Source organism: Brevibacillus migulae (genome assembly GCF_004521915.1).
Classification (GTDB): domain Bacteria; phylum Bacillota; class Bacilli; order Brevibacillales; family Brevibacillaceae; genus Brevibacillus_F; species Brevibacillus_F migulae.
In genome coordinates, this window is record NZ_SDKD01000001.1 from 286,991 (window position 1) to 343,244 (window position 56,254).

Annotated in this window: 59 protein-coding genes and 1 pseudogene (2 of these 60 cut by a window edge); 42 read left to right on the plus strand and 18 right to left on the minus strand. The window is 51.0% G+C overall.

Annotated elements, in window-relative coordinates; genetic code table 11:
* Nucleotides 1-869: the final stretch of a putative bifunctional diguanylate cyclase/phosphodiesterase gene (locus tag EIZ37_RS01345; protein WP_167568590.1), read on the plus strand. It extends 1,963 nt beyond the left edge of the window; only the last 869 of its 2,832 coding nucleotides appear in the window; the start codon falls outside the window, past its left edge; the stop codon is at nt 867-869.
* Nucleotides 870-872: 3 nt separating this feature from the next.
* Nucleotides 873-2,231: an ABC transporter substrate-binding protein gene (locus EIZ37_RS01350; RefSeq protein WP_134682747.1), complete on the plus strand. Its 1,359-nt coding sequence runs from the start codon at nt 873-875 to the stop codon at nt 2,229-2,231.
* A 66-nt stretch (nt 2,232-2,297) separates the two neighbouring features.
* Here EIZ37_RS01350 and EIZ37_RS01355 read toward each other — a convergent pair whose 3' ends face one another.
* Both EIZ37_RS01355 and EIZ37_RS01360 read right to left on the minus strand, forming a co-directional pair.
* The gene (locus tag EIZ37_RS01355) at nt 2,298-2,864 is read right to left on the minus strand and encodes a GNAT family N-acetyltransferase (protein WP_134682748.1); all 567 of its coding nucleotides are present in this window, start codon (nt 2,862-2,864) and stop codon (nt 2,298-2,300) included.
* A gap of 189 nt (nt 2,865-3,053) precedes the next feature.
* A complete protein-coding gene (locus tag EIZ37_RS01360; RefSeq protein ID WP_134682749.1) occupies nt 3,054-3,812 on the minus strand; it encodes an IclR family transcriptional regulator in 759 nt (252 codons plus the stop codon).
* A gap of 191 nt (nt 3,813-4,003) precedes the next feature.
* On the opposite strand from EIZ37_RS01360, the gene EIZ37_RS01365 reads away from it, so the two are divergent.
* From EIZ37_RS01365 to EIZ37_RS01385, 5 genes are read left to right on the plus strand one after another with little or no spacing between them, the layout of a single operon-like run.
* Nucleotides 4,004-5,131: an ABC transporter substrate-binding protein gene (locus EIZ37_RS01365; RefSeq protein WP_134682750.1), complete on the plus strand. Its 1,128-nt coding sequence runs from the start codon at nt 4,004-4,006 to the stop codon at nt 5,129-5,131.
* An 8-nt stretch (nt 5,132-5,139) separates the two neighbouring features.
* A complete protein-coding gene (locus EIZ37_RS01370) occupies nt 5,140-6,240 on the plus strand; it encodes an ABC transporter ATP-binding protein (protein ID WP_134682751.1) in 1,101 nt (366 codons plus the stop codon).
* Nucleotides 6,237-7,079 carry an ABC transporter permease gene (locus tag EIZ37_RS01375; RefSeq protein ID WP_134682752.1) on the plus strand — a complete coding sequence of 281 codons (843 nt, stop codon included), beginning with the start codon at nt 6,237-6,239 and terminating at the stop codon, nt 7,077-7,079. The genes EIZ37_RS01370 and EIZ37_RS01375 overlap by 4 nt, the downstream gene beginning before the upstream one ends.
* Complete coding sequence (locus EIZ37_RS01380) at nt 7,076-7,876, plus strand: ABC transporter permease (protein ID WP_134682753.1); 801 nt, start codon at nt 7,076-7,078, stop codon at nt 7,874-7,876. Before EIZ37_RS01375 ends, EIZ37_RS01380 begins: the two co-directional genes overlap by 4 nt.
* 24 nt (nt 7,877-7,900) lie before the next feature.
* Nucleotides 7,901-9,034 (plus strand): M20 family metallopeptidase, encoded by a 1,134-nt coding sequence (locus tag EIZ37_RS01385; RefSeq protein ID WP_407921106.1) that lies wholly within the window; start codon nt 7,901-7,903, stop codon nt 9,032-9,034.
* A 76-nt stretch (nt 9,035-9,110) separates the two neighbouring features.
* Here EIZ37_RS01385 and EIZ37_RS01390 read toward each other — a convergent pair whose 3' ends face one another.
* Nucleotides 9,111-11,252, minus strand: a complete 2,142-nt coding sequence (locus EIZ37_RS01390) for a GAF domain-containing sensor histidine kinase (RefSeq protein ID WP_134682755.1) — start codon at nt 11,250-11,252, stop codon at nt 9,111-9,113.
* Between the two features lie 220 nt (nt 11,253-11,472).
* On the opposite strand from EIZ37_RS01390, the gene EIZ37_RS01395 reads away from it, so the two are divergent.
* A complete protein-coding gene (locus EIZ37_RS01395) occupies nt 11,473-12,030 on the plus strand; it encodes a flavodoxin family protein (protein ID WP_134682756.1) in 558 nt (185 codons plus the stop codon).
* A 268-nt stretch (nt 12,031-12,298) separates the two neighbouring features.
* Here the strand turns inward: EIZ37_RS01395 and EIZ37_RS26675 are convergent, their stop codons facing one another.
* From EIZ37_RS26675 to EIZ37_RS01415, 4 genes are all read right to left on the minus strand, one after another.
* Nucleotides 12,299-12,385, minus strand: a complete 87-nt coding sequence (locus tag EIZ37_RS26675; RefSeq protein WP_134682890.1) for a YjcZ family sporulation protein — start codon at nt 12,383-12,385, stop codon at nt 12,299-12,301.
* Between the two features lie 244 nt (nt 12,386-12,629).
* A complete protein-coding gene (locus EIZ37_RS01405; protein WP_134682757.1) occupies nt 12,630-12,995 on the minus strand; it encodes a group I truncated hemoglobin in 366 nt (121 codons plus the stop codon).
* A 48-nt stretch (nt 12,996-13,043) separates the two neighbouring features.
* Nucleotides 13,044-13,277, minus strand: coding sequence for a hypothetical protein (locus tag EIZ37_RS01410; protein ID WP_235827854.1), 234 nt, complete (start codon nt 13,275-13,277; stop codon nt 13,044-13,046).
* A 49-nt stretch (nt 13,278-13,326) separates the two neighbouring features.
* The gene (locus EIZ37_RS01415) at nt 13,327-13,560 is read right to left on the minus strand and encodes a hypothetical protein (RefSeq protein WP_134682758.1); all 234 of its coding nucleotides are present in this window, start codon (nt 13,558-13,560) and stop codon (nt 13,327-13,329) included.
* A gap of 188 nt (nt 13,561-13,748) precedes the next feature.
* On the opposite strand from EIZ37_RS01415, the gene EIZ37_RS01420 reads away from it, so the two are divergent.
* The 11 genes from EIZ37_RS01420 (at nt 13,749) to EIZ37_RS01465 (ending at nt 23,367) form a co-directional block, all read left to right on the plus strand.
* Complete coding sequence (locus EIZ37_RS01420) at nt 13,749-14,474, plus strand: Crp/Fnr family transcriptional regulator (RefSeq protein WP_167568592.1); 726 nt, start codon at nt 13,749-13,751, stop codon at nt 14,472-14,474.
* A gap of 100 nt (nt 14,475-14,574) precedes the next feature.
* Nucleotides 14,575-15,105, plus strand: a complete 531-nt coding sequence (gene hpf, locus EIZ37_RS01425; RefSeq protein WP_134682760.1) for a ribosome hibernation-promoting factor, HPF/YfiA family — start codon at nt 14,575-14,577, stop codon at nt 15,103-15,105.
* 400 nt (nt 15,106-15,505) lie between these two features.
* A complete protein-coding gene (locus EIZ37_RS01430) occupies nt 15,506-16,819 on the plus strand; it encodes a NarK family nitrate/nitrite MFS transporter (RefSeq protein WP_134682892.1) in 1,314 nt (437 codons plus the stop codon).
* A 191-nt stretch (nt 16,820-17,010) separates the two neighbouring features.
* Entirely contained in the window at nt 17,011-17,988 is a 978-nt protein-coding gene (locus EIZ37_RS01435; protein WP_134682761.1) for a helix-turn-helix transcriptional regulator, read from the plus strand.
* Nucleotides 17,989-18,041: 53 nt separating this feature from the next.
* Nucleotides 18,042-18,434: a VOC family protein gene (locus EIZ37_RS01440; protein ID WP_235827855.1), complete on the plus strand. Its 393-nt coding sequence runs from the start codon at nt 18,042-18,044 to the stop codon at nt 18,432-18,434.
* 19 nt (nt 18,435-18,453) lie between these two features.
* Complete coding sequence (locus EIZ37_RS01445; RefSeq protein WP_134682763.1) at nt 18,454-19,035, plus strand: type 1 glutamine amidotransferase family protein; 582 nt, start codon at nt 18,454-18,456, stop codon at nt 19,033-19,035.
* A 25-nt stretch (nt 19,036-19,060) separates the two neighbouring features.
* Nucleotides 19,061-19,567, plus strand: coding sequence for a DinB family protein (locus EIZ37_RS01450; protein ID WP_235827856.1), 507 nt, complete (start codon nt 19,061-19,063; stop codon nt 19,565-19,567).
* Nucleotides 19,568-19,679: 112 nt separating this feature from the next.
* Entirely contained in the window at nt 19,680-20,081 is a 402-nt protein-coding gene (locus EIZ37_RS01455; protein ID WP_167568594.1) for a MerR family transcriptional regulator, read from the plus strand.
* A gap of 19 nt (nt 20,082-20,100) precedes the next feature.
* Nucleotides 20,101-21,063: an aldo/keto reductase gene (locus EIZ37_RS01460; RefSeq protein WP_134682765.1), complete on the plus strand. Its 963-nt coding sequence runs from the start codon at nt 20,101-20,103 to the stop codon at nt 21,061-21,063.
* Between the two features lie 413 nt (nt 21,064-21,476).
* Nucleotides 21,477-21,653, plus strand: coding sequence for a hypothetical protein (locus EIZ37_RS25825; RefSeq protein WP_167568596.1), 177 nt, complete (start codon nt 21,477-21,479; stop codon nt 21,651-21,653).
* 94 nt (nt 21,654-21,747) lie between these two features.
* Nucleotides 21,748-23,367 carry a peptide ABC transporter substrate-binding protein gene (locus EIZ37_RS01465; protein WP_134682894.1) on the plus strand — a complete coding sequence of 540 codons (1,620 nt, stop codon included), beginning with the start codon at nt 21,748-21,750 and terminating at the stop codon, nt 23,365-23,367.
* A gap of 146 nt (nt 23,368-23,513) precedes the next feature.
* Here the strand turns inward: EIZ37_RS01465 and EIZ37_RS01470 are convergent, their stop codons facing one another.
* Nucleotides 23,514-24,218, minus strand: a complete 705-nt coding sequence (locus EIZ37_RS01470; RefSeq protein ID WP_235827857.1) for a Crp/Fnr family transcriptional regulator — start codon at nt 24,216-24,218, stop codon at nt 23,514-23,516.
* A gap of 207 nt (nt 24,219-24,425) precedes the next feature.
* Between EIZ37_RS01470 and EIZ37_RS01475 the strand changes: the two genes are divergently transcribed.
* The 12 genes from EIZ37_RS01475 to EIZ37_RS01525 all read left to right on the plus strand — a co-directional run bounded on the left by EIZ37_RS01475 (nt 24,426) and on the right by EIZ37_RS01525 (nt 34,209).
* Nucleotides 24,426-25,466 (plus strand): hypothetical protein, encoded by a 1,041-nt coding sequence (locus EIZ37_RS01475; protein WP_134682767.1) that lies wholly within the window; start codon nt 24,426-24,428, stop codon nt 25,464-25,466.
* Nucleotides 25,453-27,627 (plus strand): molybdopterin oxidoreductase family protein, encoded by a 2,175-nt coding sequence (locus tag EIZ37_RS01480; RefSeq protein ID WP_134682768.1) that lies wholly within the window; start codon nt 25,453-25,455, stop codon nt 27,625-27,627. The genes EIZ37_RS01475 and EIZ37_RS01480 overlap by 14 nt, the downstream gene beginning before the upstream one ends.
* On the plus strand, nt 27,620-28,189 hold the full coding sequence (locus tag EIZ37_RS01485) for a 4Fe-4S dicluster domain-containing protein (protein WP_134682769.1): 570 nt from the start codon (nt 27,620-27,622) through the stop codon (nt 28,187-28,189). The genes EIZ37_RS01480 and EIZ37_RS01485 overlap by 8 nt, the downstream gene beginning before the upstream one ends.
* Nucleotides 28,190-28,240: 51 nt before the next feature.
* On the plus strand, nt 28,241-28,765 hold the full coding sequence (locus EIZ37_RS01490; RefSeq protein WP_134682770.1) for a Rieske (2Fe-2S) protein: 525 nt from the start codon (nt 28,241-28,243) through the stop codon (nt 28,763-28,765).
* Nucleotides 28,755-28,946, plus strand: a complete 192-nt coding sequence (locus EIZ37_RS01495) for a hypothetical protein (RefSeq protein WP_134682771.1) — start codon at nt 28,755-28,757, stop codon at nt 28,944-28,946. The genes EIZ37_RS01490 and EIZ37_RS01495 overlap by 11 nt, the downstream gene beginning before the upstream one ends.
* Nucleotides 28,947-28,989: 43 nt before the next feature.
* Complete coding sequence (locus EIZ37_RS25830) at nt 28,990-29,304, plus strand: hypothetical protein (protein WP_167568598.1); 315 nt, start codon at nt 28,990-28,992, stop codon at nt 29,302-29,304.
* A gap of 38 nt (nt 29,305-29,342) precedes the next feature.
* Nucleotides 29,343-29,999: a molybdenum cofactor guanylyltransferase gene (gene mobA / locus EIZ37_RS01500; RefSeq protein ID WP_167568600.1), complete on the plus strand. Its 657-nt coding sequence runs from the start codon at nt 29,343-29,345 to the stop codon at nt 29,997-29,999.
* Nucleotides 29,968-31,212 carry a molybdopterin molybdotransferase MoeA gene (locus tag EIZ37_RS01505; RefSeq protein WP_134682773.1) on the plus strand — a complete coding sequence of 415 codons (1,245 nt, stop codon included), beginning with the start codon at nt 29,968-29,970 and terminating at the stop codon, nt 31,210-31,212. The genes mobA and EIZ37_RS01505 overlap by 32 nt, the downstream gene beginning before the upstream one ends.
* 14 nt (nt 31,213-31,226) lie before the next feature.
* On the plus strand, nt 31,227-31,739 hold the full coding sequence (gene mobB, locus EIZ37_RS01510; RefSeq protein ID WP_235827858.1) for a molybdopterin-guanine dinucleotide biosynthesis protein B: 513 nt from the start codon (nt 31,227-31,229) through the stop codon (nt 31,737-31,739).
* A gap of 147 nt (nt 31,740-31,886) precedes the next feature.
* Nucleotides 31,887-32,996 (plus strand): peptidylprolyl isomerase, encoded by a 1,110-nt coding sequence (locus EIZ37_RS01515; RefSeq protein ID WP_134682774.1) that lies wholly within the window; start codon nt 31,887-31,889, stop codon nt 32,994-32,996.
* Between the two features lie 171 nt (nt 32,997-33,167).
* A complete protein-coding gene (locus EIZ37_RS01520) occupies nt 33,168-33,593 on the plus strand; it encodes a hypothetical protein (protein ID WP_134682775.1) in 426 nt (141 codons plus the stop codon).
* 127 nt (nt 33,594-33,720) lie between these two features.
* A complete protein-coding gene (locus EIZ37_RS01525; RefSeq protein WP_134682776.1) occupies nt 33,721-34,209 on the plus strand; it encodes a hypothetical protein in 489 nt (162 codons plus the stop codon).
* Nucleotides 34,210-34,413: 204 nt separating this feature from the next.
* Here EIZ37_RS01525 and EIZ37_RS01530 read toward each other — a convergent pair whose 3' ends face one another.
* The 3 genes from EIZ37_RS01530 to EIZ37_RS01540 all read right to left on the minus strand — a co-directional run bounded on the left by EIZ37_RS01530 (nt 34,414) and on the right by EIZ37_RS01540 (nt 38,492).
* A complete protein-coding gene (locus tag EIZ37_RS01530) occupies nt 34,414-35,271 on the minus strand; it encodes an MBL fold metallo-hydrolase (protein ID WP_134682896.1) in 858 nt (285 codons plus the stop codon).
* A gap of 110 nt (nt 35,272-35,381) precedes the next feature.
* Nucleotides 35,382-36,809 (minus strand): aspartate ammonia-lyase, encoded by a 1,428-nt coding sequence (gene aspA, locus EIZ37_RS01535; RefSeq protein WP_134682777.1) that lies wholly within the window; start codon nt 36,807-36,809, stop codon nt 35,382-35,384.
* Between the two features lie 516 nt (nt 36,810-37,325).
* Nucleotides 37,326-38,492, minus strand: a complete 1,167-nt coding sequence (locus EIZ37_RS01540; protein WP_134682778.1) for a radical SAM/SPASM domain-containing protein — start codon at nt 38,490-38,492, stop codon at nt 37,326-37,328.
* 153 nt (nt 38,493-38,645) lie between these two features.
* On the opposite strand from EIZ37_RS01540, the pseudogene EIZ37_RS26295 reads away from it, so the two are divergent.
* The 3 genes and pseudogenes from EIZ37_RS26295 to EIZ37_RS01550 form a co-directional block, all read left to right on the plus strand.
* Nucleotides 38,646-39,131 (plus strand): annotated as a pseudogene (locus EIZ37_RS26295) (hemerythrin domain-containing protein); the annotation flags it as partial.
* A gap of 36 nt (nt 39,132-39,167) precedes the next feature.
* The gene (locus EIZ37_RS01545; RefSeq protein WP_235827868.1) at nt 39,168-40,265 is read left to right on the plus strand and encodes a TIGR04053 family radical SAM/SPASM domain-containing protein; all 1,098 of its coding nucleotides are present in this window, start codon (nt 39,168-39,170) and stop codon (nt 40,263-40,265) included.
* A complete protein-coding gene (locus EIZ37_RS01550; protein WP_134682780.1) occupies nt 40,250-41,002 on the plus strand; it encodes a YwiC-like family protein in 753 nt (250 codons plus the stop codon). Before EIZ37_RS01545 ends, EIZ37_RS01550 begins: the two co-directional genes overlap by 16 nt.
* A 3-nt stretch (nt 41,003-41,005) precedes the next feature.
* On the opposite strand, the gene EIZ37_RS01555 is transcribed toward EIZ37_RS01550, so the two are convergent.
* From EIZ37_RS01555 to EIZ37_RS01570, 4 genes are read right to left on the minus strand one after another with little or no spacing between them, the layout of a single operon-like run.
* A complete protein-coding gene (locus tag EIZ37_RS01555) occupies nt 41,006-42,205 on the minus strand; it encodes a Ger(x)C family spore germination protein (protein ID WP_134682781.1) in 1,200 nt (399 codons plus the stop codon).
* Nucleotides 42,202-43,785, minus strand: a complete 1,584-nt coding sequence (locus tag EIZ37_RS01560; protein WP_134682782.1) for a spore germination protein — start codon at nt 43,783-43,785, stop codon at nt 42,202-42,204. Before EIZ37_RS01560 ends, EIZ37_RS01555 begins: the two co-directional genes overlap by 4 nt.
* Complete coding sequence (locus EIZ37_RS01565; protein ID WP_134682783.1) at nt 43,769-44,899, minus strand: GerAB/ArcD/ProY family transporter; 1,131 nt, start codon at nt 44,897-44,899, stop codon at nt 43,769-43,771. Before EIZ37_RS01565 ends, EIZ37_RS01560 begins: the two co-directional genes overlap by 17 nt.
* A gap of 16 nt (nt 44,900-44,915) precedes the next feature.
* Nucleotides 44,916-45,152 (minus strand): hypothetical protein, encoded by a 237-nt coding sequence (locus tag EIZ37_RS01570; protein ID WP_134682784.1) that lies wholly within the window; start codon nt 45,150-45,152, stop codon nt 44,916-44,918.
* A 196-nt stretch (nt 45,153-45,348) separates the two neighbouring features.
* On the opposite strand from EIZ37_RS01570, the gene hemQ reads away from it, so the two are divergent.
* Nucleotides 45,349-46,101 (plus strand): hydrogen peroxide-dependent heme synthase, encoded by a 753-nt coding sequence (gene hemQ / locus EIZ37_RS01575; RefSeq protein WP_134682785.1) that lies wholly within the window; start codon nt 45,349-45,351, stop codon nt 46,099-46,101.
* A 145-nt stretch (nt 46,102-46,246) separates the two neighbouring features.
* Nucleotides 46,247-47,113, plus strand: coding sequence for a YitT family protein (locus EIZ37_RS01580; RefSeq protein WP_134682786.1), 867 nt, complete (start codon nt 46,247-46,249; stop codon nt 47,111-47,113).
* 713 nt (nt 47,114-47,826) lie between these two features.
* Here the strand turns inward: EIZ37_RS01580 and EIZ37_RS01585 are convergent.
* Both EIZ37_RS01585 and EIZ37_RS01590 read right to left on the minus strand, forming a co-directional pair.
* Nucleotides 47,827-48,255 carry a universal stress protein gene (locus EIZ37_RS01585; protein ID WP_134682787.1) on the minus strand — a complete coding sequence of 143 codons (429 nt, stop codon included), beginning with the start codon at nt 48,253-48,255 and terminating at the stop codon, nt 47,827-47,829.
* A gap of 34 nt (nt 48,256-48,289) precedes the next feature.
* Nucleotides 48,290-48,817, minus strand: a complete 528-nt coding sequence (locus tag EIZ37_RS01590) for a DoxX family membrane protein (RefSeq protein ID WP_134682788.1) — start codon at nt 48,815-48,817, stop codon at nt 48,290-48,292.
* Nucleotides 48,818-48,998: 181 nt separating this feature from the next.
* Here EIZ37_RS01590 and EIZ37_RS01595 point away from each other — a divergent pair, with 181 nt between their 5' ends.
* From EIZ37_RS01595 to EIZ37_RS01605, 3 genes are all read left to right on the plus strand, one after another.
* Entirely contained in the window at nt 48,999-49,973 is a 975-nt protein-coding gene (locus tag EIZ37_RS01595; RefSeq protein ID WP_134682789.1) for an aromatic acid exporter family protein, read from the plus strand.
* Nucleotides 49,974-50,188: 215 nt separating this feature from the next.
* The gene (locus tag EIZ37_RS01600; RefSeq protein WP_134682790.1) at nt 50,189-50,764 is read left to right on the plus strand and encodes a sigma-70 family RNA polymerase sigma factor; all 576 of its coding nucleotides are present in this window, start codon (nt 50,189-50,191) and stop codon (nt 50,762-50,764) included.
* Nucleotides 50,754-51,695 carry a DUF3600 domain-containing protein gene (locus tag EIZ37_RS01605; RefSeq protein ID WP_134682791.1) on the plus strand — a complete coding sequence of 314 codons (942 nt, stop codon included), beginning with the start codon at nt 50,754-50,756 and terminating at the stop codon, nt 51,693-51,695. The genes EIZ37_RS01600 and EIZ37_RS01605 overlap by 11 nt, the downstream gene beginning before the upstream one ends.
* Nucleotides 51,696-51,744: 49 nt before the next feature.
* Here the strand turns inward: EIZ37_RS01605 and EIZ37_RS01610 are convergent, their stop codons facing one another.
* Nucleotides 51,745-53,454 (minus strand): phospho-sugar mutase, encoded by a 1,710-nt coding sequence (locus tag EIZ37_RS01610; protein ID WP_134682792.1) that lies wholly within the window; start codon nt 53,452-53,454, stop codon nt 51,745-51,747.
* A 138-nt stretch (nt 53,455-53,592) separates the two neighbouring features.
* Here EIZ37_RS01610 and galT point away from each other — a divergent pair, with 138 nt between their 5' ends.
* The 3 genes in view from galT to galE are tightly spaced (at most 14 nt apart) and all read left to right on the plus strand, a layout consistent with a single transcriptional unit that may run on beyond the window.
* Nucleotides 53,593-54,570, plus strand: a complete 978-nt coding sequence (gene galT / locus EIZ37_RS01615) for a galactose-1-phosphate uridylyltransferase (protein ID WP_134682793.1) — start codon at nt 53,593-53,595, stop codon at nt 54,568-54,570.
* 14 nt (nt 54,571-54,584) lie between these two features.
* Complete coding sequence (locus tag EIZ37_RS01620; protein WP_134682794.1) at nt 54,585-55,760, plus strand: galactokinase; 1,176 nt, start codon at nt 54,585-54,587, stop codon at nt 55,758-55,760.
* Nucleotides 55,745-56,254, plus strand: partial view of a UDP-glucose 4-epimerase GalE gene (galE, locus tag EIZ37_RS01625; protein ID WP_134682795.1) — the 5' portion only. The gene runs 495 nt beyond the window's last position; only the first 510 of its 1,005 coding nucleotides appear in the window; it begins with the start codon at nt 55,745-55,747; its stop codon lies beyond the right edge, outside the window. The genes EIZ37_RS01620 and galE overlap by 16 nt, the downstream gene beginning before the upstream one ends.

Sequence of the window (56,254 nt, forward strand, 5' to 3'; positions counted from 1 at the left end):
AAGCGGATATGGCCATGTATGCAGCCAAAAGCATGGGAGGTGCCGTATACCGCTTCTATTCGGAAGGGCCTGCAGAGCATGCCGCGGAGAGCATGATGCTGGAGACATATATGCGCAAAGCCTTGGAGCGGGAGGAATTCCTGCTGTATTATCAGCCGATCGTGGACCAAGACGGGTGTATGAAGGCCATGGAAGCGCTGATTCGCTGGAAGCACCCGGAAAAAGGCTTCATCACCCCGGATAAATTTATTCCATTGGCCGAAAAAACAGGGTTCGTCCTGCCGTTGGGCGAGTGGATTCTGCGTACGGCCTGCCTGCAACATAAAAAATGGCAGGACGAAGGGCATCCTCCAATGCCCGTATCCGTGAACATTTCCATGCGCCAGTTTTATGACAGCAATTTTTTGGAAATGGTGAGACGCATCCTGAAGGAAACCGGATTGGACCCATCGTGGCTGGTCATGGAGATTACCGAAGGCTTTACAGCCAATGACCCCGATCAGGCGTTAGCGATCGTCGCTGCATTGAATGCCATGGGGATCAAGCTGTCGATTGATGACTTTGGTACCGGATACTCTTCACTGAATCGTTTGAAGAAGCTGCCGATCCATTCCTTGAAAATTGACCGGAGCTTTGTCAGTGAAGTCGACAAGGATCACAGCAATGCGTCCATTGTGCAGGCGATCATCCATATGGCACACGCACTGGAATTACTCACGGTGGCCGAAGGAATCGAAACCCAGGAGGAACTGCAGTTTTTGCGAGCGTTGAATTGCGACAGGATGCAAGGATATCTTTTCAGCAAGCCCATCAGTGCGGAGGAAATGACGGAGTTCCTCGCTAGGACACGGGAAGACAGGAGGGGGTAGGGAATGAAAAAATTATACGGCGTCTGTTCCCTGCTTGTCTCTTGCATGATCATGATCACGGGATGTACGGGTATGCAGTCGGCATCTCCACCCGCTGGCTCCGAGCATGCGGTGGAAAGTGACCTGCCGCCGCTTCCTCCCCAAACGAACGAAAAAATCAAACTCCGTCTATGGGTTTCCGAAGAAGGCTGGGACGAACATATCGAAGCTTATGAGCGGCTGCATCCGCAGATTGAGATTGTCTTAACCCGCAATCGTACCGAAGAACATAAAGAGAAAATGCTGGATGCGTTGGCCAATCGGCGTGCCCCGGATCTAATGGTGATCAGCAAAGACGACCTGGGGGAATTTACCGCCATCTCTGGACTTGCGGATTTGCGGCAATCCCCTTTTCAGGCTGAGACCTACATGAAGGATGTCCCTCCGGCCTTGTGGCAAACGACCCAAAGCTTTGACAAACAGCGGATGTTTGCCTTTCCTTTGGCAACTTCACCGCTTGTGACCTATTACCGCGCAGACATTTTGGCGCAATTTGGCTTTCCGACAGAGCCAGAGGAATTGGCCCGTTATATGGAAATCACGGACAATTGGCTGAAAATGGCCAAGACGCTGGCTGAGCATGGGTACTATATCAACGATCGGCCAGACACCCCTTTCTTTCTGTATCAATCCACAACGGGCGTGTTTGATGACCAGCTGCGTTTTACAGGTGGCGGCCATTTTTTCTCGGCGTATTATCTGTCCAGGAAATTGAAGCAAGGTGGCCTTGACCCGAAATTACACGAACAAGTGGAAGAAGAGCCGCCGGAAGAGTATCTGCTCCGCTCTGGATCAATGGCGATGATCTATCGCGGCGCGAACGAATATGAAAGGATTCGCAACATGACCCCCAAGACAGCAGGGAAATGGAGAGTCACAAGACTGCCCTTTGATCTGAACGGATGGGCGGGATCTTCTTCCATTTCCGTTAGTCAGTATTCCTCCTACAAGGTGTATGCTTGGGATTTTATCCAGTTCATGATGAAACGGCAATTGGCTCCAGGACAAGTGCCCGCCTATCTTCCTGTGCGGAAAGAGGTAGAATTGGCGGGCAGCAGCAATCTCTTTTTCGGGGGGCAGCAAGTAGAGACGCTTTTTGTTCGTTTGGCCAACCAAATGAAGGAGTTTGCGCTGACACCTTTAGATACAAAGGTACAGAAAAGCTTGAATGACGGAATCAAGCACATGATGATGAAAAATGCGGATGCGGCTACAGCCATTACGGATATCATCTCGCAAATAAGAAGAGAAACGGAGTATGACCGCCAAATTTTATTGGATGAACGGAGACTGCTTGAGGGTTCAAAGCCAACAATGCGCTAAAAGGGGAAGGGTGGCCGGCATGTGAGCATGCATGGGCCACCCTTTCCGTGTTGGGGCTGGGGAGTTTTACCTATTTTTCGCTGGTGATGGGCTCATCGTCCACTCATTGCGCAGCAAGGAATATAGGTGCAAATCGACCAGTACTCCTTTTAATTTTTCATATTGTCGCAATAAGCCTTCTTCTACAAACCCCAGCTTTTGCAAGACTTTTATCGAGTTGGTGTTTTCCGGCTCTACTTTTGCTTCGATTCGATTGAGGCCGAGCTCTTGGAAACCAAAGGCAAGCAATGAGTGCAGTGCCTCCGTGACATATCCGTTGCCCCAGTAGGAATAACCCAGCTCATATCCGATTTCCGCTCTTTCATTCTCAAAATCAAGGTAGTTGAAGCCGCAAGAACCGATGATGGTATTCGTTGGCTTCAATTGAATGCTGAAGCGGCAGGCTTTTTCTTCCTGTGCCAGTTCCTGAAGCAGCGCGATCATTTCTTCAGCCTGCTTCACATCTGTAAATGCGGTAATGTTCATGTGCCTGGTAACTTTGGCATCAGACCAGATTGCGTATAAGTCCTGTGCATCATCCAGCTGCAGAGGGCTTAATTGCAATCGATCGGTAGTGAGTGGTTTGATTTGCATAAACGTACTCCTCGTTTTTAATCTGAAAGTAATGTACGGTTACCTGGGCATCATTCAGTCCTTTCAACAATGAGGTGGAAATCATATCCATTATAGGTGGATTCATGCGCTTCGCCAAGCCTCAACAGAAAAAAGCAAGGCACCGATTTTTTCGGTGCCTTTTTTGCCTTATCTTGTGCAAACCAAAGATCACGCACGATAGCCTAGCTGCGCTGACATCGTTTGCGTCGTCGCCAGCAGCTGCTCAAGAACGGCAGACTGCTGTGGGGCGATACGGTCGGTCGGTCCGATGACGCTAACCGCAGCAGTGACCTCACCGCTGGCATCGAAAACCGGGGCGGCAAAGCCGGTAACTCCCAGGTTGCGGCGATTCGAACTGATTTCGTAGCCCTGTCTGCGAATCTCCAGCAGGTTCTGTTTGATTTCTTCGATCGAAGTGAATGACTGCGAAGTATAGGAAATCAGCTCTGCATCTTGTAAGATCTGGTCCTGATATTCCTGGGACTGGTAGGCGAGCAGAACACGCGAGCCACTGGTCGAGTATGGCGGAAAGCGACGATAGATTTCCACATTGAAGCGGATGGGATGAATCGAGTCCACCTTGGATACGTACAGCGCATCGGTCTTGTCCAGTACACAGAGCACGGCCAGCTCATTGGTTGATTTCGCGAGCTGAGATAAAAAGGGCTGCGAGAAATCAACGATGTCGTGGTTCGAAATCACTTTGCTGCCCAGCTCGAGCAGGGTAAACCCTAGCGTGTATTGCTTTGTTTTTGGATTTTGCCGGATGAATCCTTCTGCTTCAAGCGTGGAAAGGATTTTATGGACCGCTCCCTTGGACAATGAGAGCTTTTTGCTCAGCTCGGTTACTCCCATTTCCTTGGGAGAATCGAGAAATAGTTTGAGAAGCGTACAGCTGTTGCGAACGGAAGAGAGGAAGTGATCCATTCTTTTGATACTCCTTCATATGAAAAAATAAGTCACGAACACTTCTAACAGTCTATCATACAACCCGAAAATTCGTAATCGGGCTTGTATTGAATGTTCAGTATCTTTATGCTATTGTAACATTATCGTTCTCGTATAGCAAATCATGTTCTCTATACGTGAACAATACAGACGATTAGGGGGATAAAAACGTGAACAAAAAAGTACTTTCCGTCTTATCGATTTTGACGCTGACAGGCTCCCTGTTGGCCGGCTGTGGCTCTTCCGCACCTCAGCAGCAGTCATCCAGCCCTGCGCCATCTGGCAATACGTCAGCTGCACCGGCAGCGCAGCAGCCTCAGTTGGAAGATTCGCTTGTCATCGCTGGCAACGGCGCTACTGTCGAGAAGCTGATGAAAGATGAGATTTTCAAAAAATTTAATGAGAAATATCCTAATGTCAAATTGACCTATGTATCGGGCGTATCCACGGAGATTGTAGCGAAGGTCAAAGCGCAAAAAGGCTCCCCGCAAATTGATATGACCGTCATCGAGGGAGGCGAGCAGGAAAAAGGCCGCGTAGAAGGCTTGTGGGAAATGCTGTCCGAAGATGACATTCCAAATATGAAAAATGTGCCGAAAGACCTCGAAGTGCGTGATTTCAGCGGTGTAACCGTCAACTTCACACCGATGGGGATCTCCTATAACAGCGAAATCGTGAAAGAGAAGAACTTGCCTGTCCCTACGTCCTGGAATGATCTGGCGAAACCAGAGGTAAAAGGCCACATCACCATGACCGATATCGCGAGCAACTTCGGACGCTCGACAACCATCATGCTGGCGTATGCCAACGGCGGTTCGGAGCAAAACATGGAGCCTGGATTCGAGAAATTGAAAACGATTGCAGGCTATATGCCAACCTTTGCCAAGAGTGCCGCACAGCTTCAGCAAAATCTGCAAAACAAGACTGCAGCCTATACCACCTGGACCATGGCCCGCAGCTTGACGCAAAAGGAAGCAGGACTGCCTTTGGAGTTCGTATTCCCAGCTGAGGGTGGCAACGTTGTACCGAACATCGCCACCATCGTGAAAAATGCCAAACATCCGCAAGCCGCAAAAGCATTCATTGATTTCCTATTGAGTGACGAAGTGCAGACGATGTATGCCAGCAAGCTGTATTACAATCCGGCTACTGCTGTGAAGCTGCCGGATGATGTTGCGAAAAAGCTTGAATTCGACCGCAGCAAAGTCGTAATTTTCGATTTGGAAGCCGTTGGTACGCAAACCCCAGCTTGGCTGGATCGCTTTAACAAGGAAATTGCTCCACACGTAGGAAAGTAGGTGCCACATTGGAAAAGATGATCGACGTTGAACTGCGGAACATCCAGAAGAAATTCCAAAACAACATCGTGGTTCATGACTTCAGCCTGCAGATCGAGAAAGGGGAGTTTATCTCCTTTCTTGGTCCTTCGGGATGCGGAAAGACGACCACGCTGAATATGATCGCAGGCTTTCTCGAACCGGATGAAGGCGATCTGCTGATCAAAGGAAAACGGATGAACGGGGTCCCTCCATACAAGAGGGAGCTGGGGATGGTGTTCCAGACCTATTCGCTGTTTCCCCATATGACAGTAGCGGAAAATATCGCCTACGGCCTAAAGCTGCGGAAGCAAAGCAAGGCAGAAATGCAGGAACGTGTGCAGCGTGTGCTCGACCTGGTGAAGCTGCCGAATGTCGCTGACCGTTATCCCAAGCAGTTATCCGGCGGGCAGCGCCAACGGATTGCAATCGCTCGTGCTTTGGTTATCGAGCCATCCCTGCTGCTGTTGGACGAGCCGCTCAGCAATCTGGACGCCAAGCTGCGTGAAGAACTGCGGGATGAACTGAAGCGTCTTCATCAGGAAATCGGGGTCACGACGATCTTTGTCACGCATGATCAGGAAGAGGCCCTGTCCTTGTCCGACCGGATTGTCGTGCTGAACCACGGCAGCGTGGAACAGATTGGCACACCGACTGAGATTTATCACAATCCGGCTTCGGAATTCGTGCATACGTTTATCGGCAAAACCAACCGGCTGCATGGCGTTGTCACCAAAGTGGAAGGCAATCGGATGAAGGTGCAGACAGACAAGGGTTTTGTGGTAAGCGCCCTCCAACCGGCAAAAGCGGTGCAAGAAGGGCAGCGTGTCACTGTCTTTATCCGTCCGGAAAAAATCGTTCTTTCCGCAGAGACAGCGCCAGCAGGTGTCAATCAGGCGAACGGGCAGCTTATGATGACATCGTTCTTGGGGGCGTTTACAGAATGTCAGGTGCAAGCGGGCGGTGAAATCCTGGACGTGAAGGTGCAGATGTTGGAAAAGCTCGCTGGCGTTACACCAGGCAGCTCCGTCCTGTGCCAGTGGCATGAAGAGGATGTGCTTGTCATGCCGGCAGAAGGGGATCGTCTATGAACAAAAGACTCCCCGTCCTGCTGCTAACAGCGCCCAGCATGATCATTCTGCTCGGTGTCTTTCTGCTTCCGATGCTGCTGATGTTTCTCTTAAGCTTTGAAAACGCGCAAGAGTCTTTTTCATTCGAAAACTATCTGCTGTTTGTGCAGGATCCGTTTTACGTTGAGATTTTATGGCGGACGATTCGAGTCAGTCTGTGGACGGTGCTGACCACGCTGGTGCTGGCTTTTCCGGTGGCGATGTACATGGCTCAAGCTACGGGAAAAATGCGGGGAATCATCACGATGCTCATCCTGGCTCCGCACTTGATCTCGGTCGTGATTCGCAACTTTGGCTGGGTGGTCGTGCTGGGCGAGGGCGGTTGGATCAATCAAATGCTGCTCTCGCTTGGCATTATCGATGAACCGCTGCGGCTGCTGTACAACGAACTGGGAGTCGTGATCGGTCTGACAGACTCTTTTATCGCCTATATGGTGCTCGCGATCGCGACCAGCTTGTACGCGATCGACCCCTCCTTGTCCAAGGCGGCCTCAATATTGGGGGCATCGCGGGTGCGGACGTTCTTCACCGTCACTCTGCCGCTGTGTGTGCCCGGTATTTTTGCTGGGGTCACACTGGTTTTTTCGCTGTCGATGAGCGCATTTGTCACACCGGCACTCATGGGGGGAACCTCTGTGAAGGTGCTCCCGGTGATCGCCTATGAACAAATCATGTCGACACTGAACTGGCCGTTAGGTGCGGCACTGGCCTTTCTGCTGCTTGGCAGTACGATCTTGCTTGTTTCCGCGTTTACGAAAATCGTGGAGACGAAGCGGTATAAAGAGGTGTTTGCATCATGAAAAAGATCAACATCCTCGCCGTGATTACGTGGATCGTACTGATTCTGGTCAATCTTCCGTTTCTGGTGATCATTCCAAGCTCCTTTACTGCAGCAGGCTTTCTGTCTTTTCCGCCGGAAGGGTTTTCCTGGCAATGGTACACCATGATTCTGGAGCGGCCTGAGTTTATCGATTCCTTGATCTTTAGTCTGGAGCTTGCCGCCGTGACGGCTGTGCTGGCTACGATTCTAGGGACGCTGGCAGCCATGGCGCTGCACCGTTACAAGTTTCGCGGAAGCGGGATCATCAACAGCCTGCTGCTGTCGCCGCTGACGGTGCCGTCCCTGATCATCGGGATCTCTGCATTGCTCTTTTTTACGAAGATCGGGATTGCCGGCACCTTCACGGGGCTGCTCTTGGCCCATGCGCTGATCTCGATCCCGTACGTGGTGCGATTGGTGCTGACAGGCTTGAGCACGTTTGACTACACCTTGGAAAAAGCGGGGTTTATGCTCGGGGCCAATCCGCTGCGCGTATTCTGGGATATCACACTGCCGCTGCTGCGCCCTGCAATCGTCTCGGGCATGATTTTTTCGTTCCTGACATCGTTTGACAATGTGACGGTTTCCTTGTTCTTAGTCGCTCCGGATACAACGACACTGCCTTTGGCGATCTTCAGCTACATGCAGGAAACATTGGATCCATTGGTGGCTTCCATCTCAACGGTAGTGATCCTCCTGAGTCTGGTCTTTATCATTCTGCTGGAAAAAGTATACGGACTCGAGCGACTGTTCGGCCTGAACTCGCAATCACATTAATGGAGATGACGCACCAACATGGCAATGGATATCCAAATCGAAGAAGAACAGATCAAGCATTTGCTGCAGCTGCTTGAGCAATGCGTCAATATGGACTCTCCATCAAAAGACAAACAGCTGGGTGACCGCATGGCCGATTGGTTTGCCAAACAGTTTGCCGCGCTCACAGGCGGGACCGTGGAGCGAATCCCCAATGCCACCTATGGGGATCAGCTCCGCTGCGTAATCGGAACGGGACCCAGACGAATCCTGATCCTCGGTCATTATGATACGGTCTGGAAGGAGGGGGAGGCGAGTAAGCGTCCCTTCTCCATGAAAGATGGCAGGGCATACGGACCCGGTGTCTATGATATGAAGGCAGGTGTCCTGCAGGCAATCTTCGCTCTCCGACTGTTGAAGGAAAAGGGGAGATTGCCGGCTGACAAGCAAATCGTGCTGCTGCTGAATTCGGATGAAGAGATCGGCAGTCCGACATCGCGGGCGGTGATCGAGCGGGAAGCGGAGCGAGCGGAAGCGGCCTTTGTGCTGGAGCCGCCGACGGAACCGACAGGAGCGCTCAAGACCTGGCGAAAAGGCAGCGCCCATTTCATTCTGGTCGTCGAAGGGATTTCCGCACATGCCGGAGTGGATCCGCAAAAGGGGGTATCCGCGATCGAGGAGCTCTCGCGGCAGATCCAATACTTGCACGCACTGACGGATTTTGAAAAGGGGACAACAGTGAATGTCGGTGTGATCAAAGGCGGGATCGGGGCCAATGTGATCGCGGATCATGCGGAAGCGGAGGTCGATGTGCGGATCATGACACTCCAAGAAGCCCAGCGCATCGAAGCGTTGATTCGCGGGCTGAAGCCGACGTTGCCAGGCACGAAGCTGACCGTCACCGGCGGCATTCGCAGACCGCCGATGCAGCGAACCGAGGCGACAGGCAAGCTGTTTGCTTTGGCCCAGCGCATCGCATGGGAAGAGCTCGGAATGGATCTGAGGGAATCCGGTACAGGCGGTGTTAGTGACGGGAATTTCGCGGCTGCCCGCGGCGTCCCTACACTCGATGGTCTCGGCGCCCAAGGAGCTTTTGCTCATTCACCGCAAGAGAACATAGAGCTGTCCAGTATCCCTAGCCGCATTTCGTTATTGGCTAGATTGCTGGAAGAATGTTAAGAAAGGCTTCAAAAGAGAGGGTCAACCAGTTTTTTTACTGGCTGACCCTTTTCATTTTGATGAGCGTATTTGCCTATTAAAACGGCAGCTCAGCAATCACCCGCGTCCCGGATGGCTGTAGATGATCTATGGTACAAGTCCCGCCCAATTCTGCTGCCCTCTCGCGAATAGAAAACAATCCGATCGTTTCCTTTGGGGAGTGCTTTGACTGGGCGCCAGACCCGTTATCGGTTACGGTGATTAATAACCGTTGAGTGGAAGAGATCTCCAGCCGCACGACGCAATGCAGCGCCGGAGCATGATGTACAACACTAGACAAGGCTTCCGTGACGATCCGGAAAGCTGCAACCTCTACAGCGGCTGGAAGGGGAGGAAGCTGCTGTGGTGTGACCAAATTGATCTTCGGCGTATGGGAACTTTCACGGTTATCAAACCGATTAGGAGTATTGCACAGCTCATGGATGCGTTCCTGGATGGCTCCGATTAACCCCAGCTCGTCGAGGGATGGGGGGCGTAAATCATGAACGAGCGTACGAATCTCGTCTACCATGGCACGGATCATGCTGCGAAAATCACTCAAGATTTCTACAGCAGTGTCTGGCGCTTCTCTCAAATACGATTCGGCCAGATCCACGCTTTTGGCAATATCAGCCAATCTCGGCGTAAGCTCATTATGGAGATTACGCCGTATTTCCCTTCGTTCCTCTTCACGTGCGTGAATCATTTTCTCACGCGAGTTTTGCAAATCCTCCGTCAGCAATCGGAGGCCTAGGGTCATGTTGACATTCTGGACAATGGGGCCAGCTTGTTGGAGCAGCACCGAGAGGAGTTTACCATCTTCTTTCGTAAATTGTTCTCCGCTTGAACGCGGAGATGCATAGATCGTGCCCACCGCATTGCCGCGATGAATGATCGGAAAGGACATCACATCGTCTGTTGGTTCACCTGCTGATGAGGCCAGCGTGTCCTGACCGTTTACATCGATTTCGATGGCGGTAAAGGGCAGTCGAAGAGCATCCTTGATTGTGTATACAACGACATCCAACATGGCTCTTGGCTCAATGGGCTTTACCAGTTGATCCCCCAGATCCGCCAGAACAGCGTAAGGATCGTCATGCCTTCCTTTCATCAGCCGATTGACCACTCGCTGCAAACGCTCTTTCATCGGAGAAAAGAGTACGGCGATGAGACCGGTCACGATCAAAGAGATGAAAATGTTGTCCTGTGTTTGGAACAAGCGGCTGAGATACTGAACAGATAAGGTATAAATTGCAATGATGCAAACAGAGAGGACAGTATAGACGATGGTTCGTTTGACGATCGGATCGATTTGCCATAATCGGTGGCGGAGGATGGCAAACGATAAGGTCAACGGGATGATTGACATAATCGAATAAAGAAGCACATTTAAAATTGCATACCATAACGGTCGCCATGCAAAAGCCGGATCAAAGAGGACACTCAATCCCGTCCAACAGAAAATGACAATGGCAACGCCATAAACTACCCATTTGGTCTGTTGGCGCTGTTCCGGGGTGGACATTTTTCGGTAGCGGGATATCTGCGTATAAGTGAGCAGAGACAAAGCGATTAGCAGAACAACTTCCTTGATGGATACCACCCATACATTTCCATTTATTTCCGCAGGGAGCAGGTTGCTGATGACAAATAATGAACAGGTTAGAAAAGTGATCTTCGTGATCCACCCCCGTTCAAAGGAGCCGTATGGGAATAAGAAAAAAAACAAGAAAAAGGTAGTCCAGCCAAGGGCTGATACGAGTTGATTGATTAGGTTCAACATCGGATGTCCAATCGATGCCACCCAGGTCAGCATCGGAAAGACAGTTCCAAACGAGATCAGCATGAGTGCCGCCAAGAGGCCAAGTGGTTCACGACGGCATTTGAAGAGAAGGATGGTAGCCGCCAGATAATAGATTGCGACGAGTGTGCAGTCGATTGCGACGAAAAGAAGAGCATAGCTTTCAGGGGTCAAACCATCCGCTGCCAATTGATTCACGGTAGTAGGCGGATAGTAAGGAGAGCAAGCCTTACCGATGCAGTTTTGCAATAATGAATCATAATAGCTTGGTATGCGTTGGAAAAAGAAAAACGCGATGAGCACGCATAGTGTGATGACGACGATCTGATAAGACAGCATATGACGGGTGATCGAACCCGATAAAGAAGGAGGGGCATCTCCAATTTCCGGTATTGCCATGGTATTCGTCCTTTCAAGTTGGTGGAGAGCGATACTTTCAATTACCAAAATATTATATCAATAGAATGCGATCACTTGAATATGGACCTGCACAAACATGTAGAATGCTGAATTCGAATTTTCCTATGGTTCCCATCGATATCATCCGCTTTTTCGAAAGAAGGCGCTGCTCTATAATGATGTTCATATTGCTGCAAGTAAGAATAAGGAGCGGGTAAAGATGTCGATAGCGGTCATTTACGGAGGAACCCGGCCAAATGGGAATACCGAGTATCTTGCCGAGCGTGCGGTAAAGGGGCTGGAAGCGGAGCGTATTATTTTGAAGGATTACACGATTCGTCCTATAGAGGACCTTCGGCACAGTGAACAGGGGTTTCAGCCGGTCGATGATGATTACGAAGCGGTCATTGACCGTATGTTGGCGCATGACACCATCATTTTTGCTACTCCGATTTATTGGTACGGCATGTCGGGACTGATGAAAAACTTTATCGATCGCTGGTCGCAGACATTGCGTGATGAAAAACGGCCGCACTTCCGAGAAAAGATGGCCGCCAAAACCGCCTATGTGATTGCAGTAGGAGGGGATGATGACTCGCACCTGAAAGGCCTGCCTCTGATTCAACAGTTTCAGCATATTTTCGGTTTCTTTGGGACGCGATATGACGGATATATTTTAGGGAAAGGGAACCGGCCTGGGGATGTCAGGAAGGATCAGCGAGCATTGTTGTTGGCGGAGCAGCTGCGGGAGAAATTGAGTCTCGCTGGCGAAAAGTAAAAAGGAACAAGCTGACAGTCCTTTATCGGGATGTCAGCTTGTTTTTTGCGTTAAAATTCATGTGAATGAAGTGATTTGTCTTATATCAAAGCTCCAGGGTCAACAGTAAAGGTAGATGGTTGCTGGGGAATGAGAGAATCGAAATAAAAACGCCAAAACCTACTGGGGTGAAGCGAAGTGAGGTAGGTTTTGGCTAGCGGTGCTCATGTGGATATTGTATTCTTATTCATTCATTCATTCATTCATCGTACAAGTTCAACCTTCATCGTTAACAATCAGATTCCCCAACAATAACCAACAAAATGAACAGGACCAGGATTAAAACAAAATCATCACAGTTTTTGAAAAGACCCATTGCGTTTCAGCCCCTTGTAATAATTTCGGTAGGTACATTACACACTATGAGAAGCCTATAAGATGCTCTTTAGGTAAGAGACTAATTCTTAAAAATAAAGGCAAATACACAATATTGCCCGTAATATTCGCTTCGGTTTTTTTTATTGGCAAGCCTTGAGGAATACCGCCCACCGCCCGAAACGCAAAAAAGCTGTCTTGGAATCAGCTTCATGACCCCTAGACAGCTTTTTATTGTGCCCGATTTACTTGTACAAAATATCATCTTTCAATGTCGCGACTTTGGCTAATGCTGCGTTTATATCCTCTTGTCCGATATTATGACGGCGAAGCGCTTCGGTCAGATGATCGACAATCGCTTGGAAATGATTTTCCTGCAGATTCATTCCGGTATGTACTTTCGCCATAGAACCGCCTGTATATTGATTGGGACCACCCAGAGCGAAGCTGATAAATTTTGTCTGATGCTTGCGCTGCTTTTCCATATCGGTGTTTTCAAAGAAATGATTCACGGTCGGATCAGCCAGGATGAGATCGTAAAAAGTATCGACGACTTTGCTGATCGCCTCCTCGCCACCCAATTTTTCGTAAAGAGATGTTTGCGTAGGCATGGTAAAACTTCCTTTCCCCATTCGTAGTTGTCGGTGTCAAAAAACGACTCATTGCATGCGTTTGATTTCATCCAGCAGCTGCTGTGTCCGCTTGGCATTCCCTTCCGCAAAATTTTGCAGACGGACTTTCAAGTCTTCATTGTCGTGGATTCGATCGGCTGTAATCAGATAGGTGCGCATCAACTCATTTTCCATGCTCAGCGATGCTTTCAAGGTTTCGAGCAAGACAGTCGGTTCGATGGTTCGCTGTGGATCAGCCTGATGATCGACTTGGTGGCTCACGATGCTCCCTCCCTCTCAATAGTAGGAGTGTGCCACGGCTAGAAGGCCATTATGCAAAACGTGGATCGTCTGCTTGCATTTCCATGCTGCGGAACTTGATGATTTCAATCGCGAGCTGGTGAATCGCTTTTTGCGGGTCTGATATGTCAATGGCGATCTCCTTTTTACATTCGCATTTCAAGCTGTACAGAGTCGCATTGACAACCGTTTCATGTATGGTTAACCCTTTATAAAAGGGGTATTCGCATTGGAAAAACAGATCTTTCACTTCAGAAAGGGTCATGTCAATTCCACTCCATCAGAAAGAATAATCAAATGATATCAAGTTCGAAGAGGATTTTCTGTGATCAAAATCACACTTTTTATAGCCGCCAACTCAACCTGAATAGTGACCAACCTCACAACGGCAGGGTAAGGTCATCAGATAGACTGGGTTTATCGCTTGAAAGCGCAGAAAAGAGGGGAGAAACAATGGGCGCGATCAAACAGCAGAGCTATCAACCGCCGGGAAAACCGAACAGCGGAATCTTTACTCCGGAGCAGCTGCACTTGTTGGAAAGCAAGATGACCTTCCGGAAAATGACGAAGGGTACTTTTCTGTTTCGCGAGGGGGATCGGGCAGATTATCTGTACTTTATCGAGACAGGCAAGGTGAAAGTCATGAAGCCGATTGAAGACGGATGTCTGGTGGTCCTGCATTTGCTGGAAAGCGGAGATCTGTACGGCGAATTGAATGAGTGGGGGAGAGTCAGTCACGGCTTTGCGGCAGAGGTCACGCATGACGGGATGGTGGGCATGATCCGGCAGAAGGATTTGTTTGCCTTGCTGCAGGAGCATCATGAACTGGCTGTTCGTTTTGTGAATTGGGCGGGACTCATCAACCGGATTACCCAATTCAAGCTGCGCGATCTGTTCCTTTATGGAAAGCTGGGGGCGCTGTGCTCCGTGTTAATCCGACTGTCACGGACGGTAGGCCAACCAGCTGGTGATGGCGTACGGATCGCCCGCAAATACACCAATACCGATCTCGCGCAGTTGATCGGTTCAACACGGGAAGGTGTCAATCGCATGCTGGGCAAGCTGAAACGGTCGAAAGTGGTCACGATCGAGCAAGGCTATATCACCATCCGGGATATCGAATTTTTAAAGGAAATTTGCCAATGCCGGAATTGTCCCAATGAAGTGTGCCGCTTATAGCGTGCGGGTGTGATTTTCGTCACCTCGCAGCATCCCGCTCCGTCCCATAATGAAGACAGGGAGCATGAGCGGCTCCCAGTAGAGGAAAGGGGTTTTTCGCATGAGATGCAGCATTCATGGAGACCACATCACCATTACGCCTGCGTTAAAAGAGTACGTTGAAAACAAGGTAGGGCGTCTTGAAAAATTTGATCTGCTGACAGATGCGGACGATTGTCGGGTGACGCTGCGTGTAACGAAGAAAAAACATACGGTGGAAGTGACCATCCCGGCAGGAAACACCATGTTTCGGGCGGAGGAATCCTCGGAAGACATGTATGCTTCTGTAGATCTGGTCACCGATAAATTAAACCGCATGATTCGCAAATATAAAGATCGTATGGAAAGCCAGAATCGAAAAGCCGCGGCCCAGCCTCTGCCCACGGCTCCTGTGCACGAAGAGGAGGATGCAGACCAACTCGTGCGGATCAAGAAGTTTGAGTATAAGCCCATGGACGTGGAAGAAGCGATCATGCAGATGGATTTGATCGGTCATACCTTTTTCATCTTTACCAATGCCGAAAATGGCCAAGTAAACGTGGTATACAAGCGGAATGATGGGGGCTACGGACTGATTGAGCAAGGGGTTTGATAAAGCTCGAACCGGCCCGGGAACGTTTGAGCTTCATCGTGACAAAAGCGGAGGAGGAGTCCTTCGCTTTTTCTATTGCGAAAAAACAAAGTGGATTGGATCCAGATCAATCATTCCTTGAAAAAACGGACGAAAACGTGCTGGTCTTGTGAGAATAATCACAACCAGGGGCATTGCCGGCAGGTAAGATAAAGTCATGAAACACCACTTCAAAGCGAGAGCACGGACTTTATCACAATCATACAGGACGATAACGGGTCGGGTGGGGTTTCGCACAAGGGGAGCATACCCCGATAAGAGGTGCACAAATAGTTTTAGTTATGTGATTTTATTCACAAAATGAGCGGTTCAAGAAACGCTCGATGGCGTACAAAAGCACGTAGAAAGGTTGGGGAACATGATGGCAAGAATTACGAAATGGGAACCGGAAAATGAACAGTTCTGGAAGAAAGAAGGCAAACGCCACGCTACGCGAAACTTATGGATTTCTGTCCCATCGCTCATGCTGGCGTTTATCGTCTGGCAGATCTGGTCGGTTGTAGCGGTAAGATTGAATGATATCGGATTTTCGTTTACAGAGGAGCAGTTGTTCACCTTGGCAGCGGTTCCGGGGTTGGTAGGGGCTACACTTCGTTTCATTTACACTTTCGCCGTAGGCAAGTTCGGAGGGAGAAACTGGACCGTGATCTCGACGGCGGTACTGGCGGTTCCTGCGCTCGGGATCGGGTTTGCCGTGCAGGATCCAACCACCCCGTATTCCGTGATGTTGCTTCTGGCAGCGCTCTGCGGTCTCGGCGGAGGGAACTTCTCCTCGTCTCTGGCGAACATCAGCTTCTTTTATCCGAAAAAGGAAAAAGGAACGGCGCTCGGCATTAACGGCGGTCTCGGAAACATGGGTGTGTCGGTGGTCCAATTCGTCACTCCGCTGATTATTACCACAGGTACCTTTGCCTTCATCGGCGGCGACGGGCTGATGCTGAAAAACGGTCAGGAGCTTTGGCTGCAAAACGCCGCTTTCATCTGGGTCATTCCCGTACTGGTCATGACGGTCATCGCCTACTTCGGCATGGATAATCTGCCTGGCACCAAGCAATCGGTCGCAGAGCAATTTGTGATTGTGAAACGGAAGCACACCTGGATTATGACTTGGCTGTATGTCGCCACTTTCGGTTCTTTCATCGGGTACTCGGCAGCATTCCCGCTGTTGCTCAAGTCGCAATTCCCTGAATATGTATCGTTGGCCTTCCTCGGTGCTTTTGTGGCAGCGGCAGCCCGTCCGGCAGGCGGGTGGATCTCCGATAAATTCGGCGGGGCCCGTGTAACAAGCGTTGTACTATTCATCATGGGGCTGGGCGCTTTCTCCGTCATCTATTTCATCAATCAGCATGATTTTGCCGGATTCCTGACCGCTTTCCTGGTACTGTTTTTGGCAGCAGGGATAGGCTCAGGCTCGACCTTCCAGATGATCCCTTACATTTTCCCGCCAAAAGAAGCGGCGCCAGTACTCGGCTTCACAGCTGCCTTCGCAGCATATGGCTCCTTCTTCATCCCGAAACTGTTTGGCTGGTCGGTGAAAGCGACAGGAACTCCTGTCACAGCGCTTTACTTCTTTATCGCCTTCTACTTCGTTTCGATCCTGCTGAACTGGTACTACTACCAAAGCAGAAAAGCGGAGCATACAAGCTTTGTCATGGCAAAGGAAACCAATGCCTAATCACAACGGGAAGCGGAATGGGACCTCAGTCCATTCCGCTTTTTCTCATTCTTTGTACACGGAAGCTTCATGCTATCCCCCTTCTTATAATCTTGGAGCGTTTGGTCTTCAAAAAAATGGAAAGCCATGTATAATGGACGATATACCTTTTTCAAGCAGAACCAAAGGGGTTTTAGAGGGGAAAGATAGGCATGTCCAAAGCCGACAATATGCTGTCGATTTTATGGCTGTTAAAAACGAAGAAAAAGATAACCGCCAAGCAGCTGGCGGAAACTTTAGAGATCAACATTCGCACGGTCTATCGATACATCGACGCACTCTGCGCCAGCGGGGTTCCGATCATCTCGGATGCTGGACACAATGGCGGCTACAGCCTGCTTCATGAATTTACAGAAGCGCCGTTATTTTTTGACATGGAGGAGCAAAAGGCTCTTACCCATGCCGCGAAGTTTGCCAAAGAGGCGGGATATCCGCACGGGGAGGCATTGGATCGGGCTATAGCCAAACTCCGCAAGTATACCAGCCAAGAGCAGCAAAACATGATAAACCGCCATATCGTAGGCTTTGATGTCATTCATCCGCCAACCGACACCGCCTTGGAACAGAAGCTGCAAGAGCTGGAAATGGCGGTAGGGAACGAACGGACGCTCACGATGGCGTACCACAAAGGAATGGCTACCGCTCCACAGACCCGACAGATCGATCCATATGGGCTGGTCTACTGGAAAAACAATTGGTATCTCGTCGCTTACTGCCATCTACGCGGGGAGATTCGCAGCTTTCGGGCGGATCGAATTCGCACGTTATCCGCGACAGACGGAACGTTCACAAGGCCTGAAGGATTTTCGGCCCGACACTTTTTTCTGAGCAGATTGCTGCCCGATCTGGACAACAGGGAGCAGCTGATTCCGGTTACGATTCATGCGAAGGAAGCAGCGCTGAATGATCTATGTGACCATTGGCTATTTGGTCACGGATTGATAGAGCGCAGCGAACAGCGGGCGCAATTTTTACTGCAAAAAGAATCCGTCCTTTACTACGTGCCATACATTCTCGTTGGTTATGGAAAATCCATTAAAAAAGTAGAACCGCAAATGCTGAAGGAAAAAATGGTCGAGCTTACCGCTGAGCTGTACGCCTATTATTCTGCTGAAACCGAACTTCACTGACCGTAGTTGTCAGTGAAGTTCATCTATGATCAAGATAAATCATTCGAGGAGGGATGTTCTTGAAGCTGTATGGCATCCGCTTGCTGGTCTCGGATTTTAAGCAAAGTGTCGCGTTTTATCGGGATATCCTCGAAATTCCACTAGAATGGTATGTGGAGGAGGCAGAGTATGCCAATTTCAATACGGGGGAGGCAAAAATCGAGATCATGACACGAAAAACGATGGCGGATGCGCTTGGCGAAGCCTATGAGCGAGCCACAGCGAAAATCCCGACAAGCGTCGTGCTCGATTTTGGCGCGGAGGACATCGATGCGAGATACGAATATTTGCGGCAAAAAGGGGTCTCATTCCTGAAGGAGCCGCATAATCGCGAGGATTGGGGCGCACGCGTCGCCCACCTGCGCGATCCCGATGGCAACACCATCGAGCTTTATCAATTGCTTTGACATGAGGGAGGAAATAAGAATGAAGGAAGTATTGATCTTTGTAACGGATGGATTTGCCGATTGGGAAGCCAGCTATGTGAGCGCAGAGCTGAACAAGCCAGAGAGCGGTTATCAGGTGAAGACGATTGCGATTGATGCTGGGCCCAAGAAATCGATGGGTGGCTTGACCGTATTGCCCGATTATGTGCTCGAGGGGTATGCGGTCCATGACCAGCTTGCCATGCTGATCCTCCCGGGTGGAACGGGATGGGGGGAAGAAAAAAATCAGCAGGCCAAAAAGTTGGTTGCGCAATGTGTGGCTCACAGCGTGCCGGTGGCAGCGATTTGCGATGCGACCACGTTTTTGGGGAGACATGGGTTTCTCGATGATCAGCCTCATACCGGAAACTCGTTGCCGTATTTGCAAGCAAATGCCCCCGAATATCAGGGACAATCCCATTATATCGAGGCGCAATCGGTATCGGAGGGCAATCTGATCACCGCGAATGGAAGCGCGGCGGTCGAGTTTGGCAAACAGATCCTCGAGCGATTGCAGGTGCTGAAACAAGATGAGCTGGAACAATGGTTTGCCATTTTCAAGCATGGGTACGTCCAGGCTTGAACCGATAAAGGGGGAATCGACTGTCATGCACAAAGCGATCAAGCTTTATGATTTTCACACATGGGCCAATCAGAAATTCTTTCAACACTTGAAGGAGCTGCCTGAATCAGTCATCCACGGAGAGGTAAAAAGCGTGTTTTCCTCGCTGCATGAAGGATTGGTCCACATTCTCATGATCGATCAGGTATGGTTGTACGCCATACAAGGCAAAAGCTTTGAAGAGATTCGTACGGCATCCGGCCAGCTGGCGGGTGAAGCAAAAGGAAAAGGGCTGGATGAATTGGAACGGCTCTATCATTCGGTGAAAGAGAAGTACCTAGCCTATTTCGATCAGCAAGCCGATCTGGATGCGCATACTTCAGTGAGCCACCCGGTTTATGGAACTCTGCAGGCAAGCTACGCGGATCTTATCCAGCATGTCGTCAATCATGGTACATACCATCGCGGCAATCTGACTGCGATGCTGCGGCAAATGGGACATACAGGCGTCCCCACCGATTATATCTTCTACCTGTATGAGTCCAGCAGGTAAGGAAATTCCGAAACGCTTATCGTTGGAGATAGGCGTTTTTTCTTTCGACAAGGTTATTGACTTTGAGTGCACTCGAAATCGTATACTTTCCACATCGAGGAGGTGGAAGCTGATGGAAAATGCATTAACCATCCAACAGGTAGCGGAGCGCACCGGATTGACTGTCCATACGCTGCGCTACTACGAACGGGTTGGACTGATGGATCATGTAGCCAGAGCGTCCAATGGACACCGGCGTTACACGGAAAATGATCTGGATTGGATCAGTTTTCTCCAGTGCTTGCGGGCAACCAATATGCCGATCGCGGAGATGAAGCAATTCTTCAATTTGGCGCAATTGGGAAAAACCAATTACACAGAACGGAGGCAGCTGCTCGAGCTTCATGCAAAACGAATGCGTGATCAGTTGGAGCAAATCCAGAAGACGATGGCGTATCTCGACAAGAAAGTGGCTTACTACCGGAAAAAGGAAAGTGAGCTGCTGCAGCAAACCGGAGAACTTCGTACGCAATAGAAAAGGGAGGGAACGGGTGATGAAATCGGTGAATTTGGGCAATTCCGGGATGGAAGTAAGTGCCATGAGTCTGGGATGCATGTATTTCGGAACCAAATTGAACGAGGGCGATTCCTTTGCGCTGTTAGATCACTATTACGAAGCCGGGGGACGCTTTTTGGATACGGCAAACAATTATGCGATTTGGGCGGAAGGAGGCCGGGGAGGCGAAAGCGAAGCCGCTGTCGGACAATGGCTGAAGGAGCGGGGGAATCGACATGAAATGGTGATCGCCACCAAGGTGGGAGCGATGCCGACGATTCCGGGAACTGGCCTCGAGCACGTGGAAGGCCTGTCTGCCAAAGCGATTGAAAAGGCGGTCGATGAAAGCCTGATACGTTTGGGTACCGACTATATCGATCTGTATTATGCGCATATTGATGACCGACAGACACGGCTGGAAGAGACACTGGAAGCATTTGATCGTCTGGTCCGAGCGGGCAAGGTCAGACAGATCGGGTGCAGCAACATGATGACGTGGCGGATCGAGCAAGCGAAACATATCAGCCACTCCAATGGCTGGGCAGCGTATTGCTGCGTGCAGCAGCGCTACTCGTACCTGCGTCCGAAGGCAGGAGCTGATTTCGGTTTGCAGGTAGTGGCGGGCCAGGAATTGTTGGATTATTGCAAAACAAATGAGGATATGACACTAGTCGCGTACTCACCGCTTTTGCATGGGGCGTACACAGACAATCTCGCAAAATATCCGGTGAAATATGTGACGCTGGACAATGATGCGCGTTATGCGACTTTGGAAAAAGTGGCGCAGGAAAAAGGCGCAACCAAAAATCAAGTCGTACTGGCATGGATGCTGCAGAGCACTCCCCGTGTCATTCCGGTCATCGGAGTAAGTACGCTGGAGCAGCTGCAAGAGAATTTGGGAGCTTTCCATGTGGAGCTGAGTGCAGCAGAAATGAAAGAATTAAATGAAGCGATGGCATGATGTTGATGCTGTTTCACGTTCAGAGAGCACCCTAGAGCAAGGGTGCTTTATTCTGTTTGAATTTACGCAACAGCCACGTGAGGAAGGGAAGAGAGGGACGGGCGGAGTTTTTGCCACGCCTACCAAGGTGGAGCTTCCAAAAACGGTACACGCTTGTCGCGCAACCTCGCCAGTTGAATACGCTTCTTTGAAACTTTTGCGCGACGTACCGTTTTTGGAAGCGGAACCGGACAGTCATCCTCCCTCGCAGGTGTGGCAAGTACGGAGCCACGCCCTCTCTTCCCTTCCCCCACCACTATGTTGGCACGACCCGTGTATCTTTGGCGAAGGAAAAGAACGAGGAAAAGAAAGGATTCATTGTATGTAAATGGAATTCATAAAATTAGCAATATTTCCAAAAGGGGAGGCAGTCGATGGACAATCAATCTTTAGAACCGATTATGAACGAATTGGCATGCATCAGAAGCGAGGTCAAAGCTTTCAAGCTGGAAGCGCGGGCCGAACTTGCGCTGATCAAGCAAGAATTGAAGGAGCTGAAAAACTACCTGCAGCAGTCGGCGGAAATGCGGAACGCTGCAGACAGAGACTGATTCCATTTAGACTGAGAGGTTATGGGGGAGGCGTCGTACATTGAAAAAGAAGAAACGGATATTTTCTTTCAGCCTGGCCTGCTTGGCTGCATTTATGCTTACTGCTTGTAATCAGCCATCTTCGGGAAACGGGACCGCTCCGGCTGAGCAGAATAACGCTGCCAGTGCACCGGCACAGGCGCGGGAAGCAGGCAAAGAGCAGAAGCTGCACCTCAATACATTCACGGAACCAAGCTCGCTCCATCCCGGTCTGGCAACCGATATCTGGTCTTCGAATGTACTCATGCAAACATTCGAGGGTTTAACCCGCATCAATCAAAACGGGGAACCAGAGGAAGCCATGGCGAAAGAAATCAAGGTATCGGAGGATTTGTTAACCTATACGTTTATCCTCCAAGATAATGCAAAATGGTCCAACGGCGATCCGGTAACCGCTCATGATTTTGAATATGCGTGGAAATGGGTGCTGACTCCAGCCAACGCATCGGAATATGCGTATCAGCTGTTTTACATCAAGAATGCGGAAAAAGCCTACAAGGGGGAAGGCCCGGTCGACGCTGTTGGCGTAAAAGCGCTGGACGATCGGACGCTTGAAGTGAAGCTGGAAAACCCTACTCCGTTCTTTCGGGAACTGACAGCCTTCACCACTTATTTCCCGATCAACAGCAAGATCGCCAAGGACAATCCCAAATGGGCGGAAAATGCGGGAGATTTGTATACGTCCAACGGTCCCTTCAAGATGGTGGCATGGGAGCATAAAAACAAAATCATGCTGGAGAAAAACGAGCATTATTGGGACGCACAGCATGTGAAGCTGGAATCGATCGAGATGCTCATGATCAATGAAGCCAATACGGAGCTGAGTCTGTTTGAAAGCGGGGAGCTGGATTGGGCAGGCGCTCCGGCAGGAAATATTCCATTGGATGCAATGGCCACGCTGAAAGAGAAAGGCGCATTGGAAATCGTGCCAAAAGCGGGGACGTATTGGTATGAATTTAACACCGCGCAAAAACCATTCTCCAACGCGAAAATTCGCAAAGCCTTTGCCTATGCGATCAACCGGCAGGAACTGGTGGATAACGTCACGCAGGGCGGAGAAATCCCCGCGATGGCGGTCGTACCCACATCCATGTTTCCGGAAAATGAGAAAGGCTTTTTCAAAGATCATGATGTCGAGACCGCCAAGAAGCTTCTCGCCGAAGGGCTGAAAGAGGAAGGGTATGCGGATGTCAAAGCATTGCCGCCTATCACGCTCTCTTACAACACCGATGAGGCCCAGGCCCAAATCGCCCAAGCCGTACAGGATATGTGGCGAAAAAATCTGGGGGTAGAGGTGAAGCTGGAAAACCAGGAGTGGACGGTCTATTACGACAACATCAAAAAGGGCAACTATCAGGTGGCGCGGATGGGCTGGACGGGAGATTTTAACGATCCGATCAACTTTCTGGAGATTTTCCGCGACAAAGGCGGCAACAACCATACAGGCTGGAGCGACCCGCGCTTCACGGACCTTTTGGCAAAGTCGTCAAGGGAAGGGGATGCCAAAAAACGCAAGGCCATCCTGCGTGAGGCTGAACAGGTTCTGATGGAAGGCATGCCGGTGATCCCCTTTTACTTCAAAACGACCGTGTATGCGAAGAATCCTTCCTTGAAAGAGGTAGTAATTTCGGGGCTCGGCAATGCCCAGTACAAATGGGCTTATTTTGGTCGATAAGAATTTAGTAAATTCTCCGATATAAGAGCAACTAAGCTCCGCAAAAGACTTGGCGTAGCCAAGTTTTTTCTAAAAATATTTTCCGCACTAAAATGAAAACCGTGAACGCATGCAAATCAATTGCTTGCTTCACGGTTTCTTTGTGATTACATCTGACAGATTTCTGGCGGGCAATCGTCGCAGAAGATCGCTTCCTTCAGGTAATCCAGGTCTTTGATCAACAGATGGCCTTGCGGTAACAGTTCAATCACGTCCAATTTCTTCAGATCAGAAAGCATGCGATTCACGCTTTCGCGGGTGAGGCCAATGAATTGGGCCAGATCACGGTTGGTCAGGGATAAGTTGATATAAATGCCGTCATCACGCTTTTCTCCGTATGTGTTGCACATACGGATCAGCGTGGAGTAAAGCGCACCGATTTTTCCGTTCAGCAGCAGATCGCGGAACTTGGATTGCATGCGGCGGTTCATGACCCCCATCCAGCGCAAAAATTCTACGCAGTATTCCCCATTGCCCATGAGCAGCTTTTCCAGCGCACTGCGCGGAATCGCACTGACTTCACCGGGCTCCAGCATCGTTGCCGTATTCGTATACGGGACGTTTGGTTCAAACAAACCTGCCAAACCTACCAGCTCACCTTGGCCAAATACCTGGAGCGTCAACTCTTTCCCATCCACGGTTGTTTTGGTTACCTTTACCTGTCCCTTGTCGAGTAAATACAAATAATCGGCTTGATCTCCATCTATATAGAGGACAGAACCTACTGCCACTTTTTTCTTCGTTCCAAGTTGTTCCAGCTGAGTCAGAAACTCAGGAGATACCTGTTCAATAAAAGATAAATGTTTGATCAATCGCTGCACCTCCCGCTCGCGTTGACTGTCGGTTCTCAAATTTCTCCTTATTATAGCATGACATTGCTGGGAAAAATCGTGACATCTTTTGGACGATGAAGGGTTTCTTTCTTTTGTCATGTGAGAAATATCACAAAGCCAGGTCGGAGGAATTGGTAGAATGACATCATCAATAAGCGCGCTATGTAATCGAGGAGGTTACCTGAGATGGAACATGCATTTGCTTCCAAATTCGCACGACGGGCTTTTACGATCGTATTGGTGTTATTTATCGCTTCCTTTTTAGGATCCCGTTTCTTCACGCATATCGACTTGGCCTTGTACGGCTATATGGTCGGCTCCATTGTGTTTGTGGGTGGATTTTTGTACCGTTTCATCGCGTGGGCCGATCGCCCGCCAACCAACATCATTTTGAAAAAAGGCTTGAAGCTGCTCTTCCGCAAAAGCACACCGAAAACATCTGCGGAGCATCTGGTGACATATCGCTTTATTTGGAATCGCGGCTGGTACCGCTGGACACAGCACATATTGCTCGGGTGGGGCTGTATCCTCTCCGCATTCGTAACCTTTCCGCTTGTCTTCGGCTGGATGTATTTCACGATGGGCGACAACGGCATATACACAGTCGTATTCATGGGGATTGATCTCATGACGATTCGGGCGGATGGCTTTCTCGCGTATCTGTTTTTCAATGCGTTGAACATCACGGCGTTCATGGTCATCGCGGGTGTGTGCATGGCGCTCTATCGCCGGATGAAAGATTTTCAGGCGCTTGCGGAGCAGACCTTCCTTTACGACCTTATGCCGCTATACCTGTTATTGTTCATCAGCATCACCGGTTTGATGCTGACGGCAAGCAACATCTTCCTGCATGGCTTCGGTCACCCGGTTATCAGCGTCGTCCATCAGTTCTCGGTCATCGTCACCCTGCTGTATCTGCCATTTGGAAAGCTGGCACACATCCCATTTCGTCCAATGAGCGTATTTGCCCGCAACTATCGCGAGCATTATGCGGAGCGGGAAATGAAGAAATGCAAAGTCTGCGGCACAGGTTTTGTCTCGGCTGAGCAGTCGCACGACGTCATCGATGTCCTGCAAACCAATGAGATCCGTTTCAAAATGGAGGAAGGCTTCCACCTGGCCGAGCTATGTCTGCCATGCCGCCGCAAATATCGGATCTTCCGGTTTACAGGCAAACCGACACATCTAAGTCCAGCAAAGGAGGCAAACCAACATGCCAACGGATAAATTTTTCAAGCAAATCGCCAATAAAGTGCACCCAGGTGAAAAACTGGTCAGCACCCATTGTTCCTATTGCGGGATGCAGTGCGGGATGAACCTTCGTGTCGATACGCATTCCAACACCATTATCGGGGTGGAGCCGCGCTACGATTTTCCGGTGAACCTCGGGAAAATGTGTCCGAAAGGCGTAACCGCTTACCAACAAGTGAACCATCCTGACCGGATCAAACGCCCGTTGGTGCGCCGCGATCCATCTCTGAAAGGAACGCCGGACGGGTTTGCGGAAGTTTCCTGGGAAGAGGCGCTCACCTTGGTTACCAATAAATTTAAAGAGCTGCAAGCCAGATATGGCAAGGATACGCTGTCGGTTTATTCCGGCGTGTCCATGACCAATGAAAAATGCTATCTGACCGGAAAATTTGCCCGTGTCGGACTGCAGACCCGATATGTCGATTACAATGGCCGTTTCTGCATGTCATCTGCCGCTGCAGGCTTGAACCGCAGCCTCGGCATCGACCGCGGTTCGACTGTTCCGTGGACGGATATCCATCAGACGGATTGCCTGTTCATCGCCGGGTCCAATGCGGCGGAGTGCCATCCGACCAGCATGTTCCGCATCTGGGAGGTGCAAAAACGCGGCGGCTACCTGATTGTCGCCGATCCACGCGAGACGCCGCTGGCTCGCCGTGCCGACATCCATCTGGATCTGCGTCCCGGCACCGACCTGGCATTGGCCAACGGGATAGTTCATTTGCTAATCAAAAACGGCCATATCGATGAAGAATTTATCCGCAACCATACGAATGGCTTTGAGGAAACAAAGGAACTGGTTGCTTCCTTTACACCTGAATATGTGAGTGAAATTACCGGCATTGCCGTCGAAAAAATCGTGCGTGCTGCCGAGATCTATGGGAAAGCGCCGGAAGCCATCGTGCTGTTTTGCCGCGGGATCGAGCAGCAATCCAAAGGAACGGATAACGTGTCCGGCTATACCAATATGGCGCTGGTCACCGGAAAGATCGGCCGTCCGAAATCCGGCGTAGCGACGCTTACAGGCCAAGGAAACGGGCAAGGCGGACGCGAGCACGGACAAAAAGCCGACCAATTGCCAGGCTACCGCAAAATGGACAATCCGGAGCATGTACGCGAAGTCGCATGCCTGTGGGGAATCCCAGAAGAAGAGATGCCGCAAAAAGGCGTCTCGGCGTATGAAATGTTTCAGCTGATGCTGGATAAAACGATTCGCAGCATGTATCTGCTGTGCTCCAATCCGGCGGTGAGCGCACCGAATCAAAATCATGTGCGTGCTGCAATGAAAAGTCTGGACTTCATGGTGTGCGCCGATTTCTACATGTCTGAATCGGCTGAGTATGCAGACGTGATCCTGCCGGTGACGACTTGGGCGGAGGATGACGGGACGACGACCAACCTCGAGGGACGCGTGATCCGTCACCGCCAGGCACAGGAATGGTATGCCGAGTCCAAGCCGGACTGGTGGATTCAGATCGAGATCGCCAAACGCATGGGGCGTGGACAATACTTCGAGCACCTGAAAAATCCACGCGATATTTTTGACGAGCTGCGCCGCCTCTCCAAGGGAGCGACAGCTGACTACAGCGGCATCACCTATGAAAAAATCGACCAGCAGAATGGCGTGTTTTGGCCATGCACCGATGATGGGGACCAAGGCACCCCCCACCTTTTCCTGGACAAAAAATTCAAGCATCCGGATGGCAAAGCGAAGATCTGTGCCTTGCCGTATCGTCCCCCGGCGGAAGAGCCGGATGACGAATACCCGCTGCGCCTGACCACAGGCCGTGTCGTCTATCACTACCTGTCCGGGAACCAGACGAGACGGATTCCGTTCTTGAAAGCCATGTACCCGGATCCGCTCCTCGAGGTGCATCCAGAGACCGCGAAAAAGTACGGACTGGAGCATGGCGAGCTAGTGCTCTTGCAGACGAGACGCGGCGAAGCCAAGTACCGCGTGAAGGTGATCGCTGCGATCAGACCGGACACCGTCTTTGTTGCCTATCACTGGGGCAAGGATGAATCGATCAATCTGCTGACGAATCCGGCCCTGGACCCATACAGCCGGATGCCGGAATTCAAGGCATGCGCGGCCAAGATCGTGAAACTGCCGAAGGAGGAACAGCTGCATGGCTAAACAGGTCTTATACATCGAAATGGAAAATTGCATCGGCTGCCGCAGCTGTCTTGCTGCTTGCACCCAATGCGGAGGTCACGATAACCGCAATCGCAACTATGTGCTCGACGTGGATCCATTTGAAACCCGTCAAACGATTCCGCTGATGTGCCTGCACTGTGTCAATCCCGCTTGCGCCCGCAGCTGTCCGGCCCAGGCGATCCAGATCGCGGACAACGGAGCGGTGCTCTCGGCTCTGGTAGAAAAATGCATCGGCTGCCAAAACTGCACCATCGCTTGCCCATACGGCATTCCGAAATTCGATGAGGAGCAAAACCTCATGTATAAATGCGATTTGTGCTATGACCGGTCGAAGGATGGCATTCCGCCGATGTGCGCGTCGGTCTGCCCGACCAATACGCTGCAATGGATCGACGAAAAAGAACTGGCTGAGAAACAGGCGCAGCACAAATTGGCCAATGGCAAATGGATGGCCAGCCAAATGATCGAACCGCTGGAGAGTGAAACGAATGTAAAAATCAGCCTCCCAGGCATTTTGCAGGGGAAACAAAAGCTGTTTTAAAGGGAGGCGGCACGCACTGTGCGGACTAGAAATCAAAGGAGGCCAACCAGTATGGAAGAGAAGCAAACGAAGATTTCCGCCCGAGACGATAACTATACCCACAATATCCATAAATCAAATGAAAGAAGCTTGGACAGACGCGGCTTTATGAAGACCATGGTAGGGGCAGCCGGACTGTTTGCCGTGTCCACTCTGCCATGGGGGGCAGTCGCTGCGAAAAAACTGATTACCGGCGAGAACGACGCCTTTCCCACGAAAAAGATTGCAGCCGTATCTGCGCTGAAGCCGGGGGATGCGATGGAGTTTGCCTATCCAAGCGAGCATGAAGGAGCGCTCCTTGTCTGTGTGAAGGAGGGCGAATACAAGGCTTATCAAAATGCTTGTACGCACCTGAAGTGCCCCGTGTATTGGAGCAAGGAGGACAGTGAGCTTCTATGCCCGTGTCACCATGGCAAATTCGACGTAATGACCGGCAATCCGCTGGCAGGACCGCCGCGCCGCGCTCTACCGGAAATTGAGCTGAAGGTCGAAAACGATGCGATTTATGCGATCGGAGTGAAGCCGTATGAAGCGTAGCTATCGGGGGGTGCTGCTGCTTTGCCTGGTCCTGTTTTTGAATCTGCTGTTCACCCAATATACCGTCAATCTGTTTTTCGCGCAGCGCTATGAGCTGACGATCGTGCTTGCTGCCGCAAACCTGCTGACATTTCCGCTGGCTTGGTTTATCTATCGAAAGGAAAAGCGGGCCGGTCAATGAACTGGCACGCTTTTTTCCGGCGATAAAAAAGGAGGAAACAAACATGAGTGCCAACATTCAGAAAGAAGACCTTACCAAACTGCTGGAGAAACTGGTAGACTATAAGATGCGCATATGGATTCAGGATCAGGCCGAGGATGCGGAGCCGCAGCAGGCGCCCATGGTAGAGCGGCATCTGGCCAAATGGGAGCTGTGCGAAGAAGGGGAGCACATCCGCCTGTTCTTCAACCATTGCCAATTTCTCGCGATTCCGATCACAGCCGGACACATGACGATCGAAGAAAAGCCGGAGGAGATCCTCCTGACTACGGAGGATCGCAAAGGCAAATTGCTGTATACACTGGCGTTCCAAGCATAAATGGAACCGTTATCATTCAGAAGCACCAGGTGATGCTCGTGACAGAACAGAAACAACCGGACAAGGACATCGTGGCAGTGATTCTTGCAGGGGGCAAAAGCAGCCGCATGGGAACGCGCAAGGAGCTGCTGGAATGGGGAGACCGCCCGTTAATCATGCATCAGGTGGATGCGATTCGCGGTGCGGGACTTCCCTGTTTGATCGTTTGCAATCAGCAAGAGGAACTGCCCGACGAGCTGTTGGCGGCATACGATGTGCAAATCGTCGCTGACCGTGAAAGCTCCTGCGGCCCGATCACAGGCATCGTGACGGCCATGCAGACGAGAGTAGAAGAAGCACTGTTGATCTTCTCCTGTGACCTCCCTTTTTTGGAGACCAGTCATGTGTGCGAGATGATTCGTCATGTCCCCGATCTGCAGGACTGGGATGCTGTCGTGGCTTATACGCAGGACCGCCTTCATCCTTTGTTTGCCCTCTACCATCGACGGTCCCGGGAAGTCTTTGAACAAGCGTTGGCAACAAAATCCTATCGCGTCATGACAGCGCTTGAGCGGTTGAAGGTTCTTCCGCTGCAGGAGGAATGGCTGGCAGAGGGGACGGCTACCTTTAACATGAATACACCACAAGAATATGAGACAGCATTGCGGGAATGGAGGAGAAAACATGCGCTTTCGCAGAGAGACGATCAGCGTTGAGGAAGCGAGAGAAAGACTGCTTGCGCGTGCCATGGTCATGCCGCAGGAGAGCATCGATTGGGAGGACGCGGTCGGTCGAATTGTAGCCACCGATTTGCATGCTACCTGTGCGCTGCCTCCTTTTGATCGTTCTGCCATGGATGGCTATGCGGTACGCTCCGCAGATACCGCAGGTGCTTCTCCGGAAGCGACGGTCACTCTGCGGGTCGTCGAGACAGTGCTGGCAGGCGACGTTCCCCGCAAGCAGCTGGGACCGGGTGAAGCCGCACGGATCATGACAGGCGGGATGATACCGGCTGGCGCAGACTGTGTGATCATGTTTGAGCAGACCGTCAATCCAGGAGAAGTGGCTGAGACGGTCGCTTTGAAAAAGGCGGGAAAGCCCGGTGAAAACATCATCAAACAAGCAGAAGAGGTAGCAGAGCAGCAGATCGTCCTGAAAAAGGGCGAAAGGATCAATCCTGGGACCGTAGCCGTCCTTGCGACATTTGGCTATGTCCAGGTGCCGGTCATCCGCAAGCCGCGGATCGGCATTCTCTCTACCGGAAATGAGCTGGTCGGAGCCGATCAGCCGCTTGTCCCCGGAAAAATCCGCGACAGCAATACACCGATGCTGTCCGCGTTGATTCGTGAGGCGGGCGGAATCCCCGTGCGTTTTCCCAGACTCCCGGATGAATACGGGCTTACCGTGCAGGAGATAGAGACGGCGATGGCGCAAGTCGATGTCCTGATCACGACAGGCGGCGTCTCCGTAGGCGACATGGATATGGTAGCCGCTTTTGTGGATCGCGATGATGTAGAGCTATTGTTCAATCGTGTTGCCATGCGCCCCGGCAGTCCGACGACTGCTGCTGCCTATCAAGGCAAGCTGCTTTGCGGCCTTTCCGGCAATCCGGGAGCTTGCTACATCGGGTTTGAACTGTTTATCCGACCATTGCTGTACAAGCTGACCGGAAAGCCGCATGTTGAACCGCGTCAGATGCAGGCGATCCTGGCCAGCGATTATTTGAAGCCCTGTCCCTATCCGCGGTATTTGCGCGGGAAGCTGTCAGCCGTGGGAAGTACGCTATATGCCTATCCGGACGCACTGGACAAATCAGCGCCTTTATCGAGTCTGAAGGATACGGAATGCCTGATCGTGATCCCGGCAGGAGGAAGAGGCTTGCAAGCGAATGAGACAGTTACAGTAATTCCCACAGGATGGGTTTCATGAGCGGAGGAAGCAGTATGGACGAGTTAGGGCACATGACAGTCATCCAATTTGTCGGCTACTCCAATTCCGGAAAAACGACGATGCTGGCAAGTGTGATCCCGCTCTTGCGCGCAACAGGCCTGCGCATCGGCGTGATCAAGCATGACGGACATGATTTTGAGATGGACCATGAAGGCAAGGATACGTGGAAGTATCGGGAAGCGGGCGCGGACATCGTGGCCATTCAGTCAGCTGCAAAAACAGCCTGGATCGAGCAGCAGTCCGTACCGTTGGATCAGCTGGTGAAACGGATGGCGGGAGCGGGGACCCAGTTGGTGCTGGTAGAAGGATTTAAGCGGGAGCACTTCCCCAAGCTTGTTTTTCTGCGCCGCCCCGAGGACCGTGAACTGCTCAGACAAGTATCGGATGTGATCGCGATCGTGACATGGGAAGCAGCGGGACGGATCGAAGACCGATACACGCGCTTTTCGATCGATGATGCTGCAGAGATTGCTGATTTTCTCATCCAGCAAATGAAGAAACCTTGAATGGCTGCTATGGCTCTTCAAGGTTTTTTTGTATGTCAGAATCTTTCGACAAACCGCTCTTTTCCTCACTTGAATGCGATATACTGAAATGGTAGTGGAAAAAATTGTATCTTGCCTTGGCAGGAGCACCTGAAGAGGGGGAATCACATGAAAAAGCTGATTTGCCTGACTGCTGCGTTCAGTCTCGCCGTTCCACAACTGGCTGTATTCCACGCATTACCTGCGGTTAGCGCCGCTGCTGCAGAAGTACATGATTACGCTAAGGAAACGCAAGTCAACCAATTCCGCCCTCACAGCGGTGATCGAGCGGAAATCGAAGCCTTCTTCGCCGGATTGATCACCAAGCGCACGAACGCCTCAGAAATAGACAAGCTGCTGGCGCCGGATTCCACAGACAAAGAAGAAATGAAAGCATACCTGACCGGATGGGGCCAATTCAAGGACATGAAAATGGTCGAGACGAAGATCGAAAAGCTGTATACAGCAAGCGGATACGATGCGTACTCCAAATTCCGCGCGATTGTGAAGGTCAAATATCTGGGCTATACTCATGAGAACAAAGTGATCGAAAAGACCGACTACATAGGCTTGGCCAAGCTGGGCAAGGACACAACCGACTGGAAGTTGTGGGGGGTGGTCTGGGATGACTCCGGCATCGATGTTTCCGATGTCGAGCTGTTCCAGCTGGAAAAGCCAAGCAAAGGGGAAGAGATCTGTGTGATGACTACCGAGGCAGGTGTCATCAAAATGCGTCTCTTTCCAGACAAAGCCCCCAAGACAGTCAAAAATTTCAAGGAGCTTGCCTTGCAAGGGCACTACAACAACGTTGCCTTTCATCGCGTGATCAACGACTTCATGATTCAAGGAGGCGCCTTGGATGGTTCCGGAGAGGAAGACTTCAGCATCTACGGCGGATTTTTTGAGGACGAATTCAATCGGGATCTCTTCAATTTCCGAGGAGCACTGGCGATGGGGAATGCCGGACCCAACACGAACGGGAACCAATTTTATATCGTGCAGAGTCCCAAAGTGGATCAAGAGTATCTCGATTTGTCGGCACTTCCGTTGAATGCGGAAGCCAAATATAAGGAAATCGGCGGACGTGCGTATCTGGACAATCGGCATACGGTGTTCGGGCAGGTATTCGAGGGAATGGAGGCCGTAGACAAAATTGCGGCCCAGAAAACAGACGAGAATGCCAAGCCGCTGCAGAATGCAATCAAAATCTTGAAGATTGAATTTGTCAAATACGAGTAAATGTCAAAAAGGAGTCTTTCCCCATGAAGGGAGCAGGCTCCTTTTGTCCAGAGATAATAAAGTTGTAGACTTGCAGCTGGGTTAAGCTAACAGGCAGTTATTGGCAAGAGATGGTATAATGTCCACAAAGAAGTTTTTTTGTATGGATTTAATATTTGGGGGTTTCCATTTATGCAAAGTAGATTAGAACAAGACATTATATCAACAGCAGAAAGTTTCACAGTTAACTTTTCTGATAAAGGGAATTTTGATTTTACTGTGGAAAGCTTGCGTAACGTAGACGATATTCTTGAAGAGATTGGTGATTTCGTATTTGATGATGAAGAAAAATTGGATTCTGTCGCATCTATGGTTGGATGCTATATTTTCGAAGTAGCAAGAAGAAATTATGGCGGAGAGTACTTTTGGGTACAAGATAGAGCACAACCAATTTTAGTTACGGGTGAGCCAGAATTTTCAGTTTCAATTTTAGCATTCGATAAAGTTAGAGGCAGAATCAAAAATGGAAAAGAAGATGAGATACTATATTACTTTAAAGGATATATTGATGCAGTTGAAAAAGGTAAAAAAACGGGATACTGCGCAACAATTGTTTAAGATAAGAGATTGAGTTAACGGGTACGAGAGCATCATGACCACAGGCTACCGGGATCATCGGAACCTGTTCTGTTTGGCGGATTAATCACAGATGAAGAACATACACCAAAAGAAAAGAGGAAAAACAATGAGCGGGTATCCCCCTGAAATTGAACAATTTCACCAAACCTTGTGCAACCTAGCCGGTGTCGATTCTGTCATTAGCGGTGTGGATGATTTGTCATCTGTGGATGCGGAGCTGCTTTCCGTAACCGAGTATGCCCATCTGCCACATGCCGCTCTGCTGCGAACCGGGGGAGGGCTGGACAATGAGGTTCTGATTCAATTTGAGCTTGTGCTGCAGCCGTCACAGGAAGGTTGGCATGCACTTGAGTTTCTCGGCTGGTTCGTCCGCGATTGTGCAAGAGGCGGCCACAAGATACAGTTGCGGCCGTTTGCGCTGCCGCCTGTGACGCCGTATGGCAGACAGCTGGGTCATACGTTGAAGTTCCACCTTGATCTCTTCGTGGATGGCATTGAAGACTCACTGTCTCCTGCCCTGCAGGTTGTATCTGAGATAAACCGGTCCTTAGAACTTGCCATCAGCTTGTATAAGATTAATCAAACACAAGCATAAGAGTGCACCTTATTTATTGGTGTTGGGTTGGGCAAATCAGTCAGTCTAATACTGTATAATTCAGTTTAGAACCAAGGATTGCTTCATTCTAACGTAGAGTCTACCACTAATTTTCAAATATCTAAGTGATATATAGTAGACCGGAACTCCTTGTACCATTAGGGGTTCCGGTCTTTTTTCGTTATTTGCCGCTGAGAGTCTATGCTACTGTTTTCTGTCGGGCACATACTTCCCGAAGTCGGGAATGGCAATACGATCAAACTCATTGACCAGCTTTCGCAAGTTGTCCGCGAGCAATGTGCCTGCCATCGGGAGACCATGACCAGTGACAGCCACGGCAGGCTGCAGCTCCTCCAGCTTGCGTACAGATGCCCAGGCAGAGTCCCAATCCGGTGTAAAATAGCGGGGCGGCCCGCTGATTTCCGGCTCTTGGGCCAGCACCTTGTAGAGCGACTCTTGCTTGACGGTCACAAACGCATCGCCAGCCAGGAGAGTGCGGTCCGCATCGCGAAAGAAAGATACATGCCCCGGCGTATGACCAGGCGTATGAATCCAGCGAAATCCCGGCATGTGGGGAACCGTCCCGTCATTGGGGAGAGGCTGCACGTGCGGTCCCAAATCAATCGGTTCATTCGGAAACAGCATCGACAGCTTGGCGATCATTCCTCCTTCGACACTTGGATCCGGCTCCGGATAGCTCATTTTTCCCGTCAAAAAGGGAAGCTCCAGCTCGTGGGCATACACGGGAATCTTCCAATGGTTGACCAGCTCGATGATGGCGCCAACATGGTCGAAATGACCGTGGGTTAATAGGATCGCTCGAGGGCGGCTGCCTGCACCAAACCGGTTCTCGGTGACGGAGATAATTTCGTCAGCGGATTCCGGCATGCCGGCGTCCACTAAAACAAAATCTGTGGATTTGGAGTCTCCGACCAGGCAAATGTTGACGATCTGAATGGTATGGCAATATACATCCGGCTGCACCTCCAAGCCTAGTCCGCTTGCGATGGAGGTTGCAGGGATATAGTTGTAATCATTCCCGTAAGACATCTCGTTTTCGATGTTCATGGATAGACGCTCCTTGTGAATGGATGTGCTGCCACAAGGTTAGCGTTCCTTACTTCCTCCGCAACTATTACAAATTATGGATGGCGCTGGCTTTTTTCCAGCCATCATTGATTGAAAAGAAGCGAAGCTCCAGCAATGCCTGGATGTGTCATCTCATATGGATCGAGAATCAAATCCAGTTCTTCCTCAGTCAGTACATTATGCTGCAGGCAAAGCTCGCGCACAGATTTGCCGGTGAGAATCGCTTCTCTGGCAATGCGTGCAGCCACCTCGTATCCAATATGAGGGTTAACGGCAGTGATAATGCCCGCGCTCTTTTCCACGTACGCCTTCATCACCTCTTCATTCGCGCTGATCCCATCCAGACAGTATTCCTTGAAAACGCGGAAGGCATTGTTCATCATGCTGATCGACTGAAGGAGATTGAAGACCAAGACTGGCTCCATGACATTCAATTCCAACTGGCCTGCTTCAGAGGCAAGGCAGATTGTATGGTCATTGCCAATGACTTGGAAGGCGACCTGGTTGACTACTTCCGCCATTACCGGGTTTACTTTGCCTGGCATGATAGACGAGCCTGGCTGCCTTGCAGGCAAGGAGATTTCCCCCAGTCCGGCACGCGGCCCGGAAGCCATCAAGCGCAAGTCGTTGGCGATTTTGGACATATTGATCATACAGACCTTCAGAGCAGCGGAGACCTCTGTGTATGCATCCGTATTTTGTGTGGCGTCAATCAAATCTTCTGCGCCAACCATTGGAAAACGGCTGATTTCAGCGAGATGCTTCACCACGCTCTCGATATAGCGAGGGTCGGCGTTCAAGCCGGTTCCCACAGCTGTCGCCCCCATGTTCACCTCATACAAATGCTGGCGCGATTGTTTGATGCGAACGATATCGCGGGTCAGTACTTTCAGATAGGCATGAAATTCCTGACCAAGACGGATCGGCACTGCATCCTGAAGATGTGTTCTGCCCATTTTGATGACATGGTCAAACTCCTTCGCCTTGCTGGCAAAAGATTCACGCAATGCTTCCATCGTCGTGAGCAATTTTTCTAACATCATAAGAGTGGACAGGTGGATCGCTGTAGGGAAGGCGTCGTTTGTCGATTGAGACATGTTTACGTGACTGTTCGGGCTTACCTGAAAATAATCGCCTTTCTCAAAACCGAGGATTTCCAAAGCGCGGTTGGCGATGACTTCGTTGGCGTTCATGTTGATGGAAGTACCAGCGCCTCCTTGGATGGGATCTACGATAAATTGCTCATGCCAGCGCCCGTTGATGATCTCGTCTGCTGCCGCTACGATCGCTTGCCCGATGCGGCTGTTTAATTGCCCGGTTTCCATGTTGGCTAACGCCGCAGCCTTTTTCACGATTGCCATGGCTGTAATCAGTGATTCGTGTATGCGATAGCCAGTGATTGGGAAATTTTCAATCGCTCGCAACGTTTGTACGCCATAATACGCATCTTTTGGAACTTCCTTTTCCCCTAAAAAATCCTTTTCGATTCGCTTATTGACAAGCTCCTCCATAGTCTGCATCTCCTATCACAAGAATTGATTGAGTGTACTGATGGTTGACTTCACCGTGGAATCATAAATCTGTGGTTGAACATGTATTTGCTGACTTTTGGATGTTCCAGTGCGGCCGAAGTTGACCGTTGTCATAATGGTACCGCAGTTCGGAATGAAAACGTATCCGTTAACGTCCGGAAACATCCCGCCAAATACTGTCGTGGCAGTCCGCGTGGTGTCCTCAACACCATGTGGTTGGGACGAACCTCGACTTCTTATGATTATCGACCATCTATCCTGTTTTGACTAGATAAAAAGTTTGTTTTATACATATGAAAAGAAACAAGGTCGAAAGTTTTACGGCAAGTAGGCACGGGGGAATAAAGAAAAAAGCCTTGAAGAGAGGGTATCCCCAAGGCAAATACTTGCTTTGCACACTGTTTTTTCATTGGATGGAGAATCTACTGCGATCAGAGCACAAGCCGGAATCCTGAAACTGTAAGGAGCCGGCTTGTCTTTGTTTCGGCCCCGTTTCTACACAATCCCTATCTCCGCATCCGTTAAATAGCACTGCGGATCGGAAGACCAGTAATTGCCATCATAACCATATGCCCGCGGACGGAAGTTGCCATTGCATACCTCAAAGTACTGGCATTGGGCACAACGGCCGGTAATCAATGCTTTGCGGCTGCGCAGCCCCTCCAATACAGGGTGGGAGCCGCCCCAAATCTCCGCGAAGATCTGCTCTCGCAAATGACCGAGGGAGATGTGCTGGCTGAACTGATCAGGATGCACGTAGCCTTGATGGTCAATGTTGCAAATGGCGATGCCGGAGCGATTGCCGCCGTTGCGCAGCAGTTTTTGATAGATGCGCTCCGCCAGCTCCGGCTGCTCTTCCCGCACCTTCAAGTAGAGATAGATGCCGTCAGCGTGATTATCTACGGTCAGGATTTCCCGGGCGGAGCCTTTGGCTGCAAACCGCTGGATGGCATCCACAATCAGATCGAGCGCTTCCCGGCTTTGTTCATGGGAAATATCATCCTCGACTGCGCCGCGGCCTGCATAGACGAGATGATAGAAGCAGGCCCGCGGGATATTTTCTTCCTCCATCAACTGCAGGATTTCCGGAAGAGAGTCAATATTGTGCTTATTCATCGTAAAGCGCAGCCCCACTTTTTGCCCTTCAGCCAGACAATTGCGAATCCCCCGCAGTGCGGCTTCAAAGGCACCCTCCTTGCGACGGAAACGATCGTGAATCGCTCCGATCCCGTCCAGACTGATTCCTACATAGCTTACCCCCAGCTGTTTCAGCTGCTTTGCTTTTTCGGAGGTGATCAGCGTACCGTTCGTGGAAAAAGTGACACGGATGCCATGGGCGATGGCACGTTCGGCCAGCAGCATAATGTCCGGTCGAATTAAAGGCTCTCCCCCGGAAAACAGGATCACCGGCACTTTGGCCAAAGCGAGCTGATCGATTACGCTGAGCGCTTCCTCGGTAGTAAGCTCGCCATCGTATTTTTTCGCCTCCGAACTGGAATAGCAGTGCAGACAGTTCAGATTGCAGGTCCGTGTGACGTTCCAGACCACTACGGGTCCATGGTTGGTGTGGGTCCCCATTCGTTGTCCTTTTGCCTCAGCGGAATAACGCAGTTGGTCGCCGAAAGTGACGGTTGTTTCCAGCAGGCTTGATAAGCCGATCATCGCAGTTCCCCCTTGCCATTCATTGGTTTCCAGATGTTTCCCTTGGTCAGGTTCATTCTAGCAATCCAAACACCGTGAATGTGTGATCTTGTTCACATCGTCCCCTTTCCGAATCAACTACCATGAGAGTGCAGGTGGAGGGAGGAGAACAACATGGCTTTCAAGCCAACCGAGGATGAAACATGTTTTCCGCAGTTGTTTATTACCGATCACGAACAACTTCAGGCATATATGGAAAAATTGAAGCGACTGGCTTACCAGAGCAAGCAGTGGGATGAGCAGATGAGTGAGGAAATCGGAGTCACGGTCCAGAAGATCCTGCGCAAATTGCAAGAGCATCATGAGCGGGAGGAAGTGTTTTTGTATTCCGTGATGCAGGAGGTAATGGGGAGCTCTGCCCAGCCTATCGTGATGATGAGGCACGAGCATGACTTGCTGATCAAGCAGCTGAGCCAGCTTTCCGAGGAGATCCGTGGATGCGGCGGCCACGAGCAGGAGGCAGAGCAGCTGAAAGCGGTAGCGACGTCTTTGATCCGCCTGTGGCATGATCATTCGCAAAAAGAGGAGATGCTGCTTTTTCCAATGGCCAAGCAGCTCTTGACCGCTGAGCAAAAAAGAGCGTCGATCCACGCGATGAAGAAACAGCAAAACGATGAGCATAGCGGACGCCCGGCGATGAGCGCCTATGCGGAAAATCCGTTTATCGCCATCTGGGAAGTGACCCGCGCATGTGCCCTGCGCTGTCTGCATTGCCGTGCGGTTGCCCAGCCCCATCGCGATCCGCGTGAGCTGTCGACGGAGGAAGGGAAGCGGCTGATTGACCAGATCCACGAGATGGACAATCCGCTTTTGGTATTTACAGGCGGTGATCCACTGATGCGCCCGGACTTGTTCGAGCTGATTCGGTACGCGGTAGCCAAAGGCATGCGTGTCTCGATGACGCCAAGCGCGACTCCGCGTGTGACCGAGGAAGCGATTGTGCGGGCGAAGGAAGCGGGGCTGGCGCGCTGGGCATTCAGTGTGGATGGTCCGAATGCGGAGGTCCATGACCAGTTTCGCGGTACGAGAGGCTCGTATGATTTGACTGTCAAAGCGCTGTCTTTGCTGAAGAAGCATGGATTGCCGATCCAGATCAACACGACGGTATCCCGATATAATGTGCATTTACTGGAGGAAATGGCGGAGCTCGTGGAAAGCTGGGGAGCCGTACTTTGGAGCGTCTTCTTTCTTGTTCCTACCGGGAGAGGGCAAGCGGAGGATATGATCTCAGCCGAGGAGCATGAGCAGGTATTTGAATGGTTGGCTGAAAAAAGCAGCAAAGTGTCTTACGGCATTAAAACAACCGCGGCGCCTGCGTATCGACGGGTGCTGCTCACCAAACGGAAAAAAATCGAAGCGAGCCCCGGGGGAGCCTTCAAACGGCCGGATGCCATCGGTCGTTCGCAGCAAGGCGTGACAGACGGAAAAGGCTTTGTCTTTATTTCGCATATTGGGGAGGTCTCTCCGAGCGGTTTTCTCCCGTTGCCATGCGGAAATATCCGTGAGCTTCCGCTTGCCCGGATCTATCGGGAGTCTCCTGTTTTCTCGCAGATCCGCAATCCGGACTTGCTCAAAGGAAAATGCGGCGTCTGCCCTTATCGGGAAACTTGCGGTGGGTCCCGGGCCAGAGCCTATGGCATGACTGGCGATTATCTGGAGAGCGATCCTTCCTGCGCGTACATTCCACCGGGCTGGATAAAGGATGAGGGGGAGCTTGTATGCAGCAAGCCTTGAAAAAAGAAAAGCCAGCCTTGGTCATCCCGCGTGAGCATGGCGTATGGGCGATGTTTTGCGCCCCTTTTTTGCTGGGAGCCATGCTCTCTGATGCCAACATGCTGCATCTGTTGGCAGGGATGGGCCTATTGGCTGGCTATATCGTGGTGAATGCCTTGTTCGAGTTTTTGTGGAGACGAAAAACCAGCACCTGTGTGCTGCGCACAGTCCTTTTGTTCGGAGGAGTGGCCATCGTTTGTCTGGCCTACCCGATGTTTGCCCGCCTGCATGCTTTTTGGCCGATGCTGATCATGGCAGGTCTGCTGCTTGTCCCCGTATGGTTTATCCGGCATAAATCGGAGCGCCACTTCCTGAATGACTTGATCGGCATCATCGGCTTGACCATGCTTCTTCCGCTTGCCGCTGGCCTGGGGCACGGAGCTCCCGGCCATGAGATCGCCACAGCCATGCTGCTGAATATCCTGTATTTTACCGGAAGCGTTTTTTTCGTCAAAGCGGTATTCCGCGAACGAAGCAACCTGCGCTTTCATTTTATCGGGATGATGTACCACTTGGTGCTGTTGGTGCTGCCAATTGCCGCACAGCTGTCTTGGCTTGTGTCCTTGATGTTTCTGCCCGGGGTGGCCAAGATGGCGGTCGCGGTAAAGGGCGAAAGACTGTTGCCCAAGACTGTAGGCATCATCGAAATCGTCAATGTCATCTGGTTTCTCGCCTGGAATGGTTGGCTTTACCGCTAACCATTACTTTTTCATTTGCTGCAGAAAGCTGTTGGTATTCAAGCCGGTACGGCGCAGCTTGGCGATCACTTGCACCTTGACCTGGGCTCGTGCAAATTCTTTGTCCCACTGGTTTTTGACCTTGTTGTAATACTTTGGAGCGTAGATGTGCATTTTTTCCCCAAAGCCGAACACATCGGCTTTGTATTTTTTTTGTATGGTGGCAATGGCGGATGCGACTTCTTTCCGGATGTAATCTGCGGTTAGCGTCTCATATTTCATGGTCGTCTCCACCTTTTCGAGTGGATCCTCGCATTCCGAGCCGTCCAGCCTGGTTTCGACTTTAATCCCCACTTTGATGACGGGCTTGCCGTTTTCGTAAGCAACTTCCACGTTTGTGTTGGAATTATACACACGCATATTCAGATAGGCATTTTTCTGGCATGGAATGGTGAGGGAGGTTCTGCGCAGCTTGTCTTGCGTCCACAAATAAACCCGGGAGTAATGGACGGGCAATATCCCTAGCATTTTCTCTCCTTTAAAAACAGCAAACCCGATTACCTCTACGAGGCCATCCGGGGTTGGCTTTTGTATATTGTCAACGGAAGCGCCTTTTTCCTTTGAACCGCGGATACGGACGACCGCTGCAACCGGCTCGCGTCCCTTTGATACAATGGCATTCACAAAGTCCTTCAGCCGAATATTTGGATCGCCGCCCCAATCTTTCGTTAACGTATCCAATTGGACATGAATTTTGGCAGTGGAGATTCGCTGCAGCGGGTAAAGCATACGCAATACATCCACTGCTTGACACTCGGTGGCGACGATGATGTTGAAGTCGTTTCGGATTTCCCGATCACGCTCCATGAAGTCGAGAAACTCAAGCATCCCTGCACGGGCAATCTGCTCGGAAATGACCACCGTGCGCATATGGGAGAAAACAGCCTTGCGGGATAACCCGATATTCGTTTTATGGGCAAGTTCGGAAATGGAGTTGCCCTCAATGCTGTAAACGACGGTAGGAGTCCCTTGGCTCCTTGTTTTCGGATTAAGCTCTGCGGCGTTGACCCCTTCCAGACTTAATCGATATTTGGCGTTCTTTCCTTTATCGATGGCCATTCCTGAGATAAGGGAAATCTCATTTAATTCCTCACGATCCCAACACCCGGCAAGCGTGATAGAAGAGAATGAGAGCAAAATCAGCCAGATCGTCAGCTGCTTCATGACGGCCTCCCATCAGGCGGAGGAGAGGGAGACTCCGCCCTCGGCTGCTTGATCAGGTCTTCGGTGTGCAAAAAATAAGGCCGTTTCTTCATGGCCCACATGGGTGAGCGAATAAAGACATCGTTTTGATCTGCTACAACCAATGGGGCTAATGGTGCCAGATACGGTATGCCAAACGAGCGCAGGCTGCACAGGTGGCCGACCATGATCATCAAGCCAAGGATAACGCCATAGAGCCCCAAGAACGCGCCAAGCAGGATCATCGAAAAGCGGAGCAGCCGCGACGACATGGAAAATGAATAAACCGGGCTGACAAAGCTGGAAATAGCCGTAAGCGCGACGATAATTACCATAATGTTGGAGATGATCCCTGCTTCCACTGCCGCTTGGCCGATGACAAGTCCTCCGACGATGGATACCGTCATCCCGACAGCACGGGGCATCCGTATTCCCGCTTCCCGCAAAATTTCAAAGGTGAGCTCCATGAGCAAGGCTTCCACGACGGTTGGAAACGGGATCCCTTCGCGCTGGGCCATGATGCTGATCAACAACTGGGTCGGCAATAGCTCGTGATGATACGTGATGATAGAAACATAAGTGGCTGGCAAAAGCAGCGAAAGCATAAATGCCGCATAGCGAACGATGCGTATAAAGGAAGCCATCATATATGGCTGATAATAATCTTCGGAAACCTGAAAGAAATCATTGAATGTCGCTGGCAAAATCAAGACAAAGGGACTGCCTTCCGCAATGATCGCCACTTTCCCGGTTATCAGATTGGCGGCAGTGGAATCAGGACGCTCGGTATTGTAGGTGAGCGGGAAAGGGGTCAGCGTCTTGTCGGCGATGAATTCCTCAATAATGCCTGTATCAAAGATCGCGTTGGTTTGCATGTTATTCAGACGGATCCGCACTTCCTCCAGGATGCCCGGGTTGATGATGCCCTCGATGTAGGCAAGATAGACAGGGGTCCTGGTTTCCGTACCCAGCGTGTACGATTCAAAACGAAGCGCCGGATTCAGGATGCGTCGGCGGATCAAACTCATATTGACATCGGCCGATTCGGTAAAGCCATCCTTCGGTCCTTTGACAATCGTCTGTGTGGAGGGCTCTTCAATGCTTCGGTAGGAAGACCCTTGAATTTTGAGAACTAAAGCACAGGGAGAAGATTCCACAAATAACGCTACAAAACCCGCAAGCATTAAATGGATAATCTCCTGCCATTTGTTGGAAATCTTGTATTCGATGCCGCGCAGCATGGTCTCACAATAGGTTTCCAGATTTTGTTCGTATTTCGGCATCTCCTTGGAAATGGCGAGTGGACCGATAATCTTTTCGGCAATCAGCTTGGCATCAGTCATGGAAGAAAGAAACACGAGAAGGGCAGGCTGGTTTCCAAACATGATTTTGCTGGTAGCCAGGTCAGCTGTGTTGCCAAAGGTTTGCGATAAAAGTTCCAGGCATCGATCGATCTGGTCAGGGACGCTTTGCGGCTGGGGTGTACGGGGGGCCAGCGAAGCCGCCACGGTTGCTTTGACTTCTTTTTTCTTGCGATGAAACCATTCAGCCGGATTGACCATGCGCATCCTCTCCTTTTTTCTTCTGACGTGCGTGTTTCCAGAAGAGCATAATTGTCAAGAGTAGCGGAAGCCCTTGCTGATAAGGGAGATCCCACAAGATCTGTTGAATGGTACCGATTTCCTTTTTATATTCTGCGTAGTTGGCAGCAAGAAATACGGATAACATTGCCACCAGCATGCTAATCGGTATGGAGAAGCGGCGGTATGGAATCCCTGAAAGATATTCCAGACCTTTTAAGGCAGCTAACAGGTAGATGCTTGCTTTCACAAAGACCCCCAGCAGCAGCACGAACACCACAAGGGCATCCAGCCGTTCGATAAAATTCGCAATCGAGATGTCACGAATCGCACTGATAAAGGGAAAGGTGGTCCGTTCCGATTGTTCTACTCCGAGGACGGCTATGCGAAGCGCTGACATGCCAGCCAATAAAAAGCCCGAACACGCGACGGCCCACACAGCCACTTTTTTCGTATGAATGAAGTCAGCTGTAATAGGCAGAATGAGCATAAATGCAACGGTTTCCCCCATTGGAAAGGTCGTGAGTGAAGGATACGCTGTGCGCAGAATGGGAAATATCCCATGTTCCAAGACAGGACGCAGCTGATACGGTTGAATCGATCCGTTGATGGCCAGAAAAAGAATCATGAGAAACAGAAAGAATAAGGCGTAAGGAATAAAAATCTCCACAGAACGGGCAATTACCTCGATCCCCATATAGGCAAAGTAGGCGAGCACAAGCGAAAAGGTCAGGACGATGACTTCAATCGGCGTGTTGGGGAAGACCACGACGACAATCAATTCGCCGAAGTCGCGTAAGACGAAGGCCATGCTGTGCAAAAAGTAACAGACATAGAGAAAGCTGAACAGCAAGGCGATTTTTCTGCCATAGGCGATCTCCAACAGCTGATACAGGTCCTTCCCTGGGTAGAGAAACAGCAGAGAAATGTACCAGCGGATGAGGCCAACGCCGAGAATCGTTGCAAGGATGAAAGCGATCCAGACATCTTGGGCTGCTTCTTTTCCGACACCGACGATGAGTGCGGTGCCCAGCTGAAAACTGATGATCAGAAAAAAAAGCTGTGATAACGAAATTTTTTCTTTCAACGCATGCATGCATTAGTCCCCCGTGTCATCTTGGTTGCCCGTCCCATTTCCTGCCGCTTTTTTTTCTGCGCATATCAATCACTGCGGAGACAGCCAACCCGCTTGCATAGCCAAAAAGCAAAAAATATTTGCCAGTACTGATATCCATATCGAAAAGGAGCCGGATGGCGTCCACCAAGGTTCGGCCGTAGAGAAGCATGTCAAGCATGGTATAGAAACCCAGCAGATAGAATGTGACAAGAAGCACATAAAGGGTTACCATATGTTCCCACCCATCTTCCTCATATCCATTTATTATCGGTTAGAGCCATGCGGTTTCATACAAGCCAGCCCTATGCATTTGTTCACCAAACTGTTGAGAACGCCATGTTTCTTTGTGCTATACTGAATGGTGAGTTTTGGATATACAGCGTTGCTCGTGAACGCATGAGATAATGGTGAAAAAGGAGTGTACACAGATGGCAGAAAATGAAGCATTGCTCACGCTGGAGGGCTGGTTTTCCTACCATGATTTCCGCAAATTGAACTGGGAGAAATGGAAAGCGGCTTCTCCACAGGATCGCCAAAGCGCGATCGATGAATTGTTGAGCCTCGTGGCAAGCTGGGAGCAGAGCGAAGGGGCAGAAACCGGGAGCACAGCACTCTACGCGATGCTTGGCCATAAGGCGGACTTCGGATTCATGTTCCTGCGTCCAACGATGGAGGAGCTGCAGGATATCAAAACGGCCTTTAACAAGACGCGTTTTGCTGATTTCACCGTATCCGACTATTCGTACATATCGGTTGTCGAATTGAGCAACTACGTCAACAATCCTGGCGAGGATCCAAAAGCAAATCCGCATGTGCGCGATCGCCTGTATCCGATCCTGCCAAAATGGCAGCATTTCTGCTTCTATCCGATGAACAAAAAACGTTCCGGCGAGGACAACTGGTACGTGATGACAATGGAACAGCGCAAAGAGCTGATGAAGGCCCATGGTATGACTGGACGCAAATACGCGGGCAAGGTCAAACAAATCATCGGCGGCTCCGTAGGCTACGACGACTGGGAGTGGGGCGTAACCCTGTTCGCCAACGATCCATTGGAGCTGAAGCATATTGTGTATGAAATGCGCTTTGATGAGGTCAGTGCTCGCTATGGCGAGTTCGGCAACTTCCTGGTAGGCAACCTGCTGACGAAAGAAACCATCGCAAGTCTGTTGCAAGTATAGGGATAGGAAATGCGAGAGTCCGGTTCCATGATGGCCGGGCTCTTTTTCCTTTTTCAATCGGATTAAACATTGTTATAATGGGAGAGGTTATCCGGAAGACTCATAGGCCGGAGAATGAAATGTACGGTGAAAGAGGTTAACCTTGATGAGCAGAAAGCAAGTGGGCATTCCCTTAAACAGTCCGTATCGCCGCATTTTTGAGTATACGCTGTTGGTGCTGGGTACGCTGATATTGGCGCTCAGCTTCAATTTGTTTTTAAACCCCAACCAGATTGCTTCGGGGGGCGTATCCGGACTTTCTACGATTATTTACAATTTGATGGGCATCAAGCCGGCGTTGACGCAGTGGGCGTTAAATGTCCCTTTGTTTCTTTTGGGGCTATGGCTGCTGGATCGACATTACAGCCTGAAAGCGGCAGTCGGCTCGATTCTGCTGCCATTGGCGGTGATGCTGACCAGTCATTTGCCCCCGCTTACGACCAATACGCTCTTGGCCAGCATTTATGGAGGAATCGGTGTAGGCTTGGGGATCGGTCTGGTCTTTCGCGGCAGAGGATCGACGGGCGGTTTTTCCATCGCTTCGCAAATTCTGCATAAATACAGCGGGCTGAGCCTCGGGGTATCCGTAGCCGTTTTTGATGGCTTGGTCATCCTGTTGGCAGGCTTCATTTTCTCACCGGAAAAAGCGTTATATGCATTGATTGGTCTGTTTGTGACAAGCAAAACGATCGATATTGTGCAGATGGGTCTGGTTACATCCAAAGTGGCCTATGTGATCTCTTCGTCCACCGATCGCTTGCGGGAGGCGATCTTGTATGATCTGGATCGCGGACTTACGCTATTGAACGGGGAAGGCGGCTATACTGGGGATGACCGCAGCGTATTAATGGTCGTCGTCAGCCAGAGTGAGGTCAGCAAGCTGAAGGTACTGGTGCGCTCGGTTGATCCCGATGCCTTTATCATTTTGACCGATGCCAGCGAGGTTGTCGGGAATGGATTCCGTAGTGGATGAGTGGTCGCTTCGTGGCTGCGGTGGGGAGAGCATGTTTCGAAACTCCGCTTCATTCTCCGCCCCTCTGAAAGTTAATACTGTCCGCTCCACAGCGAATCGCAGGGGTCCGCAAAAGTGGGGGCGCTTCGTGGCTGAGGTGGGGGAGCATGTTCCGAAACTCCGCTTCATTCTCCGCCCCGCGTGAGTGGGAACTGTCCGCTCCACAGCGAATCGCAGGGGTCCGCAAAAGTGGTAGCCGCTAGGCAGCTCGGGCAGGTTGCGGTCCTGTTTCCTGCGATTCACTGCTCCGCTAAGCTGGGTTCCGCAGGCGCTCCGTTTCGAAACATGCCCTCCAGCGTGGCAGAAGCTTTTGTAAAGATAATAAAATTGAAAAAACTAGTATCGTCATACTTTTATCTTCTATCCTTTCGACTTTTTGCAATCGCTACGTGAGGAAGGGAAGAGAGGGTCGGGCGGAGTCTTTGTCACACCTGCTGAGGTGGAGCTTCCAAAAACGGGACACGCTTGTCGCGCAACCTCTACGTATGAATATGCTTCCTCGAAACTTTTGGGCGACGTACAGGTTTTGGAAGCGGATCCGGACAGTAAACACTTCCTTGCGGGTGTGGCAAGAACGCAGCACCGCCCTCTCTTCCCTTCCCCCACCACGATGATTGCACAATAATACACAAAGGCTCCGCCAAAAGCAGGCGGAGCCAGTTTTTTTTCACAAATTATCGGACCACAAGCACAGGACACTTTGCATAGTGCAGGACTTTTCCGCTGACACTGCCGAGGAATACGGAGGATACCAAGCCGTGTCCTTGACTGCCGAGCACGATCAGATCGCAGCCGTCCTCTTCGGCTTTTGCGCAAATCACTTCTGCAGGATTTCCGACTTCGGTCAAATACGTAACGCGGTTTTTATCGGGGAATCGCTGCCAAGCTGAGAAGGCAGGTGTCTCTTCAGCCGGGGAGATAAACACCTCTTGATAGGCTCCGGTCGCATAAGCGGTTCCCACGGTTAACGCACTCATCGGCTGCTGGACAAACAGGATGGTGATCATGGTCTCGGAAGATTCGGTAATGGCGTTTATTGCATAATCAACTGCTTTTTCTGAGAGTTCGGATCCGTCTACGGCAAGCAAGATGTTTTTGAACATAGGTCAATCGCTCCATTCGATTTCGATTTACCAGCTAGGCAATTTTCTTATGAATCGGAGTCACCGGTGTTTTCGGTGGGGTACGGTGAAACAGCCGATCATAGAAGGGATAGAGATAACGGTCCAGACCGAAGTACCCGGCATTGCGGCCGCCGATCAGGATAAACAAGGTGAGCATGATCATCCAGGGATTGCTCGATACTGTTCCGGCGTATAGAAAGGCGAAGTTCATCACGACCCCGAAGAAGCCGGCTGCCGTTGTCAGACATCCCAGGATCAGGCCCAATCCAACCAGAAATTCTCCATAAGGGATGACGAAGTTGATCAGATCGATGTTTGGCAGCGCAAAGCTTTTCAAAAATGCGGTGTATGTTGGATAGATGATTTCATTGTGACTGACTACAGGGTTTGCAACGGCCTTTTCCAAAAATCCGCCTGCGCTAAATCCTTCGCCTGTGAGCTTGCCCCAACCGGCAGACATCCACTCCCAACCGAGGTAAAGCCGAGCGAGAAGCAGGAGGACAGAAGCGTATACGTTCTTTCTAAGCCATTCTACAAACATAACGGTCACCACCATTGGTTGATTGGGATGGGGAATCTGGTTCCTCTTCCCACCTTTATTGTAAGTCGCGGCTAGATGCGCAGATGTGATGAAGATCACTAGTTTGTGAAAAGTTTCTCATTATTTGCGAGTAGGAGCTATGATATACTGATGGGAAAGAATTGATGGACACGAGGATTGAATGATGATGATGACAAAATGGAAAATCGGCACACGCATTATCAAGACGGCTGTAGGGGTTGCGCTCTCCGTCTTTCTGGCGCAGTGGGCTGGCCTACAATTTTATACGATGGCAGGGGTCCTGACGATGCTTTGCATCCAGGTAACGAGGAAGAAATCGCTGCAAACATCAGGCAAGCGGATAGGCGCCTGCTTTCTCGGGCTGCTGCTGAGCTTCTTCTTGTTTGACTGGATAGGCTATCATCCGGCTACCTTGTTTTTGACGGTAATCATTCTGCTGCCGCTGCTGGTCAAGCTTCGTCTGCAGGACGGGGTCACGACAAGCATGGTGGTCATTCTGCAAATCTATACCCAAAAGGAGTTCACCATTCCGCTCTTTCTGAATGAAATGGGACTGGTCGGCATCGGGGTAGGGGTCGCGCTGTTGATGAATCTGTATATGCCAAAGCGTGAAAATCAAATGTCAGCCGTACAGCAAAAGCTGGAAAGCAATTTTGCCTTAATCCTGCGGGAGTTCGCCGTGTATTTGCGGCGGGGGGAAAGCGAGTGGGATGGCAGGGAAATGCTGGAGACCGCGGAACTGTTGGAACAAATGGAAACGATGGCGATCCAAAACATGGAGAACCAGCTTTTTCGCAAGGATGATGACTATTACAGGACGTATTCTATGCGGGCCAAGCAATTCGAGCTGCTGGAAGCCATGCTGCCCATCATCTCGTCGCTTTATGAACAAGTACCGCATGCGGAGCGATTGGCGAACTTCTTGGATAAGCTGAGTGAGCAAATCTATGACGATGAACACGCATACGTTCTGCTCGAGGAATTACGCGAGATGAGAAAGATGCACAAGACGCAGCCGCTGCCGGTTACCAGGGCGGAGTTTGAGACGAGAGCCTCTCTGTATCATTTATTTAACGAGATGGAGCATTTTTTGATGCTTTATCGAGAGGGGAAGCTACAGCAGAGAGCGGTGTAAAGCCGCAGGATCAGCTGATGAAAAAAGGCAACCGATGCTTCTTCGGTTGCCTTATTTTTTAGGCAAGGACAGCTGCCGCTAGGACCAAGCTTCCCCGCAGAACATGTATGGCTTCTGCAAATCCCCCTGCAAAAGGGACTTGTTCCCGTTAAAAACTGAACCTTTTCCTAACTGAGCGCCAATATAGGGTGAAAGAACGTTTAGGAGGGCCCTCAATGACAGACCAGGAGCTTCAAACTTGGATCAAGCAAGCGATCGCCGGCGATCAAACCGCTTTTTCCGCCTTATATGAACTGACGCTGGATGATGTATACCGTACTGTCGCGTTCTTGGTAAACAACAAGCAGGATGTGCACGACGTGGTGAGTGAGGTCTATATCCAGCTGTGGAACTCACTGCCCAGCTACGATCCCGGCAGACCCTTTCATTTTTGGCTTCATGGCTTGGTCGTCCGGCAGGCGAGCAACTGGAAGAGGCGCATTTGGCGCGGATTCCGTCTTCTTGAACGCACGCGTCTTCAAGAAGAGGGAGCTGCCGTTTCCATCGATGAGGAGATCCTGCGGGAAGAGACTGCCGGCGAATTGGTCGTATGCATCAGCAAGCTTTCGTATAAGCTTCGCGTCGTCGTCGTGTACCGCTATTTTCACGAATACAGCCTGGAGCAGATCGCGGCTTTGCTAGACATTCCTGTAGGAACGGTAAAATCACGGCTGCACCTGGCGCTGAAAGAGATTCGCAAGCACTACGAGCCATTTCTCAAAGGAAAGGTGGAGGCGCAAGATGCCTATTGAAGAGCAAATTCGACCGGAAATGAAAAAAGCAGCGGGATCCATGGAGGTCCCTCGTGATCTGGATGAGCGCATTCGTAGCTCCATCCAAGGCATGACCCGGCCTGCAAAGCTGGCAGGCACAGTGGGAAACAAGCGCCGTCTCGTGGCAGGGGTCATTGCTGCGACCTTGCTGATTCCAACGGGGGTATTCGCCGGCTCGTATTTGGCCGATCAGATTTTTGGCTCCATGGAGAATGTACAAAAGCACGGAGGATCGGCAGCGGAGTATGAAAAGTTGGAAGCAAAGCTGCAGCAGGCGAAGGAAGTGTTGGGGGAGCAAGAATATAGCGAGTTTGCTGACAAACTCCAACGTTTTGCCGAGCTCCAATTGCGGATAACCGATACGGAAGGCGTGGTGCATCCGGAAAGACTCCAGGGGGAGGAAAAGAGGCAGTATGAGCAAGTAATGCAGGAACTCGCTCCGTATTTTGAGAAGCTCAACCAGACAGCTTCTGTGGAAGAGGAGCTGGAAAAGCTGACGCTGGAGGAAGCGAAGAAGCGCGTCTCCTTCCCGTTCCGGCATCCGCGCTATGTGCCGGAAGGGTATGTGCTGCAGCGAGGGGAAGGAAGCGTGTGGAAGGGAGTGGAAAATCAAGCTCCCGCCATCACCTTGGAGTATCAAAAGGGAAGCGCCAGCATTCTCGTCACCTATGTACAGCTGGACAGCGACAGCAAGCCCAGCATGCCACAAGCATACAGCAAGGAGACCGAGTATACGCTGGATGGATATGTCGCGCAGTATGGCGAAGAAGGAAAGAATGGGCGAAATGGTTTGCAAATCACGGTGCCGCGCAGGGGGGAACAGAGCGCTTATGCCGTCTATGCTTTTGGCCCGATAGAAAAAGGAGAATTAGAGAAAATCGCTCTCTCGGTAGTAAAAGAGAAAGAATAAGACTTGCAAAAAGAAGGCACAGTCTAGTAACAGACTGTGCCTTGATCAGCTATAGCTTTGTAGAGGATTCCATATACTGGATCAGCAGACGAGACAGCGCGTCTGCTTTTTTTTCTGCTTGTTCGGCGGATGAGTCAACCGCGCTGACGTACAGCTTGATTTTCGGTTCGGTTCCCGAAGGTCGCAGGGCAAACCAGCTGCCGTCAACCAGCATGTATTTCAATACGTTGGAGGTAGGAAGCCCCTCGATGCCTTGCTGATAATCTTTGATTTCCACGACCGCAAGAGAGGCGACATGCGGCAGCGGATTTTGGCGGAGTGTCTCCATCATGCGAGAGATCGCCGCTACGCCTTCCTTGCCCTTGCAAGTGACCGAATGCTGGCGGTCGCAATAATAACCGAAGCGTTCTTGAAGGAGAGACAGGGCATTCTCGAGCGTTTGCGCCTGATCTTTATAGAAAGCGGCCATCTCGGATAAGAGTAAGGCAGCTTGGATCGCATCTTTGTCGCGAACAAAATCCCCAATCAGATAACCATAGCTCTCCTCATAGCCGAAAAGGAAGGTATGAGAGCCTGATACGGTGCTGCGTTCGATCTTTTCAGCAATGTATTTGAATCCGGTCAATGTATCGATCATCGTGACACCGTATGCTTGTGCGATCGATCGGCCCAGCTCGGAGCTGACGATTGTTTTGATCGCAAGTCCGTTATCAGGCAGCGTACCTTGGGCAGATCGTTGCTCCAGCAGGTAATGAAGCAGCAGCGCCCCCATCTGGTTGCCCGTCAACATCCGATAGCTGCCATCCTCCGTACGTACCGCCATTCCCACCCGATCGGCATCTGGGTCCGTGCCAAGCACGATGTCGGCTCCTGTCTGTTGGGCCAGCCGGATCGCAAGCGTGAATGCCTGAGCTTCCTCCGGATTTGGCGAAGAGACCGTGGAGAAGTTCGGGTCTGGAGCGGCTTGCTCTTCGACGATATGAACCTGGTCAAAACCTGCACCGCGCAGCGCTTGGGATACTGGGACCAGGCCAGTTCCGTGCAGGGGTGTGTAGACGATGCGCAACTGTTCCTTCGCTTTGGCAAGTCCCGCAGGCTGCAATAAAAGTGTGGACAGCTGTGCTTGATAGGCATCATCGATTTCAGCTCCAAGCATCTGGATCAGTCCGCGCGATATCCCTTCCTCCAGGGACAGGGCTGGCAGTGACAATTCGTCTTCGATGGCGGCGATTTTTTGCCAGATTTGATCCGCAGTATCCTCAGAGATTTGCCCGCCCGTCGCTTGATAGACTTTGTAGCCGTTGTATTCCGGCGGATTGTGGCTCGCGGTAATCACGATCCCACCTGCCGCTTGCAGATGGCGGACAGCAAAGGAGAGCATCGGCGTTGGCCGAAGCTCATTGAACAGATAAGCCTTGATCCCGCAGGCAGCAAGCACGCCAGCCGCTTCTTGGGCGAATTCGCGGGACAGGTGGCGGGAATCATAGGCAATCGCGACGCCTTTGGTCCGATTGGCTTCCCCGGTTTCGAGCAGGTAGCGGGCAAAGCCATGGGTCGCACGGCGAATGGTGTACAGATTCATCCGATTGGTCCCGGCCCCAAGGACACCGCGCAGTCCGGCCGTGCCAAATTGCAGATGTGTATAAAAGCGATCCTCGATTTCCGCTTCATTCTGTAGAGCGAGAAGTTCTTCTTTTAAAGCAGGCTGTAAATCGGGATGGTTTTTCCAATGCTCATAGACAGCGAGATAGTTGCTCACAAATGATACCTCCTGAAATTTTCGCCGAGGGATTTACAAATACATAATGGCATACTATGATGAAGGCAAGATAGATAATTAAATTAATTAATTTAGTTCTGACATACCCATTATACATGCTTGAAGGAGGCGTGACAATTGGCAGAGCTTCGTTATAATCCACTGCTGGGTGACTGGACGATGGTGGCTTCCCACCGCCAGCATCGCCCGACAATGCCAAAAGATTTTTGTCCATTTTGCCCAGGTTCGGGAAAGGTGCCTGACGACTACACCGTATTCGCCTACAATAATGATTTCCCGGCTTTGATGCCAGAGCCGCCAGAGCCAGATCCGGTCGGGTCCGAGCTGTATCGCACGGAAAAAGCGTACGGAAAATGCGAAGTGATCCTGTATTCACCGAACCATACGGCGACACTGCCCGAGCTGTCCGTGCCGCATATCGAAAAGCTGATCGATTTGTGGACGGAGCGCTTTGTCGAGCTGGAAAAAGAGCCGCGCCACAAATACGTGATGATCTTTGAAAACCGCGGCGAAGAGTGCGGGGTCACCATGCCGCACCCGCACGGACAAATTTACGCCTATTCGCAAATGCCGCTCAAGATTCAGACCGAGCTGAACAATTGCAAGCATCATCATGAGCAAAAAGGAACCTGCCTCATCTGTGACATGAATCGCGAGGAGAAGGAGTTTGCACAGCGCGTCATCTATGAAAATGACGACTTCATCGCATACATTCCGTTCTTCACGGATTACCCATACGGACTGTTCATCACCAGCAAACGCCACTTGACCGCGCTGAGCGATTTTACGGAAAGAGAGAAGCATTCTCTGGCGGATATGCTGAAACAAATGACAGGAGCGATGGATACGCTGTTTGACCGTCTGTTCCCTTACATGATGGTCATCCACCAGCGCCCGGTGAACTCCGAGAGCGTAGAGGAGTACTACCACTTCCATATCGAGTTCTATACACCGCTGCGGGAACCGAACAAGATCAAATACTACGCTTCCTCCGAAATGGGCGCATGGGCTGCATGCAATCCGCACGCAGTAGAAGAGACATCCGGCAAACTGCGGGAAGCGCATCAACGATATTTGGCAAAGCAAAATGGCTAAGCGAGGGATGGAGAATGGGATACTTTGAGCAGTACACAGGCTCCGGCGGCGAAGATTTTCGCGTGTTCTTTGCGCCGGGACGCGTCAATTTGATTGGGGAGCATACCGATTATACAGGAGGCTATGTGTTTCCGGCGGCGCTGAGCTACGGGACATGGCTGGGCGTTCGTCCGCGTACAGATGGGCGGTTCCGCTTTTTCTCCACTTCCTTTGACAAGCAGGTGGACATCGGAGCCGATGAGCTGGCTTATTCAGCAGAAGATGGCTGGAGCAATTATCCGAAGGGTGTGCTGTGGATGCTGCAGCAGGAAGGCCATGCGTTTCCTGGCTATGACTTCGTCTTCCACGGCAACATTCCGAACGGGGCAGGCCTTTCCTCCTCTGCCTCCATTTCGATGGTGACCGCTTTGGCTTTGCGTGATTTGGGTCAATTGCCGCTCACGACGATTGACTTGGTCAAGCTGACCCAGCGCATGGAAAATCAGTACATGGGCGTCAGCTGCGGGATCATGGATCAGTTTGCGGTGGGCATGGGCAAAGCGGGGCAAGCGATGCTCTTGCGCTGCGAGACACTCGAGTATGAGTATGTGCCGCTCGAGCTGGGGGACTATTCGCTGGTGATCATCAATAGCAATAAACGTAGAGAGCTGGCGGATTCCAAATACAACGAACGGGTAGCGGAATGCGCGACCGGATTTGCCCAGCTGCAAAAACAGCTGCCGCACGTCCCGAATCTGGGGAATGTGAATGCCGCGGATTGGGAGCGTTTTCAGGAGGAAGTCACCGATCCCGTGATCCGCAAACGTCTGGAGCATGTGATCCGTGAAAACGACCGGGTGAAGCGTTCTGCCGAGTCGCTCCGTCAGGGAGACTTGCTGGCATTTGGCGATTACATGCGCCGGTCGCACGAGTCATTGCGCGACCTGTACGAGGTGACAGGCAAAGAGCTGGATGCGCTGGTGGAAGCCGCATGGAAGGCGGAAGGATGCATCGGGGCGCGCATGACCGGAGCGGGCTTTGGCGGCTGTACCGTCAATCTGGTTCACCGCGATCAGGTAGACGCGTTCAAACGCGCTGTGGAAGAGGAGTATCGTGGGAAAACAGGCTTGCATCCCGATTTTTATCATTGCGAGATTGGCGATGGGGCGCGAGAGATCGAACGGGGGGTAGAACCATGTCCATTTTGGTAACCGGAGGAGCAGGCTACGTCGGCAGTCATACCGTAGCTGAATTGTTGGCACACGGGGAGGAAGTCATCGTACTGGATAACCTGCGCACAGGGCATACCGGTGCGGTGCTGGCGAGTGCGTTTTATCAGGGAGATATTCGCGATGAAGCGCTCCTGGATCAGATTTTCACCAACCATGACATCGAGGCGGTCATTCACTTCGCAGCCAGCTCGCTTGTAGGCGAATCGGTGCAAATGCCGTTGAAATACTATGACAACAATGTAGGTTCCGCGCAAAAGCTGCTGGCAGCCATGGAGAAGCACGGCGTGAAGAAAATCGTCTTTTCTTCCACAGCAGCGACCTATGGCGAGCCAAAACGGGTGCCGATTCAGGAGGATGACCCGACCGAGCCGACCAGCCCGTATGGCGAAACCAAGCTGGCGATTGAAAAAATGCTGAAGTGGTGCGATGTCGCTTATGGAATCAAATCGGTCTCCCTGCGCTATTTCAATGTG

Excerpts from the sequence above, each read along its gene's own strand:
- EIZ37_RS01570 (WP_134682784.1), bottom strand. The coding sequence starts at position 45,152 with ATGGTAACCCTTTATGTGCTTCTTGTCACATTCTATCTGCTGGGTTTC.
- EIZ37_RS01385 (WP_407921106.1), top strand. The coding sequence starts at position 7,901 with ATGGATATCCAAATCGAAGAAGAACAGATCAAGCATTTGCTGCAGCTG.
- EIZ37_RS01485 (WP_134682769.1), top strand. The coding sequence starts at position 27,620 with ATGGCTAAACAGGTCTTATACATCGAAATGGAAAATTGCATCGGCTGC.
- EIZ37_RS01355 (WP_134682748.1), bottom strand. The coding sequence starts at position 2,864 with ATGCAAATCAAACCACTCACTACCGATCGATTGCAATTAAGCCCTCTG.
- EIZ37_RS01595 (WP_134682789.1), top strand. The coding sequence starts at position 48,999 with ATGATGATGATGACAAAATGGAAAATCGGCACACGCATTATCAAGACG.
- EIZ37_RS01450 (WP_235827856.1), top strand. The coding sequence starts at position 19,061 with ATGCACAAAGCGATCAAGCTTTATGATTTTCACACATGGGCCAATCAG.
- EIZ37_RS01560 (WP_134682782.1), bottom strand. The coding sequence starts at position 43,785 with ATGGTCAATCCGGCTGAATGGTTTCATCGCAAGAAAAAAGAAGTCAAA.
- EIZ37_RS01565 (WP_134682783.1), bottom strand. The coding sequence starts at position 44,899 with ATGCATGCGTTGAAAGAAAAAATTTCGTTATCACAGCTTTTTTTTCTG.
- EIZ37_RS01525 (WP_134682776.1), top strand. The coding sequence starts at position 33,721 with ATGAGCGGGTATCCCCCTGAAATTGAACAATTTCACCAAACCTTGTGC.
- mobB (WP_235827858.1), top strand. The coding sequence starts at position 31,227 with ATGGACGAGTTAGGGCACATGACAGTCATCCAATTTGTCGGCTACTCC.
- EIZ37_RS01555 (WP_134682781.1), bottom strand. The coding sequence starts at position 42,205 with ATGAAGCAGCTGACGATCTGGCTGATTTTGCTCTCATTCTCTTCTATC.
- EIZ37_RS01590 (WP_134682788.1), bottom strand. The coding sequence starts at position 48,817 with ATGTTTGTAGAATGGCTTAGAAAGAACGTATACGCTTCTGTCCTCCTG.
- EIZ37_RS01620 (WP_134682794.1), top strand. The coding sequence starts at position 54,585 with ATGGGATACTTTGAGCAGTACACAGGCTCCGGCGGCGAAGATTTTCGC.
- EIZ37_RS01600 (WP_134682790.1), top strand. The coding sequence starts at position 50,189 with ATGACAGACCAGGAGCTTCAAACTTGGATCAAGCAAGCGATCGCCGGC.
- EIZ37_RS01550 (WP_134682780.1), top strand. The coding sequence starts at position 40,250 with ATGCAGCAAGCCTTGAAAAAAGAAAAGCCAGCCTTGGTCATCCCGCGT.
- EIZ37_RS01415 (WP_134682758.1), bottom strand. The coding sequence starts at position 13,560 with ATGACCCTTTCTGAAGTGAAAGATCTGTTTTTCCAATGCGAATACCCC.
- EIZ37_RS01395 (WP_134682756.1), top strand. The coding sequence starts at position 11,473 with ATGTCGATAGCGGTCATTTACGGAGGAACCCGGCCAAATGGGAATACC.
- hemQ (WP_134682785.1), top strand. The coding sequence starts at position 45,349 with ATGGCAGAAAATGAAGCATTGCTCACGCTGGAGGGCTGGTTTTCCTAC.
- EIZ37_RS01540 (WP_134682778.1), bottom strand. The coding sequence starts at position 38,492 with ATGATCGGCTTATCAAGCCTGCTGGAAACAACCGTCACTTTCGGCGAC.
- EIZ37_RS01505 (WP_134682773.1), top strand. The coding sequence starts at position 29,968 with ATGCGCTTTCGCAGAGAGACGATCAGCGTTGAGGAAGCGAGAGAAAGA.
- EIZ37_RS01430 (WP_134682892.1), top strand. The coding sequence starts at position 15,506 with ATGGCAAGAATTACGAAATGGGAACCGGAAAATGAACAGTTCTGGAAG.
- EIZ37_RS01520 (WP_134682775.1), top strand. The coding sequence starts at position 33,168 with ATGCAAAGTAGATTAGAACAAGACATTATATCAACAGCAGAAAGTTTC.
- EIZ37_RS01605 (WP_134682791.1), top strand. The coding sequence starts at position 50,754 with ATGCCTATTGAAGAGCAAATTCGACCGGAAATGAAAAAAGCAGCGGGA.
- EIZ37_RS01465 (WP_134682894.1), top strand. The coding sequence starts at position 21,748 with ATGCTTACTGCTTGTAATCAGCCATCTTCGGGAAACGGGACCGCTCCG.
- EIZ37_RS01405 (WP_134682757.1), bottom strand. The coding sequence starts at position 12,995 with ATGCCTACGCAAACATCTCTTTACGAAAAATTGGGTGGCGAGGAGGCG.
- EIZ37_RS01440 (WP_235827855.1), top strand. The coding sequence starts at position 18,042 with ATGTTCTTGAAGCTGTATGGCATCCGCTTGCTGGTCTCGGATTTTAAG.
- EIZ37_RS01475 (WP_134682767.1), top strand. The coding sequence starts at position 24,426 with ATGGAACATGCATTTGCTTCCAAATTCGCACGACGGGCTTTTACGATC.
- EIZ37_RS01420 (WP_167568592.1), top strand. The coding sequence starts at position 13,749 with ATGGGCGCGATCAAACAGCAGAGCTATCAACCGCCGGGAAAACCGAAC.
- EIZ37_RS01350 (WP_134682747.1), top strand. The coding sequence starts at position 873 with ATGAAAAAATTATACGGCGTCTGTTCCCTGCTTGTCTCTTGCATGATC.
- EIZ37_RS01455 (WP_167568594.1), top strand. The coding sequence starts at position 19,680 with ATGGAAAATGCATTAACCATCCAACAGGTAGCGGAGCGCACCGGATTG.
- EIZ37_RS01390 (WP_134682755.1), bottom strand. The coding sequence starts at position 11,252 with ATGGCAATACCGGAAATTGGAGATGCCCCTCCTTCTTTATCGGGTTCG.
- EIZ37_RS01435 (WP_134682761.1), top strand. The coding sequence starts at position 17,011 with ATGTCCAAAGCCGACAATATGCTGTCGATTTTATGGCTGTTAAAAACG.
- EIZ37_RS01460 (WP_134682765.1), top strand. The coding sequence starts at position 20,101 with ATGAAATCGGTGAATTTGGGCAATTCCGGGATGGAAGTAAGTGCCATG.
- EIZ37_RS25830 (WP_167568598.1), top strand. The coding sequence starts at position 28,990 with ATGAGTGCCAACATTCAGAAAGAAGACCTTACCAAACTGCTGGAGAAA.
- EIZ37_RS26675 (WP_134682890.1), bottom strand. The coding sequence starts at position 12,385 with ATGGGTCTTTTCAAAAACTGTGATGATTTTGTTTTAATCCTGGTCCTG.
- EIZ37_RS25825 (WP_167568596.1), top strand. The coding sequence starts at position 21,477 with ATGGACAATCAATCTTTAGAACCGATTATGAACGAATTGGCATGCATC.
- EIZ37_RS01585 (WP_134682787.1), bottom strand. The coding sequence starts at position 48,255 with ATGTTCAAAAACATCTTGCTTGCCGTAGACGGATCCGAACTCTCAGAA.
- aspA (WP_134682777.1), bottom strand. The coding sequence starts at position 36,809 with ATGGAGGAGCTTGTCAATAAGCGAATCGAAAAGGATTTTTTAGGGGAA.
- EIZ37_RS01380 (WP_134682753.1), top strand. The coding sequence starts at position 7,076 with ATGAAAAAGATCAACATCCTCGCCGTGATTACGTGGATCGTACTGATT.
- EIZ37_RS01515 (WP_134682774.1), top strand. The coding sequence starts at position 31,887 with ATGAAAAAGCTGATTTGCCTGACTGCTGCGTTCAGTCTCGCCGTTCCA.
- EIZ37_RS01580 (WP_134682786.1), top strand. The coding sequence starts at position 46,247 with ATGAGCAGAAAGCAAGTGGGCATTCCCTTAAACAGTCCGTATCGCCGC.
- hpf (WP_134682760.1), top strand. The coding sequence starts at position 14,575 with ATGAGATGCAGCATTCATGGAGACCACATCACCATTACGCCTGCGTTA.
- EIZ37_RS01360 (WP_134682749.1), bottom strand. The coding sequence starts at position 3,812 with ATGGATCACTTCCTCTCTTCCGTTCGCAACAGCTGTACGCTTCTCAAA.
- EIZ37_RS01495 (WP_134682771.1), top strand. The coding sequence starts at position 28,755 with ATGAAGCGTAGCTATCGGGGGGTGCTGCTGCTTTGCCTGGTCCTGTTT.
- EIZ37_RS01375 (WP_134682752.1), top strand. The coding sequence starts at position 6,237 with ATGAACAAAAGACTCCCCGTCCTGCTGCTAACAGCGCCCAGCATGATC.
- EIZ37_RS01490 (WP_134682770.1), top strand. The coding sequence starts at position 28,241 with ATGGAAGAGAAGCAAACGAAGATTTCCGCCCGAGACGATAACTATACC.
- EIZ37_RS01445 (WP_134682763.1), top strand. The coding sequence starts at position 18,454 with ATGAAGGAAGTATTGATCTTTGTAACGGATGGATTTGCCGATTGGGAA.
- EIZ37_RS01480 (WP_134682768.1), top strand. The coding sequence starts at position 25,453 with ATGCCAACGGATAAATTTTTCAAGCAAATCGCCAATAAAGTGCACCCA.
- EIZ37_RS01545 (WP_235827868.1), top strand. The coding sequence starts at position 39,168 with ATGAGCGCCTATGCGGAAAATCCGTTTATCGCCATCTGGGAAGTGACC.